Annotated in this window: 41 protein-coding genes and 1 pseudogene (1 of these 42 cut by a window edge); 19 read left to right on the top strand and 23 right to left on the bottom strand. The window is 69.0% G+C overall.

The window, feature by feature from the left end; all coding sequences use genetic code 11:
* Positions 1 to 334: 334 nt before the first annotated feature.
* The 5 genes from tyrS to ACRWNM_RS26570 all read right to left on the bottom strand — a co-directional run bounded on the left by tyrS (position 335) and on the right by ACRWNM_RS26570 (position 5,394).
* Positions 335 to 1,624: a tyrosine--tRNA ligase gene (gene tyrS / locus ACRWNM_RS26590; RefSeq protein WP_431970819.1), complete on the bottom strand. Its 1,290-nt coding sequence runs from the start codon at positions 1,622 to 1,624 to the stop codon at positions 335 to 337.
* Positions 1,625 to 1,909: 285 nt separating this feature from the next.
* Positions 1,910 to 2,332 (bottom strand): DoxX family protein, encoded by a 423-nt coding sequence (locus tag ACRWNM_RS26585; protein WP_431970818.1) that lies wholly within the window; start codon positions 2,330 to 2,332, stop codon positions 1,910 to 1,912.
* Positions 2,333 to 2,399: 67 nt separating this feature from the next.
* Entirely contained in the window at positions 2,400 to 3,077 is a 678-nt protein-coding gene (locus ACRWNM_RS26580) for a DNA-3-methyladenine glycosylase (protein WP_431970817.1), read from the bottom strand.
* A gap of 212 nt (positions 3,078 to 3,289) precedes the next feature.
* The gene (locus ACRWNM_RS26575) at positions 3,290 to 4,177 is read right to left on the bottom strand and encodes an RNA polymerase sigma-70 factor (RefSeq protein WP_431970815.1); all 888 of its coding nucleotides are present in this window, start codon (positions 4,175 to 4,177) and stop codon (positions 3,290 to 3,292) included.
* 41 nt (positions 4,178 to 4,218) lie between these two features.
* Entirely contained in the window at positions 4,219 to 5,394 is a 1,176-nt protein-coding gene (locus tag ACRWNM_RS26570) for an NAD(P)/FAD-dependent oxidoreductase (protein WP_431970814.1), read from the bottom strand.
* Positions 5,395 to 5,594: 200 nt separating this feature from the next.
* Between ACRWNM_RS26570 and ACRWNM_RS26565 the strand changes: the two genes are divergently transcribed.
* The 4 genes from ACRWNM_RS26565 (at position 5,595) to ACRWNM_RS26550 (ending at position 9,394) form a co-directional block, all read left to right on the top strand.
* Entirely contained in the window at positions 5,595 to 7,118 is a 1,524-nt protein-coding gene (locus ACRWNM_RS26565; RefSeq protein ID WP_431970813.1) for a multicopper oxidase family protein, read from the top strand.
* A gap of 82 nt (positions 7,119 to 7,200) precedes the next feature.
* Positions 7,201 to 7,932, top strand: a complete 732-nt coding sequence (locus ACRWNM_RS26560; protein ID WP_431970812.1) for an ABC transporter ATP-binding protein — start codon at positions 7,201 to 7,203, stop codon at positions 7,930 to 7,932.
* Positions 7,929 to 8,723: an ABC transporter permease gene (locus ACRWNM_RS26555; RefSeq protein ID WP_431970811.1), complete on the top strand. Its 795-nt coding sequence runs from the start codon at positions 7,929 to 7,931 to the stop codon at positions 8,721 to 8,723. Before ACRWNM_RS26560 ends, ACRWNM_RS26555 begins: the two co-directional genes overlap by 4 nt.
* The gene (locus tag ACRWNM_RS26550) at positions 8,720 to 9,394 is read left to right on the top strand and encodes a TetR family transcriptional regulator (protein ID WP_431970810.1); all 675 of its coding nucleotides are present in this window, start codon (positions 8,720 to 8,722) and stop codon (positions 9,392 to 9,394) included. The genes ACRWNM_RS26555 and ACRWNM_RS26550 overlap by 4 nt, the downstream gene beginning before the upstream one ends.
* Positions 9,395 to 9,433: 39 nt before the next feature.
* Here ACRWNM_RS26550 and ACRWNM_RS26545 read toward each other — a convergent pair whose 3' ends face one another.
* The 3 genes from ACRWNM_RS26545 to ACRWNM_RS26535 all read right to left on the bottom strand — a co-directional run bounded on the left by ACRWNM_RS26545 (position 9,434) and on the right by ACRWNM_RS26535 (position 12,548).
* Complete coding sequence (locus ACRWNM_RS26545) at positions 9,434 to 9,652, bottom strand: Trm112 family protein (RefSeq protein ID WP_357410849.1); 219 nt, start codon at positions 9,650 to 9,652, stop codon at positions 9,434 to 9,436.
* A 10-nt stretch (positions 9,653 to 9,662) separates the two neighbouring features.
* On the bottom strand, positions 9,663 to 10,151 hold the full coding sequence (locus tag ACRWNM_RS26540; RefSeq protein ID WP_431970809.1) for a GtrA family protein: 489 nt from the start codon (positions 10,149 to 10,151) through the stop codon (positions 9,663 to 9,665).
* Positions 10,152 to 10,253: 102 nt separating this feature from the next.
* Positions 10,254 to 12,548 carry a hypothetical protein gene (locus tag ACRWNM_RS26535; RefSeq protein ID WP_431970808.1) on the bottom strand — a complete coding sequence of 765 codons (2,295 nt, stop codon included), beginning with the start codon at positions 12,546 to 12,548 and terminating at the stop codon, positions 10,254 to 10,256.
* Positions 12,549 to 12,748: 200 nt separating this feature from the next.
* On the opposite strand from ACRWNM_RS26535, the gene ACRWNM_RS26530 reads away from it, so the two are divergent.
* Both ACRWNM_RS26530 and rffA read left to right on the top strand, forming a co-directional pair.
* A complete protein-coding gene (locus ACRWNM_RS26530) occupies positions 12,749 to 13,873 on the top strand; it encodes a glycosyltransferase family 2 protein (RefSeq protein WP_431970807.1) in 1,125 nt (374 codons plus the stop codon).
* The gene (gene rffA, locus ACRWNM_RS26525; RefSeq protein ID WP_431970806.1) at positions 13,863 to 15,002 is read left to right on the top strand and encodes a dTDP-4-amino-4,6-dideoxygalactose transaminase; all 1,140 of its coding nucleotides are present in this window, start codon (positions 13,863 to 13,865) and stop codon (positions 15,000 to 15,002) included. The genes ACRWNM_RS26530 and rffA overlap by 11 nt, the downstream gene beginning before the upstream one ends.
* A 55-nt stretch (positions 15,003 to 15,057) precedes the next feature.
* On the opposite strand, the gene ACRWNM_RS26520 is transcribed toward rffA, so the two are convergent.
* The 3 genes from ACRWNM_RS26520 to ACRWNM_RS26510 all read right to left on the bottom strand — a co-directional run bounded on the left by ACRWNM_RS26520 (position 15,058) and on the right by ACRWNM_RS26510 (position 19,717).
* Positions 15,058 to 15,657, bottom strand: a complete 600-nt coding sequence (locus ACRWNM_RS26520) for a methionine biosynthesis protein MetW (protein WP_431970805.1) — start codon at positions 15,655 to 15,657, stop codon at positions 15,058 to 15,060.
* Positions 15,658 to 15,810: 153 nt separating this feature from the next.
* The gene (locus ACRWNM_RS26515; RefSeq protein WP_431970804.1) at positions 15,811 to 18,759 is read right to left on the bottom strand and encodes an acyl-CoA synthetase; all 2,949 of its coding nucleotides are present in this window, start codon (positions 18,757 to 18,759) and stop codon (positions 15,811 to 15,813) included.
* A 172-nt stretch (positions 18,760 to 18,931) separates the two neighbouring features.
* Positions 18,932 to 19,717 (bottom strand): DUF4239 domain-containing protein, encoded by a 786-nt coding sequence (locus ACRWNM_RS26510; protein WP_431970803.1) that lies wholly within the window; start codon positions 19,715 to 19,717, stop codon positions 18,932 to 18,934.
* 311 nt (positions 19,718 to 20,028) lie between these two features.
* On the opposite strand from ACRWNM_RS26510, the gene ACRWNM_RS26505 reads away from it, so the two are divergent.
* From ACRWNM_RS26505 to idi, 4 genes are read left to right on the top strand one after another with little or no spacing between them, the layout of a single operon-like run.
* Positions 20,029 to 21,435, top strand: coding sequence for a family 2B encapsulin nanocompartment shell protein (locus ACRWNM_RS26505; protein ID WP_431970802.1), 1,407 nt, complete (start codon positions 20,029 to 20,031; stop codon positions 21,433 to 21,435).
* Positions 21,436 to 21,450: 15 nt separating this feature from the next.
* Positions 21,451 to 23,133, top strand: coding sequence for a family 2 encapsulin nanocompartment cargo protein terpene cyclase (locus tag ACRWNM_RS26500; RefSeq protein ID WP_431970801.1), 1,683 nt, complete (start codon positions 21,451 to 21,453; stop codon positions 23,131 to 23,133).
* A gap of 31 nt (positions 23,134 to 23,164) precedes the next feature.
* On the top strand, positions 23,165 to 24,037 hold the full coding sequence (locus ACRWNM_RS26495; RefSeq protein WP_431970800.1) for a geranyl diphosphate 2-C-methyltransferase: 873 nt from the start codon (positions 23,165 to 23,167) through the stop codon (positions 24,035 to 24,037).
* Positions 24,034 to 24,612, top strand: coding sequence for an isopentenyl-diphosphate Delta-isomerase (gene idi / locus ACRWNM_RS26490; protein WP_431970799.1), 579 nt, complete (start codon positions 24,034 to 24,036; stop codon positions 24,610 to 24,612). Before ACRWNM_RS26495 ends, idi begins: the two co-directional genes overlap by 4 nt.
* 56 nt (positions 24,613 to 24,668) lie before the next feature.
* Here idi and ACRWNM_RS26485 read toward each other — a convergent pair whose 3' ends face one another.
* The 4 genes from ACRWNM_RS26485 to ACRWNM_RS26470 all read right to left on the bottom strand — a co-directional run bounded on the left by ACRWNM_RS26485 (position 24,669) and on the right by ACRWNM_RS26470 (position 26,408).
* Positions 24,669 to 25,103: a hypothetical protein gene (locus ACRWNM_RS26485; protein ID WP_431970797.1), complete on the bottom strand. Its 435-nt coding sequence runs from the start codon at positions 25,101 to 25,103 to the stop codon at positions 24,669 to 24,671.
* 170 nt (positions 25,104 to 25,273) lie between these two features.
* The gene (locus tag ACRWNM_RS26480) at positions 25,274 to 25,516 is read right to left on the bottom strand and encodes a hypothetical protein (RefSeq protein WP_431970796.1); all 243 of its coding nucleotides are present in this window, start codon (positions 25,514 to 25,516) and stop codon (positions 25,274 to 25,276) included.
* A complete protein-coding gene (locus tag ACRWNM_RS26475; protein ID WP_431970795.1) occupies positions 25,513 to 26,160 on the bottom strand; it encodes an RNA polymerase sigma factor in 648 nt (215 codons plus the stop codon). Before ACRWNM_RS26475 ends, ACRWNM_RS26480 begins: the two co-directional genes overlap by 4 nt.
* A 5-nt stretch (positions 26,161 to 26,165) precedes the next feature.
* Complete coding sequence (locus ACRWNM_RS26470; protein WP_431970794.1) at positions 26,166 to 26,408, bottom strand: hypothetical protein; 243 nt, start codon at positions 26,406 to 26,408, stop codon at positions 26,166 to 26,168.
* 285 nt (positions 26,409 to 26,693) lie between these two features.
* Here ACRWNM_RS26470 and ACRWNM_RS26465 point away from each other — a divergent pair, with 285 nt between their 5' ends.
* The 3 genes from ACRWNM_RS26465 (at position 26,694) to ilvA (ending at position 29,610) form a co-directional block, all read left to right on the top strand.
* Positions 26,694 to 27,047: a hypothetical protein gene (locus tag ACRWNM_RS26465; RefSeq protein WP_431970793.1), complete on the top strand. Its 354-nt coding sequence runs from the start codon at positions 26,694 to 26,696 to the stop codon at positions 27,045 to 27,047.
* A 94-nt stretch (positions 27,048 to 27,141) separates the two neighbouring features.
* A complete protein-coding gene (locus tag ACRWNM_RS26460; RefSeq protein ID WP_431970792.1) occupies positions 27,142 to 28,320 on the top strand; it encodes a serine hydrolase domain-containing protein in 1,179 nt (392 codons plus the stop codon).
* Positions 28,321 to 28,389: 69 nt separating this feature from the next.
* Complete coding sequence (gene ilvA, locus ACRWNM_RS26455; protein ID WP_431970791.1) at positions 28,390 to 29,610, top strand: threonine ammonia-lyase; 1,221 nt, start codon at positions 28,390 to 28,392, stop codon at positions 29,608 to 29,610.
* 75 nt (positions 29,611 to 29,685) lie between these two features.
* Here ilvA and ACRWNM_RS26450 read toward each other — a convergent pair whose 3' ends face one another.
* A complete protein-coding gene (locus ACRWNM_RS26450; protein ID WP_431970790.1) occupies positions 29,686 to 30,009 on the bottom strand; it encodes a DMT family transporter in 324 nt (107 codons plus the stop codon).
* Positions 30,010 to 30,072: 63 nt separating this feature from the next.
* Between ACRWNM_RS26450 and ACRWNM_RS26445 the strand changes: the two genes are divergently transcribed.
* The 3 genes from ACRWNM_RS26445 (at position 30,073) to ACRWNM_RS26435 (ending at position 32,831) form a co-directional block, all read left to right on the top strand.
* Positions 30,073 to 30,744 carry a hypothetical protein gene (locus tag ACRWNM_RS26445; RefSeq protein WP_431970789.1) on the top strand — a complete coding sequence of 224 codons (672 nt, stop codon included), beginning with the start codon at positions 30,073 to 30,075 and terminating at the stop codon, positions 30,742 to 30,744.
* A gap of 519 nt (positions 30,745 to 31,263) precedes the next feature.
* Positions 31,264 to 32,028 (top strand): 2-phosphosulfolactate phosphatase, encoded by a 765-nt coding sequence (locus ACRWNM_RS26440; RefSeq protein ID WP_431970788.1) that lies wholly within the window; start codon positions 31,264 to 31,266, stop codon positions 32,026 to 32,028.
* A gap of 248 nt (positions 32,029 to 32,276) precedes the next feature.
* Positions 32,277 to 32,831: a Uma2 family endonuclease gene (locus tag ACRWNM_RS26435; protein ID WP_431970787.1), complete on the top strand. Its 555-nt coding sequence runs from the start codon at positions 32,277 to 32,279 to the stop codon at positions 32,829 to 32,831.
* 91 nt (positions 32,832 to 32,922) lie between these two features.
* Here the strand turns inward: ACRWNM_RS26435 and argH are convergent, their stop codons facing one another.
* From argH to ACRWNM_RS26420, 3 genes are all read right to left on the bottom strand, one after another.
* Complete coding sequence (gene argH, locus ACRWNM_RS26430) at positions 32,923 to 34,344, bottom strand: argininosuccinate lyase (protein WP_431970786.1); 1,422 nt, start codon at positions 34,342 to 34,344, stop codon at positions 32,923 to 32,925.
* A 199-nt stretch (positions 34,345 to 34,543) separates the two neighbouring features.
* Positions 34,544 to 35,746, bottom strand: a complete 1,203-nt coding sequence (locus ACRWNM_RS26425) for an argininosuccinate synthase (protein WP_431970785.1) — start codon at positions 35,744 to 35,746, stop codon at positions 34,544 to 34,546.
* A 277-nt stretch (positions 35,747 to 36,023) separates the two neighbouring features.
* Positions 36,024 to 37,298 carry a cation:proton antiporter gene (locus tag ACRWNM_RS26420; RefSeq protein WP_431970784.1) on the bottom strand — a complete coding sequence of 425 codons (1,275 nt, stop codon included), beginning with the start codon at positions 37,296 to 37,298 and terminating at the stop codon, positions 36,024 to 36,026.
* A 252-nt stretch (positions 37,299 to 37,550) separates the two neighbouring features.
* On the opposite strand from ACRWNM_RS26420, the gene ACRWNM_RS26415 reads away from it, so the two are divergent.
* On the top strand, positions 37,551 to 38,519 hold the full coding sequence (locus ACRWNM_RS26415; protein WP_431970783.1) for an HAD family hydrolase: 969 nt from the start codon (positions 37,551 to 37,553) through the stop codon (positions 38,517 to 38,519).
* 115 nt (positions 38,520 to 38,634) lie between these two features.
* Positions 38,635 to 40,992 (top strand): arylsulfatase, encoded by a 2,358-nt coding sequence (locus tag ACRWNM_RS26410; protein WP_431970782.1) that lies wholly within the window; start codon positions 38,635 to 38,637, stop codon positions 40,990 to 40,992.
* Positions 40,993 to 41,089: 97 nt separating this feature from the next.
* Here the strand turns inward: ACRWNM_RS26410 and ACRWNM_RS26405 are convergent, their stop codons facing one another.
* The 4 genes from ACRWNM_RS26405 to ACRWNM_RS26390 all read right to left on the bottom strand — a co-directional run bounded on the left by ACRWNM_RS26405 (position 41,090) and on the right by ACRWNM_RS26390 (position 44,175).
* Positions 41,090 to 41,857, bottom strand: a complete 768-nt coding sequence (locus ACRWNM_RS26405) for an ESX secretion-associated protein EspG (protein ID WP_431970781.1) — start codon at positions 41,855 to 41,857, stop codon at positions 41,090 to 41,092.
* A gap of 82 nt (positions 41,858 to 41,939) precedes the next feature.
* The gene (locus ACRWNM_RS26400; RefSeq protein ID WP_431970780.1) at positions 41,940 to 43,235 is read right to left on the bottom strand and encodes a hypothetical protein; all 1,296 of its coding nucleotides are present in this window, start codon (positions 43,233 to 43,235) and stop codon (positions 41,940 to 41,942) included.
* A gap of 3 nt (positions 43,236 to 43,238) precedes the next feature.
* Positions 43,239 to 43,625, bottom strand: coding sequence for a hypothetical protein (locus ACRWNM_RS26395; RefSeq protein WP_431970779.1), 387 nt, complete (start codon positions 43,623 to 43,625; stop codon positions 43,239 to 43,241).
* A 19-nt stretch (positions 43,626 to 43,644) separates the two neighbouring features.
* Positions 43,645 to 44,175: a DUF3558 domain-containing protein gene (locus ACRWNM_RS26390; RefSeq protein ID WP_431970778.1), complete on the bottom strand. Its 531-nt coding sequence runs from the start codon at positions 44,173 to 44,175 to the stop codon at positions 43,645 to 43,647.
* Between the two features lie 291 nt (positions 44,176 to 44,466).
* On the opposite strand from ACRWNM_RS26390, the pseudogene ACRWNM_RS26385 reads away from it, so the two are divergent.
* Positions 44,467 to 44,559: pseudogene (locus ACRWNM_RS26385) on the top strand (ISAs1 family transposase) (its annotated part continues 1,089 nt past the right edge of the window); the annotation flags it as partial.

Here is a 44,559-nt window from a genome sequence, read left to right as displayed (position 1 = left end):
CCGTCCGCGCCAGTCTTACCCGGTGCTTCTGAGAGGCAACTTTCCCAGCCTAACCGGCCTCCCTCGCAGAGTCAAGTCTGCTCGATCGTCCTGGTCCTTGCGGGCCGCCAGGCGCTCCTCGTCCTACCTCGTGTCCCGGTCCTCGCCCAGCCTCTCGGCTTGGCGTCTCGGCTCCGGGTCGGTGTCCGTGTCGCTCTGACGTTGAATAAGTTACGCGGCGGGGAACGCGGCGTCAAATCCGCACTACACGGATGTAATTCCGCAGGTCAGGAGCTTGCGATGGGGCCGACAAACGGCTTGGGCCACACGAATGTGACCCAAGACACCAAGATCATCAAGCGGTCGCACGCCTGACGCCCGCGATATTGCGCTTGCCTCGGCGCACCACCAACCAGCGTCCGTGCAGGTAGTCGCCCTCGTCCGGGGTCCATTCGAGGTCGGAGATCTTCTGGTTGTTGACCGAAGCACCGCCCTCGTTCACCGCGCGACGGGCCGCGCCGCGGCTTTCGGACAGGCCGGTGGCGACCAGCAGATCGACGATGGTGTCCACCTGACCGGGCGCGACCTCGGCCACGGCGCCGTCGATCGCGGCTTCCTGCAGCGCGGCGGACAGCGTCGCCTCGTCCAGCTCGCGCAGTTCACCGCGACCGAAGAGGGCCTGGCTCGCCAGCTGGACGGCGCGGGTGTGTTCCTCCCCGTGCACCAGGTTGGTCATCTCGGCGGCCAGCCTGCGCTGGGCTTCCCGCGCATGCGGACGTTCCGCCGTCGCCTTTTCCAGCTCGGCCAGTTCCTCGCGGCCGAGGAAGGTGAACCACCGCAGGTACCGGACGACGTCGGCGTCGGCGGTGTTGACGAAGTACTGGTACCAGGCGTACGGGCTGGTCATCTCCGGATCGAGCCAGAGGCTGCCGCCGCCGGTGGACTTGCCGAACTTCTTGCCGTCGGCCGAGGTCACCAGCGGCACGGTGAGCGCGTGCACCGCCTCGCCGTCCACCCGCCGGTTCAGTTCGACGCCGGCGATGATGTTGCCCCACTGATCCGAGCCGCCGACCTGCAACCGGCACCCGTGGGTGCGCCGCAGCTGCAGGTAGTCGTTGGCCTGCAGCAGCATGTAGCTGAACTCGGTGTACGAGATGCCCTCGCCGTCCAGGCGGCGCTTGATGGTGTCGCGGGCCAGCATGACGTTGACCGAGAAGTGCTTGCCGATATCGCGCAGGAAGTCGACGGCGGTGAGCTGTCCGGTCCAGTCCATGTTGTTGGCGATGATCGCGCCGGTGGGCGAGTCGTCCAGGTCGACGAACCGCTCCAGCTGCGACCGGATCCGCTGCGCCCACTCGGCCACCGTGTCGGTCGAGTTCATGGCGCGTTCGCCGACGTCGCGCGGGTCGCCGATCAGGCCGGTCGCGCCGCCGGCCAGAACGATCGGCCGGTGTCCGGCGCGCTGGAAGCGCTTCAGCGCCAGCAGAGGGACCAGGTGTCCGGCGTGCAGGCTGGCCGCGGTCGGGTCGAAACCGGCATACAGCGTCAACGGCCCGTCGGCCAGCGCCGCGCGCAGGGCGTCGAGGTCGGTGGACTGCGCGATCAGTCCGCGCCAGGTCAGTTCGTCGATGATGTCGCCGCTCACGCCGTCCCATCTTTCCGCACCGCTGTCCTGCGCCGATGCGCAGGTACCGGGGGCGATTCTCCGCGCGGCGCCGCCGCAGAGCCAGGGAATTTCCGCCGCGCGGGTCCCGCACCGCCTGTTGGACCGAAATCAGCCCGCACGCCTGCGCTGCGGCGAGCTCGCGGACATGCTGAGCGGGCCAGAACCGCCACCGCCTTGCGCTCAGCGCTCCGGGGACGCCGCACACGCGACGACCCGGCGACCGGAAGGGCGCGCCTTCCGACCACCGGGTGGACGTCGAATCGTTCAGCGGGACAAGCGATCCCGCAGCGCGACGAGACCGTCACGGCGCTCCCACGCGAGCCAGGCGAACATCGCGGCCAGCACCAGCGGGAAGACGGCATAAGAGGGCGCGTCCAGGACGAAGGCCTGGGTGGCCGCGGCGAAGACCATGGTGATCGACAGTCCGGCCGCGGCGGCGCCTGCCAGCCGCCCGATCAGCAGGCCGAGGCCGCCCGCCACCTCGACGAGGCCGGTGAAGTACATGAACCAGTCGCCGAAGCCGATCGCGTCGAAGACCCGCACGGCGTCCGCCTGGGCGACGAACTTCGGGATTCCCGAGGCGATGACGAAGAACAGGCCGAGCAGGATTTGCAGGGTCCACAGCACGCGATTGCGGATCGTGCCCGGGCGGGTGGTGGTCGGGGCGGGGGCGGTGATGGCGGTCATGTCCGTGTCCTTCGGTTCGGTCGCGCCGGGCGCGGCGCGTTCTCCCGATAAGACGGGGGACGCGCGCCTAATTCATCGCACCGCCTCGAGTGTTCCGCCGAACGTGTCCACCCGCTCCGGGGACGACAGCGGGGGCGGCGGCGAGTGGCGCGCGCGGACTCCGCCGGTACGCCGAGACCGCGGGCGAGGACGGCAACCAGAACCGCCACGGCCGATCGGCGGCCACGCTGACTCCGACGCGCGGGCCGCTGGCGATCTGGGCAGCGTCGATGACGCCGTCCAGCTCCAGCCGGATCGGCGAGGCCGGATCGAACAGCGGCGTGCCGTAGTCGTCCAGGGTGATGCCGAGGACGGTCCCCAGGTTCCCCGGGCCCCGGCCGAGGTCGGTGTCGGAGCGGGCCGCGGGCCTACGCCCACGTGCGACCCCCAGGCCATCGATCACCTCACCGGCCCGCACCAGCACCGCACTGGCCGCGCCGTCGGGTCCACTGGTCACATTGATGCAGGTGTGCATGCCGTAGCTGAGATACACGTAGAGGAACCCCGCGGGACCGAACATCACCGCGTTGCGCGCGGTCCGTCCGCGCCCGGAGTGCGAGGCCGGGTCCGGCCACGGCCCGGCCGGGTCGCCGCCGTACGCCTCGACCTCGACGATCCGGACGGCCACGGGCCCCGACCGCAGCGTCGCGCCGAGCAGGCGACGGGCGGCGGCGGGCGGTTCGACCACGAGATCATCGACAGGCACGCGGCCATTCTCCCCGGCCGCGCCGTCAGCCGCTCGGCCGCCGCTCGTCGATCGGGCCCGGTGTTGATCGCCCCGGCGCTGAGTTACTCGTCGACTCAGCGCCTGCGCGCCCACGAAACGCAGCGCACCGCCGATCACCGACCCAACGGTCCAGCCATCAAGGCAACGACCCAGCATCCGGCGCTCATCGATCCAGCACACGGACGCGCCCATCAACCCAACGTCGATGCGCCCATGGACAGTCCCTTCAACTTCCCCGGGTTCACCTGGAAGCGCAGGTTCTCGATGCGGCCGTCCACCAGGTCGTAGGTGAACGCCGCGACCGGGACTTCGCCGATGCGGGCGAGCGCGCCGAGTTCGCCGTTGATGTGGGTGGGCTCGAGCACGATGCCCGCCGACTCGGGCTTGGCCAGCACACCGAGGATCCAGCGCGCGACGTGATCGGGGCCGTGCAGCGGACGGCGGGCCGCGGTGACCACGCCGCCGCCGTCGGACCAGCACGTCACCTCGGGGGCGAGCAGATCCATCAGCGCGTTCAGGTCGCCGCCCGCGCAGGCCGCCATGAACCGCTGGGTGACCTGCGCGCGTTCGGCGGTGTCGGTGTCGAAGCGCGGGCGGCGGGACTGCACGTGGGTGCGGGCGCGGTGCGCGATCTGCCGGATGGTGGCCTCGGGCCGGTCCAGGGTGTCGGCGATCTCTGCGTGGCTGTAGCCGAACACCTCGCGCAGCAGGAATACCGCGCGCTCGACCGGGGTGAGGGTTTCGAGCACCACCAGCATCGCAGTGGAGACGGTGTCGGCCAGCTCGGCATCCTCCGCGAAATCGGGTGTGGTGAGCAGTGGTTCGGGCAGCCATGGTCCCACGTAGGTCTCGCGGGTGGCCCTGGCCGAGGTGAGCCGGTTCAGGGACAGATTCGTCACGGTGCGCACCAGGTAGGACTTGGGGTGGCGCACCGCGGACCGATCGGCTTCGTTCCACTTCAGCCAGGCGTCCTGTAGGACGTCCTCCGCGTCGGTGACGGTGCCGAGCATCCGATAGGCGGTGGCGAACAGCAGCCGCCGATGTTCGATGAACGGATCGGGTTCCGGCGTCTCGGGCATCAGTCCATGCTCCTCGGTAAGGGACCGAGTCGGCAAACCGGTCAGTCTTTTACGCGGGTGGCGCGGCCGCCGTGCGAGAGCTGTACCGCGACGGTCATCTTCTTGCTGAGCCGGAAGGCCTTCGGCGGCGTGCTGCTGACGGTCTCCTTGTAGAGCGCCGCGGCGCGTCCAGTGAGGTGGAACCGCCCCGGGGTGTCGTCGGCACGGGTGAACTGGATGACCCCGTCGCGGCGGCCGAGGCTGACCGGCTGGTGGAAGTAGCCGAACCGGAACGGGCGAATTTTCTTGCCGCGCAACTCTTTCGCGATCGTGTCGGCAGTGTGGGCGGCCGTGGGCATGCCGCTCTGGCAGGTGCCGTGGATCACGCCCCAGGGTTGACGCACCGCCGCGGCGTCGCCGATGGCGCGAATAGTCGGATGCGATACCGACTTCAGCGTCCGATCGACGATGATCAGCCCGCGCTCGTCGGTCGCGATACCCGCCCGCGCGGCAAGTGGCGCGACGCGGACGCCCGCGGTCCACAGCGTCAGATCAGCGGGAACCAGTGTGCCGTCGGCCAATTCGACGGCGTCGGGCAGCACCTTGGTGACCGCCTGGCCGACGTTTCGGGTGACGCCGAGCCGGTCCAGCGCGCGGTGCAGATAGGCGCGGGCCCGCTCGCCCATCATCGCGCCGGGCTCCCCGGTGCTGATCAGGGTGACGCGCAGACCGGGGTGCTGATCGGCGATCTCGGCGGCGGCCTCGATACCGGTGAGCCCGCCACCGCAGACCGCGACCGCACCGCGCTGCGCGGCCACCTCCGCGAGACGTCCGGCGAAGCGATGCGCGACGCGCGGATCGTTCAGGGCCCAGGCGTGTTCGGCGACGCCGGGCACTCGCTCGGTGTCGGTGGCGCTGCCGAGGGCGTAGACGAGTTCGTCGTAGGGCAGCACGCGATCGTCGTCGACAGTGACCGATCGCGCCTCGGGGTCCACGGAAGTGGCCCAGCCCTGGACGAATTCGATGCCCGTGCCCGCGAGGATCTCGGGGATTCGGTAGTCGGCCAGCTCCTGCCCCGCGGCGACCTGGTGCATGCGCAGCCGCTCGGTGAACCGCGCGGACGGATTGACCAAGGTGATGCGCACGGGCAGGCGGCGGGTGCGCCGCGCCAGCCGCACGGCGGCCAGCATGCCCGTGTAGCCCGCGCCGAGGATGACGATGCGGTGTTCGGTGTTCATGGCGGTTGCTCCGATCGCTGGGTCGCTGGTGGGTGACGACCATGGGACAGACGACCCGCGCCGGACGTGACAGCCCTGGTTGTGAACTGAGTCACACGGCATGCGCACAGCGGCGCGTGGTCTTTTCCGGGGTCCATCCAGGGTCGAAATGGGGGCCGTCCCCGATGTCGCCGCCACCGCGAAATTCCTACCGTCGGTGCATGTCTTCGGTTTCCCGACCGCGCCGGTGGCGGCGGCTCTTCCTGGTACTCGCATCGCTCGTCGCGGTGATACTCGCCGCGGTGAGCGGCTGCGTCGGCTGGGTCTACGTCGACGCGGAGGTCTCCACCGTCGGCCGCACCGAGTTTCGCAACGAGCTCGCCGTACCGCCGCTGGCCGAGTCCCGCCTCGAGCCCGACGGGACGCGCCTGTTCGAGCTCGACATGCGCACGGGCAGCCGGGAATTCCGGCCCGGACAGGTGACGCCGACCTGGGGTTTCAACGGCGATTACCTCGGGCCGACGCTGCGCGCCCGGCGCGGTGAACAGGTCAGGGTCCGCGTCCGCAACGGGCTGCCCGAGGCGTCGACGGTGCACTGGCACGGCATGCATCTCCCGGCGGCCATGGACGGCGGCCCCCACCAGATGGTCGAGGCCGGCGCGACGTGGACGCCCGAGTGGACGGCGGACCAGCCGGCCGCGACGCTCTGGTACCACCCGCATCCGCACGGCGAGACGGAGGACCATGTGCGCCGCGGGCTGGCCGGGATGTTCCTCCTGGATGACGAGTCGACCGAAAGCCTGTCGCTACCAAGGAATTACGGCGTCGACGACCTGCCGGTCATCGTGCAGGACGTGACCTTCCGCGGCGCCGCTCTCGACGGCGCGCACAGCATGTTCCGCGATGTCGGTTTCCTCGGCGAGCAGACGATGGTCAACGGCACGCTGACCCCGTACCGCGAGGTCGGCGACGAACTGATCCGGCTGCGGCTGCTCAACGCCTCCACCGCGCGCGTCTACACCTTCGGCTTCGACGACGCACGCGCCTTCGCTCTCATCGGCACCGACGGCGGCCTGCTCGACCGCCCCGCCAGCATGCACCAGCTGCCGCTCTCGCCGGGCGAGCGCGCGGAGATCGTGGTGCGAATGCGCCCGGGCGAGCGAACCGTGTTGCGCAGCAACAAGTTGGACGCCGGTCTCGATTTCTGGACGCAACGCTTCGGCGGCGGCGGCGACACCTTCGACATCCTGCAACTGCGCGCGGCGACGACGCTGCGCCCCTCCCCCGCGCTGCCCGCCACGCTGGCGCCCGCGTCCACCCCGGACGGCGCCGACTCGGTGACGGAACGGCGCTTCGAACTCGACCTGAGCGGCATCAACGGCGCGCCGATGGCGATGGACCGCATCGATTTCGCCGTCACCCGCGGCACCACCGAGACCTGGATCGTGCACAACCGCGACGGCATGCCGCACAACTTCCACATCCACGACGTGCAGTTCCAGGTGCTCGCGGTCGGCGAGAGCGCACCGCCGCCGCACCTGTCCGGCCCCAAGGACACCGTCTTCCTCGCGCCGAACGACACGGTGCGCCTCGCGGTGCGCTTCGACGGGCCCGCCGATCCGGACACGCCGTACATGTATCACTGCCACCTGCTCTGGCACGAGGACCTCGGCATGATGGGCCAGTTCGTCGTCGTGGAGCCCGGAGGGGCGGCCGGGCGTCCGACGCATCGCCACGGGCATTGACACGCCACCTCTTGCCGCGGGCGGATACCGAGCGGTAAATTCATCGTACAGTGAATTCAACACTCGATGAATTGAGGCCGACATGTCTCATCCCCCGTCTTCCGCCGCGGTCGAGGTCGAGAACCTGACCGTCCAGCGCGGCAAACGCGAAGTCCTGCACGATATTTCGCTGACCATCCCGCGCGGCTCGATCACCGGGCTGCTTGGGCCGTCCGGCTGCGGCAAGACCACCCTGATGCGCAGCATCGTCGGCACCCAGATCGTGGCGTCCGGCGAGATCACCGCGCTCGGCCTGCCCGCGGGCGCGGCCGAGCTGCGCAGGCGCATCGGCTACGTCACCCAGGCGCCGAGCATCTACCCCGACCTCAGCGTGCGCGACAACGTCGCCTACTACGCCGCGCTGTACGGCCGCGACCGCGACGACACCGACATCGCCATCGCCGCCGTCGGCCTGCTCGACCACGCGGGCCAGCGCGGCGACGAGCTCTCCGGCGGGCAGCAGACCAGGGCGTCGCTGGCCTGCGCGCTGGTCGCCCAGCCGGATCTGCTCGTCCTCGACGAACCGACCGTCGGGCTCGACCCGGTCCTGCGGGTGGACCTGTGGAAGCAGTTCCACGAGCTGGCCGCGAACGGAACGACGCTGCTGGTCTCCAGCCACGTCATGGACGAGGCCGAGCACTGCGACCAGCTGCTCCTCATGCGCGAGGGCAAGGTGCTCGCCCAGCTCAGCCCCGACGAGCTGCGCGAACAGACCGGCGAACAGAACCTCGAGAAGGCCTTCCTCACCCTCATCACGATGGGACAAGCGGCATGACCACCACCGCCCTGCACCCGAGCGCACCCCGGTGGACGCTGCGCCCCTACGCCGCGACCACCACCCGCATCCTGCGCCAGCTGCGCAACGACCATCGCACCGTCGCCATGATCCTGGTGGTCCCCGCGCTGCTCATGACGCTGCTGTATTTCATCTATGCCGAGGCCCCGACCGCGCCGCACCAGCCGCTGACGTTGTTCGACCGGGTGGGCATCAGCATGCTCGGCATCCTGCCGTTCATCGTGATGTTCCTGATCACCGCGATCGCCATGCAGCGCGAACGCACCTCGGGCACCCTCGAACGGCTGCTGACCACGCCGCTGTCCAAACTGGATCTGCTCGGCGGCTACGGCACCGCCTTCTCGCTGGCCGCGGCCGCGCAAGCGACCGTCGCCTGCCTGGTGTCGTTCGGGCTGCTAGACCTCGAGGCGGCGGGCGATCCGGCATGGGTGGTGCTGATCGCGGTCGTCGACGCCATCTGCGGCGTCGCGCTCGGTCTGCTGGCAAGCGCCTTCGCCCGCACCGAGTTCCAGGCGGTGCAGTTCATGCCGGTGGTCGTCGCGCCACAGATCTTCCTGTGCGGCTTGCTCGTTCCGCGCGACCAGCTGCCCGGCTGGCTGCAACCGATCAGCGACCTGATGCCGCTGAGCTACGCGGTCGATGCGCTGCAACAGGTTTCGACCCATCCGGAGGCGACCGCGCAGATGTGGCGCGATATCGCCATCGTCGCCGCCTTCGCCATCGTGTCGCTGGCGCTCGGCGCGGCGACCCTACGGCGGCGGACCACATGAGCACGGGCGAACGCGCTTCGGCGAAACGCGGTGTCGCCGAACGGCAAGGGCGTTCGGGGCGGCGACCGGGCAGATCCGGCGCGCGGGAGGCGATCCTCGCCGCCGCCCGCGCCCGATTCGCCGAGGCCGGTTTCGACAAGACCTCGATCCGCGCCGTCGCGGCCGACGCGGGCGTCGACCCGGCGCTGGTGCACCACTATTTCGGCACCAAACAGCAGTTGTTCGCGGCGGTGGTCGAGCTTCCGGTGGACCCGGAGGCGACCCTGCGCATTCTGGAGACCGCGCCGCTGGACCGGCTCGGCGCGACGATGCTCGCCGCGGTGGTCGGCGTCTGGGATTCCCCCGCCGGGCCCGGCATCGTCGCGATGGTGCGCAGCATGCTCACCGGCGGCGAACCGGCCCTGGCCCGGACATTCGTGCTGGAAGTCGTGCTCGAGCGGGTCCGTCAGCGGATCGCCACCCCGGAGGACGACGGCCGCGCCAGGGTCGCGCTGGCCGCCTCGCAGATGATGGGCGTGCTGGTGGCCCGCAAGATCATCGGCGTCGAACCGATGGCGTCGATGCCGATCCCGGAGCTCGTCGCCGCCGTCGGCCCGACCTTGCAGCGTTATCTGACCGGCGATATCGGCACGGCCGCAAGCGAATCCGGGGCGGTCCGCGCGGTGCGCTGACCTACCGCCAGCGCCCGGGCGCAGACCCGTTCCGTGCGCTCAGGCGGTGAACGCCTCGTGCTCGGCGTCGGTGACATCGCGCGCCTCATCGATCAGCAGCACCGGAATGCCGTTCTCGATCGGGTACGCGCGGCGCAGTCGCGGGTTGTAGAGCAGCGCGGCGCCCGCGGCGTCGCGGACCAGCAGCAGCGGGCCCTTGTCCTGCGGGCAGGCGAGCAGGCTCAGCAGCGTGGCGTCCAACGCGGTTTCCTCCGGCATGATCGTGAACCTACCCGACCGAGCCGTCGCCCTCGACGACCGGGCGACGGCGGAACGAGATGTGCCGGTGCCCGAAGTAACTCGCCACCGCGACCAGGCCCATCACGACCACCGCCGACAGCTGCGCGGGCAGGTGCAACACCGTGACAGCCAGGTAGAGCAGCGCCGTGTTCAGCGCGAGACCACCCGAGTTCACCGCGACGAAGCCCGCGAAATCGCGCAGCACGTGGCCGCGCACCCGGAACACCAGGGTGCGATGCAGCACGAACGCGACGGTGATCCCGAGGGCGTAGGCCAGCGGCACCGCGGCGAGCGGCGCCCAGCCCGCGTCGGGCAGCACGGTCAGCCAGGCCACCGTCAGCGCCATGCCGAAGACCGTGTTGAACGCGCCGATCAGGGCGAAGGCGACCTCCTGCCTGCGCACCAGCCGCAGCAGCAGCCCCGACGCGGGCGGTTCGGCCGCCCCGGTGGCCGCGTTCGCACGCTGGTCCGTGCTCACGCCCCCACCTCGCCGCGCGCGCTCACGACTCCACCTCGCTGACGCTCGGCTCCGTCGTACGCGAGAGCGCACTGCGCCGATGGTTCACTCGCCGACGCTCGCTCACGAAACCACGTCCACGAGTTCCCGCTCCGGCTCGCCCGTCGGCCGCTCCTCGACGCCGGTGTCGTCGTCGCGCCGCCGGGACCGCACGTACATCCACTGCAACAGGCCGAGACCTGCGAGCCCGGCCACCGTGGTCGCGATGCCGATCTTCCAGCCCGGGGGACGCCAGGTCAGCACCAATTCGGCGTTCTGGGTGCCCGCGGGGACGTCGACGGCGACGAACGACTTGGCGACGGTGGTGATCGGAATCTGCTTACCGTCCAAGGTGACCCGGTACCCCGGCCAGCCGAGCCGGGCGAAGACGACGCGTCCGCCCTGCTCGGAGCTCACCCGCACGCGGCTGGTGGTGTCGGTCTCCGAGATCGACGTGGCGGTCACGTTCTTCGCGTCCGAGACCCGGCCGTTCACCGTGGAGACGGGCCCGTCGACGCGCTCCAGCACCGCGATGTAGCGCTCGTGGCCCGGGTAGTCCACCCACTTCCAGCCTTCGGGCGCGGCCTGCTCGCGTGCGTCGGGGAACAGCGCGCGCTGCAACACCACCCTGTCGAGCTTCATCAGGTCGACCAGCGGGCGTCCGGTGCTCTGCTCCGGCGCGAACATCCTGCGGTAGGCGTCCGGGCAGACGCTGCTGTCCCAGCGCATGCACAGCAGCTCACCGAAGTAGAAGTGGCCGGTGGGCGTGTAGCCGTTGACGTACTTCAGCTCCAGCGTCCTGGCGTAGTTGCCGAAGACCAGCGAACCGTAGGCGGCGTCGATGTCCCGGTCGGCGGGTTGCAGCAGGCCGCGCTCGCCGAGTTGGAGGGTGGTGCCGGTGAAATCGGGGAACTTCGCCATCGCTTCGGCGCGGTCGGCGGGCAGGTTCCACGGCATCGGCGTCGGCTGCGCGGCACTCACCTGGAAGTAGGCGATCGGGAACATGGCGACGATGGTCAGCGCAGCCGCGGCGGCGATGCCGCGGTCGCGGGCGAGCCACACCACCCCGGCGCCCACCGCCGCGATGCCGAGCGCCGCGACCACGTGCCAGAGCGCGTGATGCGGGTCGGCGGAGAAGGACCGCACCCACAGCGCGAGGATCAGCACACCGGCCGCGATGCCCCGGTTCTTCCAGTTCTGGAAGGTGCCGTAGCGGCCGAGCAGCACGCACACCAGCACCAGCAGGCCGATGGCGAGCATCGGCAGCACCCGCACCGGCCAGCGCAGCGGACCGATCGAGCCGGGCCCGGCGGTCCACATCAGCATGATGAGGGCGAACAGCGCGACGGCGCTCAGCTCGCGCCACGACTCCCGCGCCCGCTTCCAGTCGATGAACGCCAGCGCGGGGATCAGGAACCACGCGATGTAGGTCAGCGGCATCGGCTGCACGTAGCCCCACCAGGAGGTGAAGGCGGGCAGCGAACTGGGCAGGCTGGCGTTGAGCGACTCCGACCACGGCACGGTCAGGAATTGATCGTTGTTGATCTGCGCGGTGCCGCGCCAGGTCACCTTGGCCGAGAGCATGCTGGGCAGGAAGGTCAGCAGACCGGCCAGGCCCGCGCACGCGGAGACGGCCGTCAGCCGCGCGACGGGCTGCCACTTGCGTTGGTACACAAGCTCGCCGACCGCCACCGCGAGCAGCATCAGCGCGGCCTCGACGGCCGGGAAGATGTACTGGGTGGAGATCGTCAGGTACAGGAAGACGAAGACCGGGATCGGCCCGCCCGCGATGCGGCGGCGACGCGAGCCGGGCTCGTCGCTCGCGCCCGGCCCTCGGGTGTAGTGCACCGCCGACGCCCACGCGTGCACCATCCACGCGGTGCCGGTGAGCGCCGTCATCCAGCTGGCCTGATCGAAGAACAGGAAGAAGCCCGAGAGCGGGAACGCCACACCCGCCACCGCCGACCAGGCCGGGCGGGCGCCGTAGACAAGGCAGATCCGGTAGACGCCCGTCGCGGCGATGATGGAGAAGATCAGCTTGACGACGGTCGCGTACAGCGCCACGTTGTCCACCGAGGGCGCGATCAGATCGATCAGCAGCTGCGGCGGATTGAACAGGCCCGCGTCGTCCATCGTGTTGTTGCCCGACATCCACTGCTCGGGCACCATCACCGGGAACTGACCGTCGCGCAACGCCCGGCCCAGGCCGATCCACAGCGCGGTGTACTGCGATTCGGTGTCGTCGGTGAAGTAGTGGCGGACGTTGGCCAGCAGGACCGCCGCGTACCCCGCGATCACCCCGATCACGGTGATAGCGCCCCACCGGTATACGTCCCGTCGCGAGTGCGGCCGCGAGTCGAGTACTGCACTGTCGGTCACGAGTTCCAAACCCTACAGCCCACCGCAGCGCTTGGCATCGGCCGCCGAGGTGTTGATGATGGTCCGATGAACGAAGCGCCGTCTGGCATGAGCAGCACCGGAAGGCCCCGGACGCGTCGTGCTAGAGTTCACCGCGGCTCGGGCTCCGCTGTCCAGCGGGCAGTACCGGCACGCACCGTCATCGAAAGTTGATCCAGCTGATGCCGATTCCCTCCCCTCGCCCGCTCCGCTCCGACATCGTCGCGAACGGACGTCCCGGCGTCGACCGGCCGCACGGCATTTCCGTTGTGGTGCCGGTGTATCGGGGCGAGAACACCATCGGCGCACTGTCCGCCGAGTTGCACGCGCTCACCGCGGGCTCCCAGACGCCCGGCGGCATCGCGTTCGTGGTCGAGGAAATCATTCTGGTGCACGACAACGGGCCCGATCGCTCCGATGTCGTCCTTCAGGAGCTGGAGCGGACCTATCCCGCGGTGCGCACCGTCTGGCTGAGCCGCAATTTCGGTCAGGACGCCGCCACCATCGCCGGAATGTCGGCCGCGCGAGGCGACTGGATCGTCACCATGGACGAGGACGGTCAGCACGATCCGCGCTTCATCGGCGCGTTCCTCGACGCCGCGCTGACCAAGCGCGCGGACCTGGTCTATTCCAAGCCGACCAACACCCGCCCGCACGGTTTCCTGCGCAACCTCACCTCGCGCGGAGCCAAGATCGTGCTCGCGACCCTGTTCGCCTTCCCCGACTCGACCCGGTTCGAGAGCTACCGTCTGATCCGCGGCGACATCGGCCGCCAGCTCGCCGAGGTCGCCTCCAACGGCGTGTACCTCGACGTGGCGCTCACCTGGGTGGTCGGCACGGTCGCGCAGGAGCCGGTGGTGCTGCGCGCCGAGGGCCGCGAGGAATCCGGCTACAACTACCGCAGGCTGTTCTCGCTGTTCTGGAAGATGGTGCTGTGCAGCGGAACCCGCGGCCTGCGCCTGGTCAGCATGCTCGGCGTGACGCTGGCGCTGGCCGGCGTGGTGATGGCCGCTGTCGTCGTGTACGAGGCGCTGACCATGGACGGCTGGGCGCCGGAGGGCTGGGCCTCCACCATCGTGGTGCTGCTGCTGTGTTCCGGAGCGATCCTGTTCTCGCTCGGCCTCATCGCCGAATATCTCGGGGTCGCCCTGCACATCCTGGTGGGCAAGCCGCTGTACCTCACCGTCGACTCACCGACGCCGCGCCCGGCGCAACCGACGATCGCGGAGGACGTGACCGCGCCTGCGCCCGAGGCACGGGAACTGACCACGACCACGAGCAGGGGGACCGACCGGGTTGAGCACTGACCGCGTCATCTTCAGCCGCCCGTTCCGGGCGCGCCGGGAACTGGCCAACCTCGAGGCCGTGCTGGCCTCCGACCACAGCCATGGCGACGGGCAGTTCACCGCGTCGGCCACCGCGAAGCTGAAGACCATCACCGGGGCGCCGCACGCGCTGCTGACCACCTCCTGCACCTCCGCGCTGGAGATGGCCGGTCTGCTGCTCGAACTCGGCCCCCAGGACGAGGTGATCGTCCCGAGCTTCGCTTTCACCTCGACGGCCACCTCGATGGCGTTGCGCGGCGCGACCTGCGTCTTCGCCGACATCGACCCGGAGAGCGGCAACCTGGACCCGGAATCGGTGGCCGCCGCGGTCACCGAGCGCACCAAGGCCGTGGTGGTCATCCACTACGGCGGTGTGGCCGCGGACATGGACGGGCTGCTCGCGCTCGCCGCGCAGCACGGGTTCGCCGTCGTCGAGGACAACGCGCACGGGCTCGGCGGCAGCTATCGCGGACGCCCACTCGGCACGATCGGCACGCTGGGCACGCTCAGCTTCCACGACACCAAGAATGTGCACTGCGGCGAGGGCGGCGCGCTGCTGCTCACCGACGAGATCCTGATGGCCCGCGCGGAGATCATCCGGGAGAAGGGCACCGACCGCGCCCGGTTCCTGCGCGGCGCGGTGGACAAGTACTCCTGGCAGGACATCGGCTCCAGCTACCTGCCCAGCGAGCTCAACGCCGCGGTGCTCGACGCGCAGCTCGACGAGTTCGACACGATCCAATCCGGCAGGCACCGGGTGTGGGACGCCTACGCCGCGGGACTGGCCGACTGGGCGGCGCGCAACGACGTCCAGCTCATGACGGTGCCCGACGACCGCGCGCACACCGCGCACCTGTACTACCTGCGCACGCCCACCGAGCAGCGCCGCGACGACCTGATCGGCCATCTCGCCGGGCTCGGCATCTCGGCCCCGTTCCACTATGTGCCGCTGGACTCCAGTCCCGCGGGCCTGAAGCTCGGCCGCACGCCGCAGCCGTGCGTGCGCAGCGCCGAGTTCTCCGGAACCGTTGTGCGTCTTCCGCTGTGGCCGGATCTGCGCGACGACCAGGTGGGCAGGGTGATCGACGCGGTCACCGCCTTCACCGTCTGACCCGCCGCGCGACGCGGGCCGAGTGTCACCTCGGCCCGACGCGATGCCGGGACACTCAGGCGGACAGCACGTACAGTTTCTCGCGGCCGCCCGCGATCAGCGCTCGCTGCGCGACGCGCGGCTCGTAGCGGCGGAAGAACTCGTCGAGGGTGGCCTCGGTGAAGCGATGCGCCTGACGGCCGTCGCCCGCGTTGGTGAAGCGGCGGCCGACGGTGGACAGGACCCGGTTGCGGCTGGTCGCCAGGTTGCGGATCGGTTCGGCGACGATGACCGACTTGCGCGCCGCCGCGAGCATCCGGTCCAGCACCGGGCCCGGCTCGGGTAGGAAGTGGTAGAGACTGGCCTGCATCACCACGTAATCCGCCTCCGGCAGCAGCGCGTCCGAACGCATGTTCCAGACCAGTCCGCGGCCGCCGGCGCGGGAGACACCGGCGACGAAACGCTCGTTCAAATCCAGCCCGGTGTAGGCGACCGATTTGGCGCGCAGGTAGCGGGTGTACAGCGTCGCCGGACCGCAGCACACATCGACCACCTCGGCCCCGTCGGGCACCAGCCCGGCGATCGCGCCGTACCTGGCCGCGTAGTGGCGGCCGTACAGTCCGCGCATCAGCAGCTCGTACACGGCGCGATTGCGATAGATGAGGCTCTCACTCACCAAATACCCCTGAACGGTTGTCGGACGTCGGGTGCGGCCTCCGGCGCCGCGCGGGCTGACCCCGGCACAAACTATGCCAGCCGACGCCCGTGCGCGAATTGTCCGGGTGCGCGTGCCGGGGGCCAATCCGACGGATCTACAACGCGTTCCGGCTCAGTGGCCGAGGAGGTCGGCGGCCTCGGTCTCGGTGAGCACCTCGTAGTTCTCGGTTTTCCGGTCGTACCACCAGGTGAGCGGCCCCGGCTCCGGCCGCCCTGCCGCCTGCACCGCGCGGGTCGACGGGCGGTAGCTGGCGCTGCGCGGGATCTCGTCGACCACGTACACCAGGTCCGGTCGCTGATCGGGATCGAGAGCGTGCACCGCCTCGGTGACGTCCTTCAGCTCGAGGGTGAAGCCCTTCCGCACCGACACCGCCGCCACCGCGAGGCAGTGGTCGCCGACCGGCAGACCGTAGGCCACCTCCATGTCGACCGCGGTGATGTCGTTGAGCACGTCCACGATCGGCTGGCCGAACACCGGGCCGCGCGCGGTCTGGATCACCGTGTCCTTGCGGTCGACCAGCCAGAAGTCGCCGTCGCTGTCGCGGCGGAACAGATTCTCGGTCGGCATCCACGAGTCGCTCGCGCCGAACACGCCGCGCAGGCCGCCCGCGGAGATGTCGACGCCCTCCGAGGCCCTGCCGATCATCAGGCCGACCTCGTTGTCCGCGCAGCGGCGGGCGAACCCGGATTCGTCGACCAGGATGCGGCCCGCGATCGGGTCGTAGGCCACCAGTTCGACTTTGGCGGTGCCCGGCACCGGGCGGCCCTTGCAGCCCGCCTTCGCACCGGTCACATTGGCCAGCACCACGTCGCCCTCGATGGAGGCGTAGAACTCCAGCACCCGCGCGGGCTCGAACTGTTCGGTGGTGCGCCGCCACAGTCCGGCGGGCATACCGGAGCCGATGAACAGCCGGATCGGATGCCGGTGCCCGGCCGGGAACACGCCGGCGTCGAGGATGTCGCGCAGCATCGTCCAGGTGTAGGTCACCACCGTGACGCCGTAGCGATGCACCTCCTCGGCGAACTGGGCCGGGTCCAGCGACCTGGCCAGCGCGATGCGGCTGCCGCCCGCGATGGCGCCGCCGAGGCTGACCAGCAGACCCGACGAATGGTGCAGCGGCGCGAGGCAGTACACGGTGTCTTTGCGGTCCAGGTCGGCGCTGGTCGCGGTGCCGAAGGCCGACAGCGCCCAGCGGTGGTTGGTGATGTACTTGGTCTCCAGCCGATCGCCGGTGCCGGTCACCAGCACGAAGGCGAGTTCACGCGCCAGGCCGGGATCCGGGCGGTACCAGGCGGGCACCTGTACCTGAGTGGGATCGATCTGCTCCAGGTCGATCACATTGCCGCTCACCGGGATATCCAGTCCGCGCGCGTCGCCGCCGCCGAGCACCAGCACCCGCGCGCCGGTCGCCGCCGCGATGCGCAGGTTCTCCGGGTCCGCGATCACCGTCTCGGCGCCGGTCAGCTCGATCGCCCTGCCCAGCTCGCTGCCTGGTGCGAGCAGCACGGCCACCGCGCCGAGACGCGACAGCGCCGCCACCGTCACCAGGGCGCTCGGACGGGTCTCCATCACCACGCCGACCCGGGTCGCGGGCCGGATGCCTACCGAGATGAGGCCGCGCACCACGTTGTCGATGCGGACGTGCACCGCGGCGTTGGTGTGCACGCGATCGTCGAAGAGGAAGCACTCGCGCAGCGGCGCCCGCTTGGCCTGCTCGGCGAGCAGCTTGCCGAGCGAGATGCGGGTGTTGGGCTGGATCATCCCCAGCCGGGTCAGCCGGGGCAGCGCCCGCGCCGCCTCGCCCGCCAGCTCGATCGAGCCGCGCACGGTGTTGTTCGCGATGCCTTCCAGCGCCTTGCCGACCCCGGCGCCCGCCTCCGCCAGCGTCCCCGCCGTGTGCACCACGCGGGTGGCCGCCGAGCGCGGCCGGTTGGTCGGCACGTGCTCGGTCATCCGGAAGATCTCCGCGGGCAGCGGCTTGCCGCCGTCCATCCACTCCACCCACTGCCGTACCAGCGGCCAGGTGTGTTTGGTGGCCATGCTGCCCGCCACCAGACCGAAGTGGCCCGCGACCAGGCTGGCCTCGAACACTTCCGCGTTCGGCGCCGCGCGCACGATGCCGCGCACCGCGGCGGGCTGGCCGATGTCGTCCACCTCGCCGACGAAGGCGAGAATGGGGCACTTCAGCTCGGCCAGCGAGATCGGCTGGTCGCGAATCACGAACCCGCCAAGCATCATCCGGTTGTGCGCGACGAACTGCTTGAGCAGATCGGCGGCCGCGGGCCCGGCGTAGGCGACCCAGCCGTCGCTGTTCAGGAAGCGGCGCTGGCGCTCCTTGGGCAGCAGCGCCTCGCGGTCGTGCAGCTGGCGCAGGAAGTCGACCCTGGACTTCGCGGTCTTGACCGGGTCGAGCATCTGGAAGCCGAGACGCACCATCGAGTCGGTGATGGGCAGCCGGGTGACCACGTGGTCGGCCAGGAAGTCGGCCACATCCGAGACCAGCCCGTACGGCAGGCCGAACGGGATCCCCGCGACGATGTCGACCGGGCTGCCGAAGGTCACGATGCTCGCCACGCCCTTGCCGTAGCGGTAGGCGGTGGTCTGATAGGCGAACATGCCGCCCTGCGAGTAGCCCATCAGGTGCACACTGGCGCCGGTCGCCTCGCACACCGTGTCGATGGCGCTGCTCACCGCGAGGACATGGTCGGCGAGGTCACGCTCCCAGCCGCCCTCCTCGCTCGCCGGAGAACCGAAATCGACCACCCAGCAATCTATTCCGCCGCGGTGCAGGATGCCCACGGCGCCGCCTTCCGCGTTCACGTCCCAGATGTCGGCGTTGACCATGAGCGGCGGCACCAGCACCGCGACGGGACGGCCCGGCGTCGCGTCGTCGGGGAAGTAATGCCGCAGGCGATACATCCTGCGGCGCTCGACCACCTCGTAGGGCGACGACTCGACATCATGGGTGAGACCGCCGAAGCGGATCACCTCCAGGCCGTTCTGCGCGGTCGCCATCAACCGCTGCACCGAACCCACCAATTCCTTACCGAAGTTCACCATCGCTCCTGGCCCTACCCTGCAATGTGGCACACGACCTCCGCGCACTCGCTCGGCGCGAAGAGACACCCTTCCGGCCCCCGAGAAGCATGCCGTCTATGCGTATAGACGAGCTTCCCACATCGGGTGTCCCCCATGTGTCGGCTGTGACAGGTTCCATGTCGGATGAGGGCGGTCACCGGCCCATGACGTTGATGTACATGCTCTCGAACGGGTCGGGACTGATACTGAGATCACCGCGGAACGGATAGTCCATGGCGGCGATCAGGAAGATCATCGCGCCGAGGAAGAAGGCGAACAGTCCGCCCAGTAGCAGGTGCGCGTCGCGGTTCAGGCTGAACATGCACAGCAGCACCACGTTGATCGCGCCGCCGACCAGGATGACCCACCACAGCACGTCGGGCAGGCCGCCCGCGGTGGCGTTGATCCGGTGCCTTCGATCGGAGTCGAAGCGCGCGAACTGTTCGATGGTGGCGGCATGCACGATCTCCTGCGCGGTGGTCTTCGGCTCGAAGGCGAGCAGGTTCACCTGGAACCGGGTCACCAGCGCCGTGCCGCCCATAGGCTCGCGACCCTCGCGCAGCGCTGGCCACGCCTCGGTCAGCACGTTGTCGGCGTAGTCGACCAGATCCTTCTGGAGCAGACTGCGCTGCGGTTCGGGATACGCGCTCACCTCGCGGTAGAGCGTGCCCAGCGACGCGGCCTCGTCGGCGACCAGGCTCTGCGCCGTGTCATAGGACTCGTAGGTCGCGGCCGCGATCAGGCCTAGTAGCAGTCCGTAGAAGACGCCGCCGACGGTGAGCACCATCGTGACGGTGTCGTTCTTGCCGGGCTCGGGCCCGAAGATCCGGAGGACGTAGTTGCGCGATACGAGGATGCCCGCGGCCGTCAACAGCACTGCGCTGCCGGTGATGATGAGGAATGTCAGCCAGATAGGCAACCCGTAGACCCAGGTGAACATGGGACAACAAGATAGCCAGCCACCGGCGAGAGTTCGGCGAATCCGCGATTCATCCCGAGACGTTACCTGCCGTTATCCGGATCGAACGCATGTCGTAACCATCCGAATCCGATATGGGGCGATTCTGCGAATTCTGCTGCGCCGCAACACTTCCGCCACCTAGCATCTATGCCGTCTGGAACGCATTGTCGCGTAACTCTTTTCCACCCCGATCGACTCGTTTTCTCGCAGGCCTTTCCGGTCTGCTGATCCGTCGTGCCCAAGAAACACCATCGACCTGTCCCGGTGACCCCTCGAGGTGAGGACCACGCATGACCATAGAAATGCCAGTCCAAGCGGAAACCAACGGTCGCAAGACCCTGAGCACGGGCGCCGCCCATCAGCTGGCGCACACCACCAAATCCGAACCGCAGATGCAGGGCATCAGCTCGCGCTGGCTCACCCGCACGCTGCCCTGGGTGCAGGTCAACGGCGGTATCTACCGGGTGAACCGGCGCCTGACCCACACCGTCGGCAACGGTGAGGTCGAATTCGTCGTCGACGGCGGCCAGGCCAGGGTGATTCCACTGGAGCTGCAAGAACTTCCGCAATTGCGCGGATTCGACAACGAGGAAACGCTGGCCGCGCTCGCGCAGCGCTTCGAACAGCGCGACCTCGAACCAGGCACAGTCGTCGCGGAATTCGGCAATCCGATGAATCAGGTCATCCTGATCGTGCACGGCAAGCTGGCCAAGATCGGTGCGGGCGAATTCGGCGAGCAAACCAAGGTCGGCATGCTCGGCGCCGGTGACTATTTCGGTTCCGAAACCCTGATCGATTCCTCCGCGATCTGGCCGGTGACGGTCAAGACGGTCACCAAGACGACCATACTGATACTCCCCCGGCAAACTCTCGACGAAATGGTCGAGAACGCACCGGCATTGCGCGAGCAACTCGAACGCGTCGCCGCGGCGCCCGCTCATCGGCAGAATTCCAAGGGCGAGGCCGACATCGAGATCTCCTCGGGTCATGCCGGCGAGCCGTTGCTGGAAGGCACCTTCGTCGACTACGACGCCTCCCCGCGCGAATACGAGCTCAGCCTGGCGCAGAGCGTGCTGCGGGTGCATTCCCGCGTCGCCGATCTGTTCAACGATCCGATGAATCAGGTCGAACAGCAGCTGCGCTTGACCGTCGAGGCGCTCTACGAACGCCGGGAACACGATCTGGTGAACAATCCCGATTTCGGGCTGCTGCACAACTGCGATCTCAAGCAGCGCATCTACACCGAGTCCGGCCCGCCGACCCCGGACGACATGGACGAGCTGCTGAGCATGCGCCGCAGCACGAAAATGTTTCTGGCGCACCCGAAAGCGATCGCCGCGTTCGGCCGCGAATGCACCAAGCGCGGGATCTACCCCGACCCGGTGGACGTCGACGGACATCGGGTGCCCGCGTGGCGCGGCGTGCCGATCTACCCGTGCGGCAAGATCCCCGTCAGCGAGAACGGGACCACCTCGATCCTCGCCATGCGCCTCGGCGAAAAGGACCAGGGCGTGATCGGACTGCACCAGACCGGGATTCCGGACGAATTCGAGCCGAGTCTGAACGTGCGCTTCAAGGGCATCGACGACCAGTCGATCATCTCGTACCTGGTCAGCTGCTACTACTCGGCCGCCGTGCTGGTCCCGGACGCCCTCGGGGTGCTCGACAATGTCCTGGTCGCACGGCAGGCGGACTAGCCGGGGTGATGACCGATGTCGGTGCTCTCCCGCGCCGCCGCGCCCGCCGCCACGCACGAGCTGGCGGCCGACATCGCGGCGCTGCTCACCAACCCGGACAGCCCGGCGCCCGCCGACCTGTTCACCGATGCGGCAACGGAAGCTCCCGCGCCGCCCAATGATTCGAGTCCGCCCTCACGAGCGGCCGGCCCGACGCCGGTCCGGCTGCTCGGCCCGCGGGGCTTGGGGGCCGCCGCACTGCGGCTGCCCGCGCCTGCCGATCACGCCGCCGAACCGACCACGCCGTATCTGGCGCCGGAGGCCGTGACGATCGGCCCGTCCCAACCCGGCGCCGCTCCGGTCACGGACGGCGTCGTCGAGCCCCCGGCAAGCCCGCCGGAGGGGAACGTCGCGACCTCCGTCGGCCCGGCGCAGGGGGCCGGTCCGGCGGAGTCGCGACGCCCGCCGATTCCGTCCGGCCCGCCGATTCCGTCCGGCCCGGCGGTGCCGGTCGCCGACCGGGTCGCCGCACCGGAGAGCAACGGGGATGTCACTCTCGCCGGAGCGGAGGCCGCGACGGGGTCGCTGCGCACCCGAATTCCCTCGGGGCCCACCGGATTGGGTACAGCGTCCACGGCGGTACGGCCCGCCGCGGACGCGCCGCCCACGCCGCCGAGCGCGCCACCGGGCCCGTCCGGGCTCGGCACCGCCTCGACACAGGTAGGCAGCGGATCACGCATTCCGCCGCTGTACTGTCCGCCGCCGCTGCGCGACGATCCCGCGCTGGCGGAGGCGGTGAACGAGGGCCTGCTGGCGTGGGCCGAGGACATCGGGCTCTACGAGGGCAGGCTCGACGAGTTGCGCAAGGCCGACTTCGGACGGCTCATCATGCTCGCCCACCCCGACTGTTCCAACGCCGACCAGCTGCTGGCCGCGGCCAAATGCGCGGTCTCGGAATGGTCAGTGGACGACTACTACTGTGAGCCGGACGCCGACGACCGCGCACCGGACGGCACCCCGTCCAGTCCGGAAGCCGAGCTGGGCCCGCGGCTCGAACTCTGCATGGCCGTCATGGATCCCGCTCATCTGCCCGCGCGCTACGCCCCGCAATTGGAGCGGGCGTTGCAGGCCGATCCGATCCTGCGGGCCTTCCGCACCTCGTTCGAGCACCTGGCCCAGTACTCCACCCCGGCGCAACTGGCCAGGCTGCGCACCGAGATCGGCGGCTGGTTCATCGCGCTGGGTGCCGAGGCGGGCTGGCGAGGCGCGGGCCGGATGCCACCGGTCTGGGAATACCTCACCAACCGCCAGCCACACAGCTTCCTGCCGTGCATGGCGCCCATCGACACACTCGGCGGTTACGAGGTCCCCGCTGCGGAATACACCCATCCCGCCGTGCGGCGCGTCACGACAACCGCGGCGCTGGCCGCCCAGATGGTCAACGATCTGTATTCGATGGCACGCGAAGACCTTTCCAACGGAAGGGAATTCAACCTCCCCACGGTGCTCGCCGCCGAGGAGCGATGTTCCCGCAGGGAGGCGGTGCTGCACACCGCGGCGGTCCACGACGAACTCGTGCACCGCTTCGAACGCGAGGCCGCGCCGCTGGCCGCCGGCGGTTCGCCGGAACTGCGCCGCTTCCTCGTCGGTCTGTGGGCGTGGATGGGCGGCAATCGCGCCTGGCATGCCGACAGCCGTCGCTACAAAGATGCCGAATAGCCAGTACCGCAACGAGAGAGGATGATCACGCATGACCATGCTCAACCCCCAGGCCGAGGCCGTGCTGCGCACCAACTATCAGAAATCCGTTGCGGCGTACTGGAACAACAACCCCAACGACGACCGGGTCAACACCGTGCTCGGCGAGGTCGACGGGCTCTACCACCACCACTACGGCATCGGCGATCCCGATCTCTCGGTACTGGAGGGCCCCGAGAACACCCGTCAGGAACGGATCGTCGAGGAACTGCACCGGCTCGAGACCGCGCAGGCCGACCTGCTGCTCGACCACCTCGGCGACGTCCGCCCCGGCGACCGGCTGATGGACGGCGGATCCGGCCGCGGCGGCACCAGTTTCATGGCCAACCAGCGCTTCGGCTGCCAGGTGGACGGCGTGACCATCTCCGAATACCAGGTCGGCTTCGCCAACGACCAGGCGCAGCACCGCGGCGTCGCGGACAAGGTGCGGTTCCATTTCCGCAACATGCTCGACACCGGCTTCGACAGCGGCGTGATGCGCGGGATCTGGACCAACGAGACGACCATGTACGTCGACCTGTTCGATCTGTTCCGCGAGTTCTCCCGGTTGCTGGAGCCCGGCGGGCGCTACGTCTGCATCACCGGCTGCTCCAACGACGTGACCGGAGGGCGCTCCTCCTCGGTCAGCTGGATCGACGCGCACTACGGCTGCATGATCCATCCGCGCAGCGAGTACTTCCGCGCGATGGCCGAGAACGGCCTGGTGCCGATCGACGTGGTCGACCTCACGGCGGCCACCATCCCGTACTGGGATCTGCGCACGAAGTCCGAGCTCGCGACGGGTGTGGAGAAGCCGTTCCTCACCGCCTACCGGGAGGGCAGCTTCCAATACCTGCTCATCGCCGCCGATAAGGTGGGGAGGTGACCGAGACCCTCGCCCAGCCGCTGACCGACCGCGAGGCCCTGCCCGTCGAGCTCGTGGACGAGGCGGGCCGCGCGGTCGGCGCGTGCCCGGTCTCGGAGGCGCACCAAGCGCCCGGGCGACTCCATCGCGCGTTCTCCGTGTTGCTCTTCGACTCGGCGGGCCGGGTCCTGCTCCAGCAGCGGGCCGCCGTGAAGACCCGCTTTCCCCTGCTGTGGGCCAATACCTGCTGCGGGCATCCCGCGCCTGGCGAACCGGTGCTGGCCGCGGCCGCGGTCCGGCTCGCCGAGGAGCTGGGGCTGGCCACTACGCTCACCGAGGTCGGCGTCTTCCGCTATCAGGCGCAGGACAGCGTCACCGGCCGCGTCGAGCACGAGTGGGATCACGTGATCGTCGGCCTGCTGGACGCGGGCATGCCACGGCCCGATCCCGCCGAGGTGGCCGCGTACGCCTGGATCCAGCCGGAGGAACTGCGCGCCGCGCTGACGGACGATCCGGCGAGTTACACGCCGTGGTTGGCGGACGTGCTGGAGATCGCCGACGCGGCACACCACGCGGGGCGTCGGTCCGCGCACTGATTCACGTCTCGGCCCAGCCCGGCGATTCCGCGGGCTGGGCCTTTTCGTCGTGGGTTTCAGGGTTGCCGCGTGGGCAGTCCGTTCGGGTAGGCCCATGCCAGGCGGGTCAGGACGAGTGCGGCGGCAATCAGCCCGAAGTCGCGCAGGGCGATGTCGCCGTACCCTCCGACGAGCAGCAGGTCGACGATGATGAGGCCCAGCCATGCCGCGACCAGCGGCGCACCCAGGCGCGGGAGTACGAGGACGGCGATGCCCGCGACGATCTCGACGACGCCGACGAGGTTCATCGCCGTGTGCGCATCGCCGGGCACGAGCTTGTCGAAGAACTCGGCGAGGTAGCGGGTCCAGTCGTCGGTGAGGATGTTGGCGAACTTGTCGAGGCCGAACAAGATGGGCAGGACGCCGAAACCGAGACGCAGCGCCCAGAACGCCTGGTAGCCGGGATCGGTGAGGGAGGGCGCGGGCCGGGTGCGATCGGTGTGCACAGTCATCTTTTCTCCTTGGAAGGTGATGCGGGAGCCGATGAATCCGGTTGGTCGGGGCCCTGATGCGGGTGCACCGAGCTGCTTGCCGACCTGAACCGGTCCACATCTGTTAGTGGCCGCGGCTGCCAAGGTCTTACCGGCGGAGGAAAAGATTTCGCCTCGCGGTGTTCGTGCTGCTACTCCGACGAGTCGGGGTACTGGTCGAGCAATTCGCGCAGGGCTTGTGCCTCTTCGGCGCAGGCGCCGCACCCGGCCAGGTGCACCTGCATGGCGAGATCCTCGTAGCGAGGGTCGGCGAGGCGGCGCTCGACGTACTCGTCGAGCATCGCGAAGCAGTCGTCGCAGGACAGGTACGGGCTGGTGTCGGCCAACAAGCCGGCGATCGTTTCGGCGCTCGAAGCCGGTTTCGGGTCGGTCATGAGATGCTCCGGTCGGGGCTGATATCGAGATGTCCGCTGGCGATGAGCGCGGATCGCAGCCGACGGCGGGCATCGTGCAACGTTTTGTAGAGGGCATTGCGGGTGCTGCCCAAACGGTCGGCCAGCACATCGATCGGCACCTGCTCGACCACCAGCGCCAGCAGGATGCGCCGCTGGTGCGGGGTGAGGTCCCGGGCGATCGCGGCCTCGACGGCGCGGGCGAGCTCGGTGGCGCCCACCACGGTTTCCGGGGTCGGTGACCTGTCGGCGAGCGAGGTCAGCGCGTCCGGCAGCAGGATTTCCCGGTGCCGCCATGCCTGGCGGCGAACCGCCACACCGGCGTGATGCACCCCGAACTTGTAGACCCACGTGGTGAAACGACTGCGCCCCTCGAACGTCGGGAGCCGGCGAAGAACGGAGACCACGGCGTCGTTGGCACACTGCTGCGCCAAGTCCTCCAGATCGCCTGCTCCAACCCCTGGCAGCAGATCACGCAGCCGCCACACCTGATGCCGGGTGGCCCGCAGCAACACCTCGCGCAGCCGCGCCACCGCATGACGACCGGCGGGGCCGTTGTCGGTCAGATCAGCCAGCCACTGCTCGTCGTCCTGTCTGCGCGCCACGCCGGAGGTCGTGGGGTTCACGGTGCTCACAGTAGCGTCTCCTGCTCGGGCATCGGTGCCAGAATGCGCACCGCCAGCTCGGGCGGGCAGCCCAGGTCGACAAGCTGTAGCAACGCGTGCATATCGAACCCAGGATCGGAGCTCACTGCCTCGGCCAACCGTGCCGGGAAGCCGGACGCCACGAGCCAGCGTCTACGCCAATCCCGGACATCGGCCGACAACCCGTGTGCGCCCGCGGGTGTGGTCCGCTGCCGCAAATGAACGATCATGCACAGTTAGTGTCGCTCGACGAGGGCTTCTTACCCGGCATCGAGCGCGATTCGGCTGCGGGCCTCCTCCCGGTCCTTGCCGGTTTTCGAGCGCCGGACAGGCTCGTACCGGTCTCCGCCTCGAATATCGCGCATCCATGTTTCAATGCGCATATCTATGTAGCGGCATCTCACTAGCCCGTCCGGAAGCTTGGGGAAATCACAGGATCGGCACAGCCTCAGTCCAGGGGCGGACTCCATGCTGGGGAATGTACGAAAGTCCGGGGGGCGATTGCGAGGTGCGCGATGGTGGAGATCGAGGTCACGGGAACGACGGTGACGGTCCGGGTGCAGGGCGGGCACAAACTGCTGGCACTGCGCGACCAGCTCACCTTCGACCTGCGCGACGTCATCGAAGTCGCCCCGGCGGAGGTCGACCTGCGGCCGCCGTGGGTGCGGGCGCCGGGCACCTTCTTCCCCGGCGTGATCGCGGCGGGCACCTTCCGGGGCAAGGGCCGCAAGGAGTTCTGGGACACCCGCTTCGACGGCAGCGGCGTGCGCGTCGAGCTCAGGGGCTCCGAGTTCACCCGGCTCGTCATCGATGTCGCCGAACCCGCCCACACCCTCCGCGCGCTGCGCACCGCCGCCCTGGCGGCCTGACGTTCCCCTCTCCCCCGCCGGTTCCCGAGGCCTGGAACCGGCGGGGTCGAATCTGTCCGCCTCTAGTCTGAGAGGGACAGAAAAGGAACCTTCGATGCCGACACCTCCGACAACGCAGTTCGTGGATCGTCGCTTCGTCGGCCTGGTCGCCGAATTCGACCGGCTCTTCCGTAGTCCGAGCGACGGCGGTGGCGCGCTGACGGTCTACCTGCACGGCGAGCCGGTGGTCGACGTCTGGGCCGGGTTCGCGCGACCGGGTCTGCCGTGGCAGCACGACACCCTGGCCGTGGCGTACTCCACCGGCAAGGGCGTCGCCGCCACGCTGCTGCATCGTCTCGCCGAACGCGGACTGCTCGACTACGACCACGCCGTCGCCGAGTACTGGCCCGAATTCGCCGCGGCGGGCAAGGAACACATCACCGTGCGCGCGCTGCTGAGTCACCGCGCAGGCCTGCACCGGCTGCGCAATCTGCTGCCCGGCCCGCCGGAGCGCTTCTTCGACGACGCCGCGGTCACCGCGGCGCTCGCCGCCGCCACGCCCGATCCCCGGCACCGCACGACCAGCGGTTATCACGGCATCAGCTTCGGTCACCTGGTCGCCGAGCTGGTCCAGCGTGTCGCGGGTGCGGATTTCACCGACCTGCTGCGCACCGAGATCGCCGAACCGCTCGGCGCCGAGGAACTGTGGTTCCGCGTACCGGAATCCGAGCGGACGCGCATCGCCGTCAACTTCCCGAAACTGACGGTCGCCGGAATGAGCTGGGAGCTCGGCGCGCGGATCATGGGGCGCAGCCGCCGCCTCGCCGCCGCCGTGGACACGACGCCGAGCGGTTTCGCCGAGCTGATGGAGGATCCGCGGCTGCACGATTCGGTGATGCCGGGCGTGAACGGGGTCTTCTCGGCGCGGGCGCTGGCCAGGCTGTACGGCGCGCTGGCGATCGGCGGCAGCCTCGACGGCTACCGGCTGCTCGGCGCGGAGACCATCGATCAGATGCGGGAGCGTCAAGTCTTCACGCCCGACTACGTGCTCGCCTTCCGCATCCCGTGGGGTCTCGGTTTCCACGGCGTGCCGATGATGCCCTCCAAAGCCGCGCCGATCTCGGCGTTCGGCCATTTCGGGCTCGGCGGTTCGGGTGCCTTCGCGGACCCGTCCACCGGAATGTCGCTCGGGTTCGTCACCAACCGGCTCGGCGGCAAGCTCACCCCGCTCGGCGACGCACGCCTGGCCCGGCTCGGCGCACTGGCCCACAATCTCGCGAAGAAAGCGAACTGAGCGCGCCTTGGCTGCCCGATACCGTGCGAAGTCGTGGGATGTATCCGCCCGTGATGGCAGCATGAGCCCATGGATCTGATCGGGCTGGAGCGGATCGAATCGGCCGCGGCGCTGCTGGCGCCGGTGATCCGGCGCACGCCGGTGGTGGCCTCGCGGGTGCTGTCCGAGCGTGCGGGCGCGGATGTCTGGCTGAAATGCGAGAACCTCCAGCGGACAGGCTCGTTCAAGCCGCGGGGCGCCTACAACCGGATCGCGAACCTGCCGTCGGCGGACCGGGCCCGCGGTGTCGTCGCGGCCAGTGCGGGCAATCACGCGCAGGGCGTCGCTTGGGCGGCCGCCACACTCGGCATCGAGAGCACGGTGTTCATGCCGATCGGCGCTTCGCTGCCGAAACTGGCCGCCACCAAGGCCTATGGCGCGCAGGTGCGGCAGGTCGGCGAGACCATCGACGAATCACTGGACGCCGCACTGGATTTCGCTGCGCGGACCGGGGCGACGCTGATCCATCCTTTCGACCACCCGGATATCGTGGCCGGACAGGCGACGGTGGGACTGGAGATTCTGGAGCAACTCCCGCGGGTGGGCACGGTGCTCGTGCCGACCGGCGGCGGCGGACTGCTCGCCGGGATCACGATAGCCCTGCACCGGCTGGCGCCGGAGGTGCGGGTGATCGGCGTGCAGGCCGCCGAGGCCGCGGCATGGCCGGATTCGCTGGCGGCGGGCAAACCGGTACGGGCGGAGCGGATGTCGACCATGGCCGACGGCATCGCGGTGGGCCTGCCGGGTGAGGTGCCGTTCGCGCACGTCGCCGCGTACGCGCCGCGCATCGTCACCGTCGACGAGGAGTCGCTGTCCGAGGCGCTGCTGCTCTGCCTGGAACGTGCGAAGCTGATCGTGGAACCGGCGGGCGCGGCCGCCGTCGCCGCGCTGATGAGTTACGCCCCAACCGAACTCGACCTGCGCGGACCGGTCTGCGCGGTGCTCTCCGGCGGCAACATCGATCCGCTGCTGCTGACCCGGATCGTCAACCACGGTCTGAGCGCCGCCGGCCGCTATCTCGCGCTGCGCGTGACGATCTCGGATCGCCCCGGCGGACTCTCCCGGCTGCTCACCGTGATCGGCGAAACAGGCGCGAGTGTGGTCGACGTGGTGCACTCCCGCACCGGTACCTGGCTCGCCGTCGACGAAGTCGAAGTCGCGCTCACCCTCGAGACCCGCGGCCCGGCCCACCGCAACGCCGTCCTCGGCGCCCTCACCGACGCGGGTTACACAGTGCGCGTTCAGGACTGACCCGCCCGGTCGCAGAGCGTTCGCACACTCCGCAGCGGGGGTAGGCGCTGCGAAGCGTCGGCGAGTACTGCGAGGTCAGTGGGCGCCGCCGAGTTCGAGGGCCAGGACGCCGAGGATGACGAGGGCGATGCCGCCGATTTGGGTGAGGGTGAGTCGTTCGTTCAGGAAGAGGACGCCGATGACGGCGATGGCGGCGACGCCGACCGCGGACCAGATGCCGTAGGCGACGCCGATGGGCATGCCACGCTTCAGCGCCTGGGAGAGGAAGAAGAACGCCGCGCCGTACCCGATGACGACCACGATGGAAGGGACGAGCTTGGTGAATCCCTCGGAGAACTTCAGGGAGACGGTCGCGGTCACCTCGGACGCGATCGCCAGGGCGAGCAACAGCAAGGTCATGGCGGCAGCCTAGTGATTCGGCGGACAATGGGGAGATCCGTCGTCCGAGGGATGTGATGACCTGTGGTGGAAGCGTTCCGGATCGGTCTCATCGTGTTCGTCGCCGTGCTGCTGACGGCGGTTTTCGGGGTATTGCTGCCGCTGCGCGCGCGTACCAGGCGGGCTGCTGGTCAAACGTTCGATCAGTGGGCGACGCGGCACGGGTGGCGGTTCGCGCACTCTCCGCACGAGTCGTGGACGGCGCGGCTGCCCGGCCACGATCCCGAAGGGCTCGGCGTGACGCTCACCGGTGAGCTCGGCGGGCGCCAGGTCACGGTCGCCGACTACTGCTTCCAGACCAACGCCTGGACCGGCGAGATCGTCTCCACCACCACCCACCGGTACGTCGTGGTGGCGATGCTGCTGGAACGCCCCTATCCTCCGGTCGCCGTCGTCGATGTCGCGGCGCTCTCCCAGCCCGGAAGCGCGCTGTTCTGCGACGCGCCCATCACGACCGGCCACCGCGAATTCGACGATCGCTTCCGGGTGATGGCCGTCGACGCGAACTATGCTCGCCTGCTCGTCGGCCCCCCGGTCATCGCCGCCCACCTCGCGGGCGTCATTCCCCGCTGGAGCCTCGCGGGGCACGAACTGCTCACCTACCGAACCGGTCGGCTCGAGGATCCCGACGCGATCTCCGACCTGGCCGCTCCCTTGCTGCACCTCGCCTCCCTGATCGAGAGCCGAGCCTGCTGAGCGACAGCGCAGCCGCACGACGCGCCGGATGGACGACCAACTGTGGGCACGAACTGCTCACCTACCGAACCGGTCGGCTCGACGATCTCGACGCGATTCCCGATCTAGCCGCTCCCCTGCCGCACCTCGCTTCCCTGATCGAGAGCCGAGCCCACTGAGCGACGGCGCGGCCGCCGGCACGCCAGGTGGATCTCCGAGTGCGGGGCACGAACTACTCACCTACCAAGCCGGTCGGCTCCGCGGTCCCGATGCGATTCCCGGTCTGGCCGCTCAGCTGCTGCGCCTCGTCTCGCTGATCGCGAGCCGGGCCCGGCGAGACTGCGCCTTTCCGGACGCACGGCACGCCAGGTGGACTCCCGATTGCGGGGCCCGCACGATCCGATCCGCGCCGTCGAGCGACCAGTCGGTCGCGGGCTTCGCACGATCGGGGGCGATCAGCCGGGCCTCCGTTCAATTCAGCCAGGTGCGGGCAGCTGCGGCCGTACGGCGCCCACCGTGGATCTCTGATATGAACGGTCGGTGGTAGGAGAGGAATGGTTCGGGCAGCAGCGCTTCGGTGTGCGCTGCGAATGGGGTGAGGCGGGGGCGGTCGCGCTGGCGCCGAGGAGTGCGTGCGTGGTCGTCGTCGACGTACTGTCGTTCACCACGTCGGTCAGCGTCGCGGTCGACGCGGGCACTCGGGTCTATCCGTTTCGCCGGCGCGACGAGCGCGCGGCGGCCTTCGCCGCAGCCCATGACGCGGTGCTCGCCGTCGGCCGCCGCGCAGTCACCGAGCAGCGGCCGTGGTCACTATCGCCCGCGGCGCTGCGCCGCGCCCCACCGGTGCCGCGACTGGTCCTCCCTTCTCCCAACGGTTCGGCCATTTCCGCTGCCGTCACCGGAATTCCGGTGCTCGCCGCATCGCTGCGCAACGCGTCCGCGGTCGCCCGATGGATGCGCCGACAGGGTTGGGGCACAGTGGATCAGCCGGTCTCCGTGATAGCCGCAGGTGAACGGTGGCCTGGACGCGACGCGTTGCGACCGAGCATCGAAGACCTACTGGGGCCCGGAGCCGTCGTCTCCGCGTTGGAGGCCGCAGGCGCGGGACCGCTGTCACCCGAATCGGCCATCGCCAGAGCAGCTTTCGAAGCCACCAGTGATATCGCCGCCGCCCTGGCGGAGTGCTCGTCCGGTCGCGAACTCCGCGATGGAGGCTTCGCCGAAGACGTCACCATCGCCGGTGAGGTGGACGCCGGCGAAGCCGTTCCGCTCCGCGTCGACGGCGCATTCGCCCCCGCCGACTGAACCGCTCCGACACGAAACCTTCGAGGCTGGCAGACAACGTACTGGCGGCATGATCACACGGGCGTCGTCGCCGAACACGACCTCTTCGTGAGAACACTCCGCGTGTCGTGCAGGTGGCGGGAACCCGCCGACCGCGCGCCTCGTCCAACTCCGAGACAGAACAATCCCCATCGAGAGGAGTCCCCGTGGCGACCATCGCCGGGCACGAGTCGCGCTCCGACCGCCCACCACCCCGTTACCCTGGGCTCATGGGTATCCAGGACGCCGACGTGAGCCTCGCGGAGTTCGAGGTACTGGAGCGTGCATCGTCGGAGGAGGTGTCGGTCGAACTGATCAACGGAAGGATCTACGCGGTACCCGTTCCCGACGGCGAGCACGACGAGTTCGCCGCGACGATTCGCAACCAGATCGTCGGTTCGACCGGACTCGAGTTCTTTCACGAGCGTGGCCTGCGCATCCCCGCGTACCGCGAGGGCCGCGCCCGAGTCGACGGAGCGGTTGCGCCACGCGGCTATTTCCGTGCCGAGCCGCCATGGGCGGATGCGTCCGGTGTCGTGCTGATCCTCGAGATCACGTCCGGCCGCGATCGCGATGCCGAGGTCGACCGTGTCGAGAAGCGCGATGCCTACGCACAGGCGGCGATTCCGGTGTACCTCTTGGTCGACCGCCATCACGGCGAGGTAACTGTCTTCTTGGCACCCGAACGGGGCCAGTACACCCAACAGGCCGTCGCCAAATTCGGTGCGCCGCTACACCTTCCGGCCCCGTTCGATTTCGAGCTCGACACAGCCGATTTCCTCTGAACAGCGATGGCGGCGGCCCGCTCAGGATGCCCGCCGCTATCGCGGACCGGCGGCCGGTCGGCCGCGTGCCGATCGACCGCCGGTCGCAAGCTCAGTTCAGCCAGGTGCGGGCTGTCGCCGCCGACGCGCGAATCTCGTCGAGCTGCACGGCGACCTGGGTGCCCGCCGTGCCGCCGCGGGCGTTGCGGGAGGCGATGGAGCCCTGGACCGTGAGGACCTCGCGGACCTGGGGGGTGAGCGCCGGGTCGATGGCGGCGAATTCCTCGTCGGTGAGTTCGTCGAGACCGACGCCGCGGCTTTCCGCGGCGCGGACGCAGGCGCCCGCCGCCTCGTGCGCGACGCGGAACGGAACACCCTGGCGCACCAGCCATTCCGCGATGTCGGTGGCGAGGGTGAAACCGGCGGGGGCGAGTTCGGCCATCCGGTCGGTGTGGAAGGTGAGGGTGGAGACCAGGCCCGCGATGGCGGGCAGCAGCAGCTCGAGCTGGGCCACCGAATCGAACAGCGGCTCCTTGTCCTCTTGCAGGTCGCGGTTGTAGGCCAGCGGCTGGGCCTTCAAGGTGGCGAGCAGACCCGTGAGGTTGCCGATCAGGCGCCCCGCCTTACCGCGGGTGAGCTCGGAGACGTCCGGGTTCTTCTTCTGCGGCATGATCGACGAGCCGGTCGACCACGCGTCGGCGAGTGTGATGTAGCCGAATTCCGGTGTGCTCCAGATGATCACCTCTTCGGCCATGCGGCTCAGGTCGACGCCGATCATGGCGAGCACGAAGGCGGCCTCTGCGGCGAAATCGCGCGCGGAGGTGGCGTCGATCGAATTGGCCGCGGCCGCAGCGAAATCCAGCTCGGCGGCGATCGCCTCGGGGTCGAGGCCGAGCGAGGAACCGGCCAGCGCGCCGGACCCGTACGGCGACACCGCGGCCCGGCGATCGAAATCGCGGAGCCGGTCGATGTCGCGCAGCAGCGGATGCGCGTGCGCGAGCAGGTGGTGCGCGAGCAGCACGGGTTGCGCGGCCTGCAAGTGCGTCTTGCCCGGCATCACCGCGTCCGGATGGGCGGCGGCCTGCGCGACGAGCGCGTCGACCACGTCGAGCACGCCCGCCGCGATCCGGCGCACGCCGTCGCGCAGCCACATCCGGAACAGCGTCGCCACCTGGTCGTTGCGCGAGCGCCCCGCGCGCAGCCGCCCGCCGAGTTCGGCGCCGACGCGCTCGATCAGCCCGCGTTCGAGCGCGCCGTGCACGTCCTCGTCGGATTCCGCGGGGCCGAAGGCGCCGGACGCGACGTCGGCGGCCAGCTGGTCGAGCCCGGTCAGCATCCCGGCGAGGTCGGTCTCCGACAGCAGTCCCGCCTTGTGCAGCACCCGGGCGTGCGCTTTGGACGCGCGGATGTCGTAGGGAGCCAGCGCCCAGTCGAAGTGGGTCGACTTGCTCAGCGCCGCCATCGCCTCCGCCGGTCCGGACGCAAAACGTCCGCCCCAGAGGGCCCCGGTGTTCGTGCTGCCGCCCTGTGTCATCGTGTGCTGCCGCCCTCTGTCATCGGTGTGCCGTCTCCTCGGTCGAAAGTGCGTGGGTGTGCTCGAGCCGCGCTTGCGGACAGGACGCGCGGCAGGTTCCGCCGATGACTACCGTAACCACGGCCGTCGGCGCGAGAGGTACGGGCACACGCCGAATCCCGGATCGGTGCGGGCACCGACCCGGGACCGGGCCCGATTCCTACTTCTGGTTCAGGTCGCGCCGCGCGGCGACCTTCGACGACAGGCCGTGGATCTGCACGAAGCCCTTGGCCAGCGACTGGTCGAAGGTGTCGCCCTCGTCGTAGGTCGCCAGGTTGAAGTCGTAGAGCGACTGCTCGGAGCGGCGGCCGTTGACCACGGCGGAGCCGCCGTGCAGGACCATCCGGATCTCGCCGGAGACGTGCTGCTGGGTGTCCTGCACGAAGGCATCCAGCGCGCGCTTGAGCGGGGAGAACCAGAGGCCGTCGTAGGCCAGCTCGCCCCAGCGCTGCTCCACCTGGCGCTTGTAGCGGCCCAGCTCGCGCTCGATGGTGACGTTCTCCAGCGCCTGGTGCGCGGTGATCAGCGCGAGGGCGCCGGGCGCCTCGTAGATCTCGCGGCTCTTGATGCCGACGAGGCGGTCCTCGACCATGTCCAGGCGGCCGACGCCCTGGCGGCCCGCACGGTGGTTCAGCTCGACGATCGCCTCGAGCACGCTCACCGGGCGGCCGTCGATGGCCACCGGAACACCCTTGTCGAAGGTGACGATCAGTTCGTCCGGCGCCTCGAAGTTGACGGTCGGGTCCGCGGTGTAGTCGTAGACATCCTTGGTCGGCGCGTTCCACAGGTCCTCGAGGAAGCCGGTCTCGACGGCGCGGCCCCACACGTTCTGGTCGATGGAGAACGGCGACTTCTTGGTGACGTTGATCGGGAGGCTGTTCTCCTCGGCGAAGGCGATGGCCTTCTCGCGGGTCCACGCGTAGTCGCGGACCGGGGCGATCACGTTCAGGTCGGGGGCGAGCGCGCCGATGCCGACCTCGAAACGCACCTGGTCGTTGCCCTTGCCGGTGCAACCGTGCGCGACGGTGGTGGCGCCGTGGAACTTGGCCGCCTCCACCAGGTGCTTGACGATCAGCGGCCGGCTGATGGCGGAAACGAGCGGGTACTGACCCATGTACAGGGCGTTGGCCTGGATGGTGGGCAGGCAGTACTCGTCGGCGAACTCGTCGCGGGCGTCGACCACGATCGCCTCGACGGCGCCACAGTCCAGCGCGCGCTGACGCACCACGTTCATGTCCTCGCCGCCCTGGCCCAGGTCGATGGCGACGGCCACGACCTCGGCGCCGGTCTCCTTGCCGATCCAGCTGATCGCGACGGAGGTGTCAAGCCCACCGGAATAGGCGAGTACGACGCGCTCGGACATGTCTGTGTGCTCCTCGGTTTCGTGCGGATGTGTCTCGGGCCGCCGCGTTCGGCGGCCCCGGCCGGTCGCGCCGGCGCGCAGGTCAGGCGACCCGCGCCCGTCTGCAAATGATTATGCACGACGATGCAATCCCATTCAGAATCGGGGTCCCCTGGTCGGATCCCGCGGCAGGGCGTGGCGGGTGCACATCCGGCTGGGCCGCCGCCCGAATCCCACAGACCACCTCGGTGCGCGTGCGCCACACTGAAAAACGGTACTCAGCCGACCCGGCGTGTGCCTATCGTGCCGCTCGGCGGGGTGTTCGCCAGCGGTGCGACGCGGCAGGCACGCTCTCCATACGTGGTTGCCGTTCGTCGGGATGGGATCGGTACCACTGGACGTAGCGGTTGGTCAGCGGGGTGGCTGTCAGGCCGTGGGCGTAGACGGACACGCCGATGGTGGTGACGGCGGCGAGCAGCAGCGTCTGCTCGTTCAGCAGGTCCGCTTCTTGGATCAGCAGCACGCCGAAGACGATGGTGGCCAAGCCGCGCGGGCCGAACCACCCGACGAACAGCGTCGTCTGCCGCCGCGCTCCGGTTCCGAGCAGGGACAGCGCCACCGGCAGCATGCGTACGACGGTCAGACTCAGTACCGCGTACAGCGCGAGCCGCCAGGTCAGCTGGTCCAGGACGGGGCCGAGGATCGCGGCGCCGAAGACGAGGAAGGTGACGGCGTCGAGAAATTCGCCGCTTTGATCGACCAGATCGGTGACCGGCCCGCCGACGTCGCCGCGGAGCGTGCCGAAGAGCAGGCCGCCGACGAATGCGGCGATGAACATGCTGCCGTGCAGAGTGACGGCGATGCCTGCGCTCAGCAGTGCGGTGGCGACGGTGAGGATCTGCAACCAGTACGGCTCGATCCAGCCGCGTTTCGAGCCGATCCGCAGTGTGTACGCACCGAGCACTCCCGCGACGACGCCACCGGCGATCCCGTAGCCGATCTCCTCGAGGATCATCTGGACCGCGCCGTGCGCGGTGAGCGCGCCCTCTTCTGCCTGAGCCAATCCGAGGGCGATGAAGAACAGTGGCACGCACAGTCCGTCGTTGAGCCCGCTCTCGACATTGAGTCCCTGCCGGATCCGGGACGGTAGTCGCTCGTCGGTCACCACGGCTTGCCCGAGTGCCGCGTCGGTGCACGCGACCATGACCGCGAGCACGAGCGCTTCGGCAACGCCTACGCCCGGCAGCACCGCGAACCCGGTGAGTGTGCCCGCGGCGATGGTCAGCGGCAGGCCGACCGCCAGCAATCGCATCGGCACGGTGTGCTCGCCGCGAAGCCGGGGCAGCGAGATCCGGGACGCGTCGGAGAACAGCACCAGCGTCAAGGTGACCTCGACGAGCAGCTTCAGCGTCGAGGAACCGACGTCGAGTTCGATGAGTCCGAAGACGGGTCCTGCGATCAGTCCGGCGGTGGTGAAGAAGATGGCGGGTGTGATGAAGACGGAGAGTCTGCGGGAGGCCATCGCGAAGGCGAGCAGCAAGACCGCGATGGTCGAGAGGTCCACGGAATCCATGCGACCTCCTTCGTGTGTGCAGCGGTTGCCGATTCGTGAGCTTGTCGCCACGGTATGGCTCGACGAGGGTCTCCGGCCTCTGCTCGGAGTCTGACCTCCGCGGCGGCGCAATTCCTCATCCGGCAAGGGTGAGAGCGCAGGTGATCATTCGCGCTTTCGCCGGGCGCCTCGCCCGCTGCGGGTGATGTGCCCGCCACACGATCGAGGGAGGGTCGCGGGCAGAGCCGTCGGACGGAGGGAAGGAGTCGGTGCATGGCAGCGCACCGGAAAGATGTCGCGCACGCCTCGGGACACCGCGAGACCCCGGTCTCGGCCGCCGACCCTCTCCCAAGCTGGCGTGACGGTGACGTCAAACAGGCCATCCTGGATTTCGTCGGCCGGGTGACGGGCGGGCCCGACGCGGTACCGCCCGAGGACCGGATCGCGGTCTTCGACAACGACGGCACGCTGTGGTGCGAGAAGCCGATGCCCATCCAGCTCGATTTCATCCTGCGCCGCTTGGTCGCCATGGCCGATCAGGACCCGGCATTGCGCACGCGTCAGCCGTGGCAGGCGGCCTACACACAGAACTACGACTGGCTGGGCGGCGTGATCACCAGGCACTATCACGGCGATGACAGCGAGGTGGGCGTACTCGCTTCCGGTGTGCTTGCCGCGTTCAGCGGTGTGACAGTGGAGGAGTTCGAATCCCTGGCCGATCGGTTCCTGCGTACGGCCCGGCACCCCACCCTCGGCCGCGCTTACCTGGCATGCGGCTATGCACCGATGATCGAGCTGCTCGGCTTCTTGGCGGCCAAGGGGTTCGCCAACTACATCGCCTCGGGCGGGGGCCGCGACTTCATGCGACCGATCAGCCGGGAGGTCTACGGCATTCCCCGCGAGCGTGTCATCGGCAGCAGCGTCTCGTTGGCCTGGGAAGCCGGCGCGGTCGTCCGCAAAGCCGAGCTGGATGTCCTGGACGATGGCCCGCAGAAGCCGGTGCGGATCTGGAGCCGGATCGGTCGGCGCCCGCTGCTGGCGGCTGGGAACACCAACGGGGACATCCCGATGCTGCAATTCACCGGTCAGCCGGACCGGCCGTCGCTACGGATGCTGGTGGGCCACGACGACCCCGACCGCGAGTTCGACTATGTGGCGGGAGCCGAACAGGCACTCGAGCTGGCCGACGCGAACGGCTGGCTGGTCGTCAGTATCGGGAACGACTGGGCGACCGTGTTCTGAAGCGTCGCACCGGACACCGGGAGGCGTCATCGCTTATCACCCGTCGCGGGTGAGGCGATCGTCTTCGCGGCTACCTACGTTCGTGCGGGGGCGGCCTATTGCTGAGGAGAACACCATGGCAATTCCTTTCCGCGGTGTGGTCAACCTCGACATCCGCGACTCGATCCCGGACTGGGGCCCGTACGAGCAGCCGACGGCCCCGCCCGGTTCGCCGAATGTGCTGTACATCGTGCTCGACGACGTCGGTTTCGGCGCCATGGGCTGTTACGGCGGACCGATCGAGACACCGAACATCGACCGGATCGCCGCGAACGGGCTGCGCTACAGCCAGTGGCACACCACCGCGCTGTGCTCACCGACCCGCTCCTGTCTGCTCACCGGCCGCAACCACACCACCAACGGCATGGCCTGCATCAGCGAGTGCGCGGTCGGCTTCCCCGGCGCCAATGGCCACATCCCGCCGGAGTGCGCCACCCTTGCCGAAATCCTCGTCGAGCGGGGCTACAGCACGGCCATGGTCGGCAAGTGGCATCTGTGTGCCGAGGACGAGATGAATTTGGCGTCCACCAAGCGAAACTGGCCGGTCGGCCGCGGTTTCGAGCGCTTCTACGGCTTCCTCGGCGCGGAAACCAACCAGTGGTATCCGGACCTGGTGCACGACAATCACCCCGTCGAGCAGCCTGCCACGCCCGAGCAGGGCTACCACTTCAGCGTCGACATCACCGACCGGGCCATCCAGTACATCGACGACGTCAAGGCGATCGCGCCCGAACGTCCGGTCTTCCTCTACTACGCGCCGGGCTGCGCGCACGCTCCGCACCACGTGCCGCGCGAATGGATCGAGCGCTACCGCGGCCGGTTCGACGCGGGCTACGAGGCGATGCGTGAGCAGACCCTGGCCAGGCAGAAGGAGATGGGACTGGTCCCGCAGAACACCGAGCTGCCGCCGCTCAACCCGATCGGCACCCCCGAGACCCGCAGCGGGCCCGACGGTCAGCCGTTCCCGCCGCTGGACTACACCCGCCCCTGGGACAGCCTCTCCAGCGACGAGAAGCGCCTGTTCGCCCGCATGGCCGAGGTGTACGCGGGCTTCCTCTCGCACTGTGACGACCAGATCGGCCGCCTGCTCGCCTACCTGGAGAAGATCGAGCAGCTGGACAACACCATCATCGTCCTGGTCTCCGACAACGGGGCCAGCGGCGAGGGCGGACCGGACGGCTCGGTCAACGAGAACAAGATCGCCAACAGCGTTCCGGACGACCTGGCCGAGAACATGACCAAACTGGACGAGCTGGGCAGCCCCAAGACCTACAACCACTACCCGAACGGGTGGGCGATGGCGTTCAACACCCCGTTCAAGATGTGGAAGCGGTACTCGTTCAACGGCGGCACCTGCGATCCGTGCCTCATCTCCTGGCCCGCCGGGATCAAGGCGCACGGCGAGACCCGCGACCAGTACCACCACGCCGTCGACCTGGTGCCGACCTTGCTGGACTGCCTCGGCGTGGAGCTCCCGGACACGGTGAAAGGCCACGCCCAGACGCCGATTCAGGGGGTGAGCATGCGCTACAGCTTCGACGCGGCCACCATCCCGACCGCCAAACACACCCAGTTCTATTCGATGCTCGGCGGCCGTGGCATCTGGCACGACGGCTGGAAAGCGGTCACCACCCACCCGACCCTCAGCGGGTGGAGCCACTTCCCCGATGACACCTGGGAGCTGTATCGCACCGACGTGGACCGCGCCGAGCTGCACGACCTCGCCGCCGAGGAACCCGGCAAGCTCGCCGAACTCATCGGCCTGTGGTTCTACGAGGCAGGCGCCAACCAGGCGTTCCCGCTCGACGACCGCTCCGGCGTCGAGATCCTGACCACCCAGCGCCCCCAGCTCGCGCCGCCGCGCAACCGCTACGTGTACCGTCCCGGCGGCGCCGAGGTGCCCGAGTCGGTCGCGGTCAACATCCGCAACCGCTCGTATTCGATCGGCGCGCTCGTCGACCTGCCCGGCCCTGGCGCGGCCGGGGTGCTGTTCTCCCACGGTGGCCGGTTCGGCGGACATGCCATGTACATCAAGAACAACCGGCTGCACTACGTCTACAACTTCCTCGGCAGCGACGAGCAGCGGATCAGCGCCGACGAGGACCTGCCGACCGGTGATAACCTCATCCTCGCCGCCTCCTTCGACAAGGAGAGCGAGGATCCGCCCGGCACGGCGCGAGGCACCCTCACCCTCTACTACGGCGAGCGCAAGGTCGGCGAGGGTCGGATCAGGACCCAGCCGGGCAAGTTCAGCATCGCGGGAGAAGGCCTGAACGCGGGCCGCGACAGCGCGGAGGCCGTCACCGACGACTACCCCGGAACCTCCCCGTGGGAGTTCACCGGTGGCACGCTGCATCGAGTGGCCGTCGACGTCAGCGGCGAGCCGTACGTCGACCTCGAGCGCGAAGCCGTCGCCATGCTGTCACGCGAGTAACGGCGGGAGACCGTGCCCGCCCTGGCCATCCTTACCTGGGATAGGACGGGCGCGGCGGCCGCCTTCAGGTGAGCGCCGTCGGCTCCCGCGTCGGGAGTCAGCGGGGCGGGTGGTCACCCGCGCGGACTTCTTCGACGGTGCGGCCGATCATCTCGTGCATCGTCGCCGTGATGCGTTCGCGGGTAGTGGGTTTGGCGATGACCATACGGGAGCCGAAGGTGACGTAGCGGCCGTCGCCTTCGAAGTCCGTGATCTGGAAGTCTTTGCGGCCCTTGATGTGCCGGTTGTCGGCGCTGCCCAACGGGTAGACGCCGACGTGCACGCTCGCGCGGACGGGCCTGGCGAAGAACTTCGCGAACTCCTCGCGCGGCGTCGGCCGCCACGCGTCGCGCACCGCGGGAAGCGGACCCTCCAGCTCTTCGACCGGAATCGTCATCGGTTCACGCTGTCCCGCAGGGTATTCCGGCAGCACATCGACGACTGCACGTGCCACCCGGGCGGCGGGCAGGAACGTCAGCGTCACGTCGCCATACCCGTCGACGCTGTGCTCCTGCACGGCAAGCGCGCCGTGCTCGTCGTGCACGCCGGCGTGGGCTCGCAGCTCACGGTCCCGGCCTGCGCCGAGATACCCCGCCAGCTCGATGCGCGCTTCGGGTGCGAACAGCACGTGCACCGCCCGCACCAGGTCGTCGTCGAGCTGCGGTCGCACCGCCAGCGCGGCCGCCTGCCGCAAGCGCAGGCTGTCCGAGCGGTAGCGGGTGGTGAACCAGTGGCGCAACGGATAAGGCAACACGTCGCGGCCCGTGGATTCCCACAGCGTCCGGAATTCGAGCGCGGTGAACCGCCACTGTCGCACGGTTTTCATGATCTCGCCCCATTCGGCCGCGTCATCCGTGGCGGTGCGTCCTGTCGAAAAACGCTCGTGCACAGACGAACAGCGATTCCTGTCACTCCCCGATCACCGGGGGCACCGCCCTCGGCAGGTCCTTCAGTCCCGTCAGTTCCTCGCCGTGTTCCTGGTTGATCAGGTAGTCGGGCACACCCTTGCTCGACTCGTCCTCGGATCGGCCGCCGCGCGCGCCGGGAGCTCCGAGACCGCCCAAACCGCTCATCGCCGCGCGAGTCGCCGGACTCGCCGCCGAGGCCGGAACGCCGGTGGTGGCCGTGACCGGCACCCCGCGGATGGACCGACCGGGCGAGGGCACAGCGGGCGTCCCGCCCGGACCTGGCGGACCCGGGGTTCCCGGGCCAGGCCCGGGACGATCGGGCAAGCCCGCCGGATTCGTCGTGGGAGTAGAGGCCGGAGTTGTCGACGCCGGATTCGTGGATGCCGGATCGGTCGAGGTCGAGTTGGTTCCGCTCGGATTCGTCTGATCCGAGTCGTCCGGATCCACGGTCGGGGCCTCCGGTTTGGATTCCGTTGGCGTGCCGCCCGGGCCGGGGCCACCGGGCCCTGGACCAGGGCCGCCCGGTCCAGGGCCGGGTCCGGTTATCGGCGGTTGATCACCGGGCTGCACCGGGTTGTACGGTTGCGGAAGCACCGGCACGTTCGTGTCGGATTCCCGGACGACCGGAGCGAACACCGTCGTCAGCACCCGCAGTGCCTCGGTCTTCGCGGTGTCCTGCGCTTCGGAGTTGCTGCGCCAGCCGCGGCCGGCGATCCACGAACGCGCGTTGTCGGTGAAGGACCGATCGTCCGGCGCGTGCGGGACCAGCAGCTTCGTCGGTTCCAATCCTGTTTTGAGTTCGGCGAGTTTGTTGCTGGTGAGCGCCGCGGCGTTCGGCAGTTGCGCACCGTGGGAGGCGTAATCGCGCACACCCGCGACGGCGGCATCGGCCGACGCGCCTTGCCACACTCCGTCCTCGGTCAACCGGGTGATAGCGGCGGTGAAGGTGCCGAGCGATTCGCGAGCGCGATCGCCGACTGCCTGCCAGGCGGTGATCAGGTTGCCGACGGCTGTCAGATCGATCGCGTCGACCTTGGTGCGCAGTGTGGCGACATCGTCTTTCTCGAACTCGTCTTGTCTCAGCACTTCCTTCGGATGGAACGCACCCTCGAAACCGGTGTCATCCGCTTTGCCGCGGACGTCGTCTCGCTGCCGGTTGAATCGCCCCTGAATGTCGCCCGGCTTGATGCCCGGCTCCCGCTCTTCCCCAGCGATCCAGTCGGTCAGGCTCTCCAGCATGGCTGAGCCCATATCCCCTGCGCTCCAACTGAACATGCCGCCGTTCATGCCCGTCACGATCTACTCCCCCACGGAATCGATGATCGCGGTGATCGCCGCTGAATTCGTGTAGTCCTGGCCCCGGAGACGCGCGATGGAGATGGCCATGATGTCGCGCATGTCCTTCACGACTTCGACGTCTTTCGCGATGATCGCATCAATCGAGCTGTCGGTGCCTATCGCCTGCTTACGGAACTTTCCGGCGAGCACATCCGCCATATCGAAATCGCCGAAGCCGGAAACATTCTGGCACCGCTTGGCGAGATCGGCCAACCCCTGTAGATCATCAATGCGACGGTTGCAAGCTGCCAAAGCTTGTAGAGCCGCCGCCTCATCGTCAAGATAAAGCTCCCCCGCCCTTGCTTGTTCAGAGAAACGCTGCCACTGCGACCGGTCACCCTCACTCATCGACTTCCCCCTCCTCTCGTCAACGTGGAAAGACCGGAACGATCAACTCGCCCACCCGATACAGAACCGAACACGGTTCTTCGAGACCATCCAGTCCAACCCTGTTCGAGACCGATAGTTGCAGGACTCCGCCCTGCGACGCAGGGAACAGGACATCGCAGTGCAGGTCCTTGGAAGCCCCCTCTACCTTGAACTGCCGCCCCTCGCGTCCGGCAACCGTGACGTCCCGGAAGTCGACATTGCCGGGCTTCTTCTCGAACTCCGCCACAGACCGCCCCGTCGAATACACCGTAATCGTGTACTTTTTCCCCCTCCAACCGCAGATCTCCCACCCGTGCTGATGCACCCCCGCGATCCCGCTCTCCTCCGTCGCCGGATCAACCCCCGCCGACCGCAGCACATCATCGGGAATCCCGGTGCACGGGTTGAACAACGGAGCTTCCGCGGCGCTGGAACTGGTCGATGGCGACCCCTCGGTCGTCCCACCACAAGCCGCGACAACAGCTACGACCGCCGCCGCCAGAACGCCCCCCACGATCCCGCGTGCCATGCCCTCCCCTTCGACCGCCGACTCCGACACCCGACTCTATCAGCCGACAAGCCCCCAACCCGGACGGCCCGAACCTCGCCTCCTCGGATTCCGTGGCAAGGCGGGATGGCCCGAACCGCTACCGATGTCGGACCAGGCACGCACCGCAGGGCTCCGGCAACGTCGTTGACGGAGTCGTTACCTGCGTCGATGTCGAGTGAATTCGACTGGGGTTCTTGGGGCTTCGAAGACGGGAGCACGAGCGACTGTGTAACGATCCAGCTCTCACACAAGCCCGTCACCGGAGTCGCTCTGCCTGCTGTCCAAGTATCTCCTGCCGCACCGATTTCGGAAACCCTGCAACGCTGGACGGTAGTCAACGGGTCGGTGGCGCTGGGTTTCCCG

The sequence above is a fragment of the Nocardia sp. bgisy134 genome (assembly GCF_965341865.1).
In the GTDB taxonomy this organism is placed as follows: Bacteria; Actinomycetota; Actinomycetes; order Mycobacteriales; family Mycobacteriaceae; genus Nocardia.
The sequence above is the reverse complement of the archived record's forward strand: the minus strand, read 5'-3'. Positions and strand labels throughout refer to the sequence as shown.

What these genes read in the sequence shown, in the direction of transcription:
- ACRWNM_RS26585 (WP_431970818.1), bottom strand. Translation starts at nt 2,332, where the DNA reads ATGACCGCCATCACCGCCCCCGCCCCGACCACCACCCGCCCGGGCACG.
- ACRWNM_RS26575 (WP_431970815.1), bottom strand. Translation starts at nt 4,177, where the DNA reads ATGCCCGAGACGCCGGAACCCGATCCGTTCATCGAACATCGGCGGCTG.
- ACRWNM_RS26570 (WP_431970814.1), bottom strand. Translation starts at nt 5,394, where the DNA reads ATGAACACCGAACACCGCATCGTCATCCTCGGCGCGGGCTACACGGGC.
- ACRWNM_RS26565 (WP_431970813.1), top strand. Translation starts at nt 5,595, where the DNA reads ATGTCTTCGGTTTCCCGACCGCGCCGGTGGCGGCGGCTCTTCCTGGTA.
- ACRWNM_RS26560 (WP_431970812.1), top strand. Translation starts at nt 7,201, where the DNA reads ATGTCTCATCCCCCGTCTTCCGCCGCGGTCGAGGTCGAGAACCTGACC.
- ACRWNM_RS26555 (WP_431970811.1), top strand. Translation starts at nt 7,929, where the DNA reads ATGACCACCACCGCCCTGCACCCGAGCGCACCCCGGTGGACGCTGCGC.
- ACRWNM_RS26550 (WP_431970810.1), top strand. Translation starts at nt 8,720, where the DNA reads ATGAGCACGGGCGAACGCGCTTCGGCGAAACGCGGTGTCGCCGAACGG.
- ACRWNM_RS26545 (WP_357410849.1), bottom strand. Translation starts at nt 9,652, where the DNA reads ATGCCGGAGGAAACCGCGTTGGACGCCACGCTGCTGAGCCTGCTCGCC.
- ACRWNM_RS26530 (WP_431970807.1), top strand. Translation starts at nt 12,749, where the DNA reads ATGCCGATTCCCTCCCCTCGCCCGCTCCGCTCCGACATCGTCGCGAAC.
- ACRWNM_RS26515 (WP_431970804.1), bottom strand. Translation starts at nt 18,759, where the DNA reads ATGGTGAACTTCGGTAAGGAATTGGTGGGTTCGGTGCAGCGGTTGATG.
- ACRWNM_RS26510 (WP_431970803.1), bottom strand. Translation starts at nt 19,717, where the DNA reads ATGTTCACCTGGGTCTACGGGTTGCCTATCTGGCTGACATTCCTCATC.
- ACRWNM_RS26505 (WP_431970802.1), top strand. Translation starts at nt 20,029, where the DNA reads ATGACCATAGAAATGCCAGTCCAAGCGGAAACCAACGGTCGCAAGACC.
- ACRWNM_RS26500 (WP_431970801.1), top strand. Translation starts at nt 21,451, where the DNA reads ATGTCGGTGCTCTCCCGCGCCGCCGCGCCCGCCGCCACGCACGAGCTG.
- ACRWNM_RS26495 (WP_431970800.1), top strand. Translation starts at nt 23,165, where the DNA reads ATGACCATGCTCAACCCCCAGGCCGAGGCCGTGCTGCGCACCAACTAT.
- ACRWNM_RS26485 (WP_431970797.1), bottom strand. Translation starts at nt 25,103, where the DNA reads ATGACTGTGCACACCGATCGCACCCGGCCCGCGCCCTCCCTCACCGAT.
- ACRWNM_RS26480 (WP_431970796.1), bottom strand. Translation starts at nt 25,516, where the DNA reads ATGACCGACCCGAAACCGGCTTCGAGCGCCGAAACGATCGCCGGCTTG.
- ACRWNM_RS26470 (WP_431970794.1), bottom strand. Translation starts at nt 26,408, where the DNA reads ATGATCGTTCATTTGCGGCAGCGGACCACACCCGCGGGCGCACACGGG.
- ACRWNM_RS26465 (WP_431970793.1), top strand. Translation starts at nt 26,694, where the DNA reads ATGGTGGAGATCGAGGTCACGGGAACGACGGTGACGGTCCGGGTGCAG.
- ACRWNM_RS26460 (WP_431970792.1), top strand. Translation starts at nt 27,142, where the DNA reads ATGCCGACACCTCCGACAACGCAGTTCGTGGATCGTCGCTTCGTCGGC.
- ilvA (WP_431970791.1), top strand. Translation starts at nt 28,390, where the DNA reads ATGGATCTGATCGGGCTGGAGCGGATCGAATCGGCCGCGGCGCTGCTG.
- ACRWNM_RS26450 (WP_431970790.1), bottom strand. Translation starts at nt 30,009, where the DNA reads ATGACCTTGCTGTTGCTCGCCCTGGCGATCGCGTCCGAGGTGACCGCG.
- ACRWNM_RS26435 (WP_431970787.1), top strand. Translation starts at nt 32,277, where the DNA reads ATGGGTATCCAGGACGCCGACGTGAGCCTCGCGGAGTTCGAGGTACTG.
- argH (WP_431970786.1), bottom strand. Translation starts at nt 34,344, where the DNA reads ATGACACAGGGCGGCAGCACGAACACCGGGGCCCTCTGGGGCGGACGT.
- ACRWNM_RS26425 (WP_431970785.1), bottom strand. Translation starts at nt 35,746, where the DNA reads ATGTCCGAGCGCGTCGTACTCGCCTATTCCGGTGGGCTTGACACCTCC.
- ACRWNM_RS26420 (WP_431970784.1), bottom strand. Translation starts at nt 37,298, where the DNA reads ATGGATTCCGTGGACCTCTCGACCATCGCGGTCTTGCTGCTCGCCTTC.
- ACRWNM_RS26415 (WP_431970783.1), top strand. Translation starts at nt 37,551, where the DNA reads ATGGCAGCGCACCGGAAAGATGTCGCGCACGCCTCGGGACACCGCGAG.
- ACRWNM_RS26410 (WP_431970782.1), top strand. Translation starts at nt 38,635, where the DNA reads ATGGCAATTCCTTTCCGCGGTGTGGTCAACCTCGACATCCGCGACTCG.
- ACRWNM_RS26405 (WP_431970781.1), bottom strand. Translation starts at nt 41,857, where the DNA reads ATGAAAACCGTGCGACAGTGGCGGTTCACCGCGCTCGAATTCCGGACG.
- ACRWNM_RS26395 (WP_431970779.1), bottom strand. Translation starts at nt 43,625, where the DNA reads ATGAGTGAGGGTGACCGGTCGCAGTGGCAGCGTTTCTCTGAACAAGCA.
- ACRWNM_RS26390 (WP_431970778.1), bottom strand. Translation starts at nt 44,175, where the DNA reads ATGGCACGCGGGATCGTGGGGGGCGTTCTGGCGGCGGCGGTCGTAGCT.